Source organism: Micromonospora noduli (assembly GCF_003264475.1).
Taxonomy (GTDB): Bacteria; Actinomycetota; Actinomycetes; order Mycobacteriales; family Micromonosporaceae; genus Micromonospora; species Micromonospora noduli.
The window spans coordinates 111718-167821 of record NZ_PYAC01000004.1 but is presented as its reverse complement, the minus strand read 5'-3'; the positions used below and the strand labels follow the sequence as shown (position 1 = coordinate 167821).

Annotated in this window: 54 protein-coding genes, 1 pseudogene and 1 riboswitch (2 of these 56 running past the window's edge); of the genes and pseudogenes, 26 read left to right on the top strand and 29 right to left on the bottom strand. The window is 72.6% G+C overall.

The annotated features are described in order from the left end of the window. A protein-coding gene (locus MED15_RS08050; RefSeq protein WP_244220410.1) for a hypothetical protein crosses the window boundary here: on the bottom strand, window positions 1–93 show its 5' end (the start). 672 nt of this gene lie to the left of the window's left edge; 93 of the gene's 765 nt are visible here — the first part of the coding sequence; its start codon is at window positions 91–93; the stop codon falls past the left edge of the window. Between the two features lie 104 nt (window positions 94–197). Between MED15_RS08050 and MED15_RS08045 the strand changes: the two genes are divergently transcribed. Further along, on the top strand, window positions 198–791 hold the full coding sequence (locus tag MED15_RS08045; protein WP_112601528.1) for an HD domain-containing protein: 594 nt from the start codon (window positions 198–200) through the stop codon (window positions 789–791). Between the two features lie 6 nt (window positions 792–797). Here MED15_RS08045 and MED15_RS08040 read toward each other — a convergent pair whose 3' ends face one another. From MED15_RS08040 to MED15_RS08030, 3 genes are all read right to left on the bottom strand, one after another. Further along, a complete protein-coding gene (locus MED15_RS08040) occupies window positions 798–2018 on the bottom strand; it encodes an MFS transporter (protein ID WP_112735204.1) in 1221 nt (406 codons plus the stop codon). 75 nt (window positions 2019–2093) lie between these two features. Then, on the bottom strand, window positions 2094–2573 hold the full coding sequence (locus tag MED15_RS08035) for a hypothetical protein (RefSeq protein ID WP_112735202.1): 480 nt from the start codon (window positions 2571–2573) through the stop codon (window positions 2094–2096). Between the two features lie 9 nt (window positions 2574–2582). Next, complete coding sequence (locus MED15_RS08030) at window positions 2583–3056, bottom strand: GNAT family N-acetyltransferase (protein ID WP_112735200.1); 474 nt, start codon at window positions 3054–3056, stop codon at window positions 2583–2585. 146 nt (window positions 3057–3202) lie between these two features. On the opposite strand from MED15_RS08030, the gene MED15_RS08025 reads away from it, so the two are divergent. From MED15_RS08025 to MED15_RS08005, 5 genes are all read left to right on the top strand, one after another. Continuing rightward, window positions 3203–4222, top strand: coding sequence for an aldo/keto reductase (locus MED15_RS08025; protein ID WP_091409132.1), 1020 nt, complete (start codon window positions 3203–3205; stop codon window positions 4220–4222). Window positions 4223–4270: 48 nt separating this feature from the next. Further along, window positions 4271–4825: a Uma2 family endonuclease gene (locus MED15_RS08020; RefSeq protein WP_112699188.1), complete on the top strand. Its 555-nt coding sequence runs from the start codon at window positions 4271–4273 to the stop codon at window positions 4823–4825. Window positions 4826–4867: 42 nt separating this feature from the next. Beyond that, on the top strand, window positions 4868–5662 hold the full coding sequence (locus tag MED15_RS08015) for a class I SAM-dependent methyltransferase (protein ID WP_112582545.1): 795 nt from the start codon (window positions 4868–4870) through the stop codon (window positions 5660–5662). Window positions 5663–6104: 442 nt separating this feature from the next. After that, window positions 6105–6374 (top strand): hypothetical protein, encoded by a 270-nt coding sequence (locus tag MED15_RS08010; protein WP_112582546.1) that lies wholly within the window; start codon window positions 6105–6107, stop codon window positions 6372–6374. Then, window positions 6374–7411 carry a hypothetical protein gene (locus tag MED15_RS08005; RefSeq protein WP_112735198.1) on the top strand — a complete coding sequence of 346 codons (1038 nt, stop codon included), beginning with the start codon at window positions 6374–6376 and terminating at the stop codon, window positions 7409–7411. The genes MED15_RS08010 and MED15_RS08005 overlap by 1 nt, the downstream gene beginning before the upstream one ends. A 47-nt stretch (window positions 7412–7458) precedes the next feature. Here MED15_RS08005 and MED15_RS08000 read toward each other — a convergent pair whose 3' ends face one another. Then, entirely contained in the window at window positions 7459–7989 is a 531-nt protein-coding gene (locus tag MED15_RS08000) for an SRPBCC family protein (protein WP_112735196.1), read from the bottom strand. Then, window positions 7990–8301 (bottom strand): ArsR/SmtB family transcription factor, encoded by a 312-nt coding sequence (locus MED15_RS07995; protein ID WP_112699184.1) that lies wholly within the window; start codon window positions 8299–8301, stop codon window positions 7990–7992. A gap of 98 nt (window positions 8302–8399) precedes the next feature. Here MED15_RS07995 and MED15_RS07990 point away from each other — a divergent pair, with 98 nt between their 5' ends. Beyond that, the gene (locus MED15_RS07990) at window positions 8400–9329 is read left to right on the top strand and encodes an LLM class F420-dependent oxidoreductase (RefSeq protein ID WP_112699183.1); all 930 of its coding nucleotides are present in this window, start codon (window positions 8400–8402) and stop codon (window positions 9327–9329) included. 18 nt (window positions 9330–9347) lie between these two features. On the opposite strand, the gene MED15_RS07985 is transcribed toward MED15_RS07990, so the two are convergent. Then, complete coding sequence (locus tag MED15_RS07985; RefSeq protein ID WP_112735194.1) at window positions 9348–9770, bottom strand: hypothetical protein; 423 nt, start codon at window positions 9768–9770, stop codon at window positions 9348–9350. A 120-nt stretch (window positions 9771–9890) separates the two neighbouring features. On the opposite strand from MED15_RS07985, the gene MED15_RS07980 reads away from it, so the two are divergent. The 3 genes from MED15_RS07980 (at window position 9891) to bdeA (ending at window position 12963) form a co-directional block, all read left to right on the top strand. After that, a complete protein-coding gene (locus tag MED15_RS07980) occupies window positions 9891–10643 on the top strand; it encodes a hypothetical protein (protein ID WP_112735193.1) in 753 nt (250 codons plus the stop codon). Next, entirely contained in the window at window positions 10640–11911 is a 1272-nt protein-coding gene (locus MED15_RS07975) for an FAD-binding protein (RefSeq protein ID WP_112724932.1), read from the top strand. Before MED15_RS07980 ends, MED15_RS07975 begins: the two co-directional genes overlap by 4 nt. A 143-nt stretch (window positions 11912–12054) precedes the next feature. Then, window positions 12055–12963, top strand: a complete 909-nt coding sequence (gene bdeA / locus MED15_RS07970; RefSeq protein ID WP_112601501.1) for a bis(hydroxyethyl) terephthalate hydrolase — start codon at window positions 12055–12057, stop codon at window positions 12961–12963. Between the two features lie 73 nt (window positions 12964–13036). Here the strand turns inward: bdeA and MED15_RS07965 are convergent, their stop codons facing one another. Both MED15_RS07965 and MED15_RS07960 read right to left on the bottom strand, forming a co-directional pair. After that, window positions 13037–14176, bottom strand: coding sequence for a site-2 protease family protein (locus MED15_RS07965; RefSeq protein ID WP_112601500.1), 1140 nt, complete (start codon window positions 14174–14176; stop codon window positions 13037–13039). A gap of 243 nt (window positions 14177–14419) precedes the next feature. Beyond that, window positions 14420–15274 carry an alpha/beta hydrolase gene (locus MED15_RS07960; protein ID WP_112582554.1) on the bottom strand — a complete coding sequence of 285 codons (855 nt, stop codon included), beginning with the start codon at window positions 15272–15274 and terminating at the stop codon, window positions 14420–14422. A 139-nt stretch (window positions 15275–15413) separates the two neighbouring features. Here MED15_RS07960 and MED15_RS07955 point away from each other — a divergent pair, with 139 nt between their 5' ends. From MED15_RS07955 to MED15_RS07940, 4 genes are read left to right on the top strand one after another with little or no spacing between them, the layout of a single operon-like run. Beyond that, on the top strand, window positions 15414–16313 hold the full coding sequence (locus tag MED15_RS07955) for an ABC transporter ATP-binding protein (RefSeq protein WP_112601498.1): 900 nt from the start codon (window positions 15414–15416) through the stop codon (window positions 16311–16313). A gap of 1 nt (window position 16314) precedes the next feature. Further along, window positions 16315–17115, top strand: a complete 801-nt coding sequence (locus MED15_RS07950; protein WP_112735191.1) for an ABC transporter permease — start codon at window positions 16315–16317, stop codon at window positions 17113–17115. 27 nt (window positions 17116–17142) lie between these two features. Then, window positions 17143–18273, top strand: a complete 1131-nt coding sequence (locus MED15_RS34540; RefSeq protein WP_146766700.1) for a sensor histidine kinase — start codon at window positions 17143–17145, stop codon at window positions 18271–18273. Further along, complete coding sequence (locus MED15_RS07940; RefSeq protein ID WP_181518438.1) at window positions 18270–18902, top strand: response regulator transcription factor; 633 nt, start codon at window positions 18270–18272, stop codon at window positions 18900–18902. Before MED15_RS34540 ends, MED15_RS07940 begins: the two co-directional genes overlap by 4 nt. Window positions 18903–18918: 16 nt before the next feature. On the opposite strand, the gene MED15_RS07935 is transcribed toward MED15_RS07940, so the two are convergent. After that, window positions 18919–19830, bottom strand: a complete 912-nt coding sequence (locus MED15_RS07935) for a L,D-transpeptidase (RefSeq protein WP_112601496.1) — start codon at window positions 19828–19830, stop codon at window positions 18919–18921. 75 nt (window positions 19831–19905) lie between these two features. Further along, window positions 19906–21351, bottom strand: a complete 1446-nt coding sequence (locus MED15_RS07930) for an alpha-amylase (RefSeq protein WP_112735187.1) — start codon at window positions 21349–21351, stop codon at window positions 19906–19908. Between the two features lie 273 nt (window positions 21352–21624). On the opposite strand from MED15_RS07930, the gene MED15_RS07925 reads away from it, so the two are divergent. The 5 genes from MED15_RS07925 (at window position 21625) to MED15_RS07905 (ending at window position 29599) form a co-directional block, all read left to right on the top strand. Then, window positions 21625–23274, top strand: a complete 1650-nt coding sequence (locus tag MED15_RS07925; RefSeq protein ID WP_225855442.1) for a ferric reductase-like transmembrane domain-containing protein — start codon at window positions 21625–21627, stop codon at window positions 23272–23274. Beyond that, window positions 23274–24737: an NADH-quinone oxidoreductase subunit NuoF family protein gene (locus MED15_RS07920; protein WP_181518437.1), complete on the top strand. Its 1464-nt coding sequence runs from the start codon at window positions 23274–23276 to the stop codon at window positions 24735–24737. Before MED15_RS07925 ends, MED15_RS07920 begins: the two co-directional genes overlap by 1 nt. 51 nt (window positions 24738–24788) lie before the next feature. Continuing rightward, window positions 24789–25412, top strand: coding sequence for a TlpA family protein disulfide reductase (locus MED15_RS07915; protein WP_112735185.1), 624 nt, complete (start codon window positions 24789–24791; stop codon window positions 25410–25412). Then, the gene (locus tag MED15_RS07910; RefSeq protein WP_225855378.1) at window positions 25409–26305 is read left to right on the top strand and encodes a cytochrome c biogenesis CcdA family protein; all 897 of its coding nucleotides are present in this window, start codon (window positions 25409–25411) and stop codon (window positions 26303–26305) included. Before MED15_RS07915 ends, MED15_RS07910 begins: the two co-directional genes overlap by 4 nt. A gap of 147 nt (window positions 26306–26452) precedes the next feature. Further along, window positions 26453–29599 carry a discoidin domain-containing protein gene (locus MED15_RS07905; RefSeq protein WP_112582561.1) on the top strand — a complete coding sequence of 1049 codons (3147 nt, stop codon included), beginning with the start codon at window positions 26453–26455 and terminating at the stop codon, window positions 29597–29599. Window positions 29600–29750: 151 nt separating this feature from the next. Here MED15_RS07905 and serS read toward each other — a convergent pair whose 3' ends face one another. From serS to MED15_RS07880, 5 genes are all read right to left on the bottom strand, one after another. Next, window positions 29751–31037: a serine--tRNA ligase gene (serS, locus tag MED15_RS07900; protein ID WP_091409200.1), complete on the bottom strand. Its 1287-nt coding sequence runs from the start codon at window positions 31035–31037 to the stop codon at window positions 29751–29753. Between the two features lie 97 nt (window positions 31038–31134). Beyond that, a complete protein-coding gene (locus MED15_RS07895; protein ID WP_112582562.1) occupies window positions 31135–32217 on the bottom strand; it encodes a DNA polymerase III subunit beta family protein in 1083 nt (360 codons plus the stop codon). Between the two features lie 25 nt (window positions 32218–32242). Further along, window positions 32243–33439: a saccharopine dehydrogenase family protein gene (locus MED15_RS07890; protein WP_112582563.1), complete on the bottom strand. Its 1197-nt coding sequence runs from the start codon at window positions 33437–33439 to the stop codon at window positions 32243–32245. Between the two features lie 50 nt (window positions 33440–33489). Then, window positions 33490–34638 (bottom strand): alcohol dehydrogenase catalytic domain-containing protein, encoded by a 1149-nt coding sequence (locus MED15_RS07885; protein ID WP_112582564.1) that lies wholly within the window; start codon window positions 34636–34638, stop codon window positions 33490–33492. Further along, on the bottom strand, window positions 34635–35075 hold the full coding sequence (locus MED15_RS07880; RefSeq protein ID WP_112582565.1) for a hypothetical protein: 441 nt from the start codon (window positions 35073–35075) through the stop codon (window positions 34635–34637). The genes MED15_RS07885 and MED15_RS07880 overlap by 4 nt, the downstream gene beginning before the upstream one ends. A 76-nt stretch (window positions 35076–35151) precedes the next feature. Between MED15_RS07880 and MED15_RS07875 the strand changes: the two are divergent. After that, window positions 35152–38066 (top strand): annotated as a pseudogene (locus MED15_RS07875) (winged helix-turn-helix domain-containing protein). A 5-nt stretch (window positions 38067–38071) separates the two neighbouring features. Here the strand turns inward: MED15_RS07875 and MED15_RS07870 are convergent. The 3 genes from MED15_RS07870 to MED15_RS07860 all read right to left on the bottom strand — a co-directional run bounded on the left by MED15_RS07870 (window position 38072) and on the right by MED15_RS07860 (window position 39897). Continuing rightward, window positions 38072–38620 carry a DsbA family protein gene (locus MED15_RS07870; RefSeq protein WP_091409221.1) on the bottom strand — a complete coding sequence of 183 codons (549 nt, stop codon included), beginning with the start codon at window positions 38618–38620 and terminating at the stop codon, window positions 38072–38074. Beyond that, on the bottom strand, window positions 38617–39114 hold the full coding sequence (locus MED15_RS07865; RefSeq protein ID WP_112582567.1) for a redoxin domain-containing protein: 498 nt from the start codon (window positions 39112–39114) through the stop codon (window positions 38617–38619). The genes MED15_RS07870 and MED15_RS07865 overlap by 4 nt, the downstream gene beginning before the upstream one ends. A gap of 96 nt (window positions 39115–39210) precedes the next feature. Further along, window positions 39211–39897, bottom strand: a complete 687-nt coding sequence (locus tag MED15_RS07860) for a BON domain-containing protein (protein ID WP_112582568.1) — start codon at window positions 39895–39897, stop codon at window positions 39211–39213. Window positions 39898–40255: 358 nt separating this feature from the next. Between MED15_RS07860 and MED15_RS07855 the strand changes: the two genes are divergently transcribed. Next, on the top strand, window positions 40256–42994 hold the full coding sequence (locus tag MED15_RS07855; protein ID WP_112735183.1) for a cellulose binding domain-containing protein: 2739 nt from the start codon (window positions 40256–40258) through the stop codon (window positions 42992–42994). Between the two features lie 153 nt (window positions 42995–43147). Here the strand turns inward: MED15_RS07855 and MED15_RS07850 are convergent, their stop codons facing one another. Further along, the gene (locus MED15_RS07850; RefSeq protein WP_112582570.1) at window positions 43148–43546 is read right to left on the bottom strand and encodes a hypothetical protein; all 399 of its coding nucleotides are present in this window, start codon (window positions 43544–43546) and stop codon (window positions 43148–43150) included. Window positions 43547–43715: 169 nt separating this feature from the next. Then, window positions 43716–43856: a hypothetical protein gene (locus MED15_RS33410; protein WP_167457621.1), complete on the bottom strand. Its 141-nt coding sequence runs from the start codon at window positions 43854–43856 to the stop codon at window positions 43716–43718. Window positions 43857–44242: 386 nt separating this feature from the next. On the opposite strand from MED15_RS33410, the gene MED15_RS07845 reads away from it, so the two are divergent. Continuing rightward, a complete protein-coding gene (locus MED15_RS07845) occupies window positions 44243–44605 on the top strand; it encodes an STAS domain-containing protein (protein ID WP_030330302.1) in 363 nt (120 codons plus the stop codon). An 18-nt stretch (window positions 44606–44623) separates the two neighbouring features. On the opposite strand, the gene surE is transcribed toward MED15_RS07845, so the two are convergent. Beyond that, on the bottom strand, window positions 44624–45451 hold the full coding sequence (gene surE / locus MED15_RS07840; protein ID WP_112582571.1) for a 5'/3'-nucleotidase SurE: 828 nt from the start codon (window positions 45449–45451) through the stop codon (window positions 44624–44626). After that, window positions 45448–46425, bottom strand: a complete 978-nt coding sequence (locus MED15_RS07835) for a PfkB family carbohydrate kinase (RefSeq protein WP_181549229.1) — start codon at window positions 46423–46425, stop codon at window positions 45448–45450. The genes surE and MED15_RS07835 overlap by 4 nt, the downstream gene beginning before the upstream one ends. Before the next feature lie 189 nt (window positions 46426–46614). On the opposite strand from MED15_RS07835, the gene MED15_RS07830 reads away from it, so the two are divergent. Further along, window positions 46615–47079: an SRPBCC family protein gene (locus tag MED15_RS07830; protein ID WP_112582573.1), complete on the top strand. Its 465-nt coding sequence runs from the start codon at window positions 46615–46617 to the stop codon at window positions 47077–47079. Between the two features lie 272 nt (window positions 47080–47351). Here the strand turns inward: MED15_RS07830 and MED15_RS07825 are convergent, their stop codons facing one another. The 5 genes from MED15_RS07825 to MED15_RS07805 all read right to left on the bottom strand — a co-directional run bounded on the left by MED15_RS07825 (window position 47352) and on the right by MED15_RS07805 (window position 53544). Continuing rightward, window positions 47352–47861 carry a DUF2269 domain-containing protein gene (locus tag MED15_RS07825; RefSeq protein ID WP_112582574.1) on the bottom strand — a complete coding sequence of 170 codons (510 nt, stop codon included), beginning with the start codon at window positions 47859–47861 and terminating at the stop codon, window positions 47352–47354. A gap of 142 nt (window positions 47862–48003) precedes the next feature. Next, on the bottom strand, window positions 48004–49068 hold the full coding sequence (locus tag MED15_RS07820; protein WP_373861033.1) for a coiled-coil domain-containing protein: 1065 nt from the start codon (window positions 49066–49068) through the stop codon (window positions 48004–48006). Window positions 49069–49073: 5 nt separating this feature from the next. Beyond that, window positions 49074–49205: riboswitch (cyclic di-AMP (ydaO/yuaA leader) on the bottom strand. 118 nt (window positions 49206–49323) lie between these two features. Further along, window positions 49324–50241: a cation diffusion facilitator family transporter gene (locus MED15_RS07815; protein ID WP_112582575.1), complete on the bottom strand. Its 918-nt coding sequence runs from the start codon at window positions 50239–50241 to the stop codon at window positions 49324–49326. A 106-nt stretch (window positions 50242–50347) separates the two neighbouring features. Further along, entirely contained in the window at window positions 50348–52465 is a 2118-nt protein-coding gene (locus tag MED15_RS07810; RefSeq protein WP_112582576.1) for a HelD family protein, read from the bottom strand. Window positions 52466–52572: 107 nt separating this feature from the next. Continuing rightward, a complete protein-coding gene (locus MED15_RS07805) occupies window positions 52573–53544 on the bottom strand; it encodes an alpha/beta fold hydrolase (RefSeq protein ID WP_112582659.1) in 972 nt (323 codons plus the stop codon). Window positions 53545–53713: 169 nt separating this feature from the next. On the opposite strand from MED15_RS07805, the gene MED15_RS07800 reads away from it, so the two are divergent. Further along, window positions 53714–54337: a carbonic anhydrase gene (locus tag MED15_RS07800; RefSeq protein ID WP_112582660.1), complete on the top strand. Its 624-nt coding sequence runs from the start codon at window positions 53714–53716 to the stop codon at window positions 54335–54337. A gap of 74 nt (window positions 54338–54411) precedes the next feature. Here MED15_RS07800 and MED15_RS07795 read toward each other — a convergent pair whose 3' ends face one another. Continuing rightward, the gene (locus MED15_RS07795) at window positions 54412–54741 is read right to left on the bottom strand and encodes a hypothetical protein (protein WP_030330285.1); all 330 of its coding nucleotides are present in this window, start codon (window positions 54739–54741) and stop codon (window positions 54412–54414) included. A gap of 308 nt (window positions 54742–55049) precedes the next feature. Here MED15_RS07795 and MED15_RS07790 point away from each other — a divergent pair, with 308 nt between their 5' ends. Together MED15_RS07790 and MED15_RS07785 are read left to right on the top strand one after the other, a co-directional pair. Next, on the top strand, window positions 55050–55541 hold the full coding sequence (locus MED15_RS07790; protein ID WP_091409261.1) for a DUF3145 domain-containing protein: 492 nt from the start codon (window positions 55050–55052) through the stop codon (window positions 55539–55541). 87 nt (window positions 55542–55628) lie between these two features. Beyond that, window positions 55629–56104, top strand: the 5' portion of a protein-coding gene (locus MED15_RS07785; RefSeq protein WP_112582577.1) for a glycoside hydrolase family 3 protein. The gene runs 1258 nt beyond the window's last position; only the first 476 of its 1734 coding nucleotides appear in the window; its start codon is at window positions 55629–55631; its stop codon lies beyond the right edge, outside the window.

The window sequence follows — 56104 nt, the reverse complement described above, 5'->3', positions numbered from 1 at the left end:
GCCGGCGTACCAGGAGCCGAGGCTCAGGCCGGCCGTGCCGAACAGCGCCGCGCCGAGCAGCACCATCGCGACCTGCCGTAGTCGATCTCTCACCGATGGACCCCTTCCCTGGTGCGGGGGAGCGTAGCCGGACCGAACCAGCTCTGGATGCCCCGCGACAGGGGCCGGGCGCGCGTGGTGGTCGTACCCTTGCCGTGGTGACGTCCGATTCGTTGCGCCGCGCCCTCACCGCACCCGCGGACCCGCCGCTACGGCCTCTGCCCGACCAGGTCGTCGCCCTGTTGGAGGCCCTGCACGCTCCGCCGCGCCTCGCCGCGCACCTGCGGGCCGTGCACGACGTCGCCGCGCAGCTCACCGACGCGATGGCGGAAAGGTTCCCGCAGCTTCCGTTCGATCGCGAGGCGGTGCTCTTCGGCGCCGCCACCCACGACATCGGCAAGGTCCGGCACCCGGAGGAGTTGTCCGGGCCCGGTTCCGCGCACGAGCCCGCCGGTTACGAGTTGCTGCTCCAGCACGGCGTCGCCGAGTCGTCGGCCCGGTTCGCGCGCGACCACGCGTCCTGGCACCAGGACGGCATCGATGTCGACGACCTGCTGGTCAGCGTGGCCGACAAGGTGTGGAAGGGAAAGCGGGTCACCGACCTGGAAGAGCTGCTCGTGGACCGGCTGGCCGAGGCCACTGGCCGCGAGCGCTGGTCGGTCTTCCTGGACCTGGACGACATCCTCGACCAGATCGCCGCTGACGCGGACCGTCGACTCGCCTTCCAGGCAACCCATCCGGTACGCGGGTGAACCCGGTCAGCGGCTCGCCGGACCCGTTCCCGCCGTTCGGCGCGGCGGGAGCGCGGTCGGCGTCTCGTCGTACGGCGTCGACCGGCGGCGGAACGTGGCCACCACCACGGCGGTCAGGCAGATCGCCGTGGCGGCCATGAGCGGCGGGCGGGCGCCGAGGTGGACGGCCGCGGAGCCGAGCGGGATCGCCACGACGAGCGGCCCGAACATCGCGGTGTTGGCCGTCGCGGAGACCCGTCCCAGCAGCGCCGACGGCGTGTGGGTCTGTACGGCGGTCACCGCCGCGACCAGGGTCCAGGGCAGCCCGACGCCGGCCACCACCGCCCCGACGACGGTGGCCGGCCACCACGGCAGGCAGCGCGCCAGGCACCCGATCGCGAACAGCGCCGTTCCGACGGCACCGACGGCAACGGGACCTCTTGCCGTGATGAGTCGACCGACGATCAGGCCGCCGAGAATGGAACCGGCGCCCTGCGCGCTGGCCAGCACACCCAGGAACGTCGTCGGCAGGCGCAGCTCGGTGACGACGATCGCGTAGATTCCCGCCGTCGTGAAGCCGGACATGGCGATCGACACCGCCGCCAGCACGACCGGCAGCCGCGTCGCTCGCCGTCCGAACAGGACCGCCAGTCCGGTACGCGGGCCGTCGCCGCGTTCGGTGGGCCGCTCGGTGGGCGTGCGGTTCAGGCGGAGTAGCGCGTACAGGGTGGCGACCAGGACCGGCATGGCCGCACTGAGGACGACGACCGCGTGGCCGCCCCGCCACGCGTAGAGGCCGGCCCCGGCCAGGGGAGCGACGAGCTTCATGCCCTCCTGGGCGCTGGAGCGCCACCCGTTGACGTCGCCGAGCTCGGTCGGGGCGAGTGCCGACGGCAGCAGCGCCGTCTCGCCGGCGTCGATCAGCACGTAACTGACGCCGTAGGCGCAGGAGACGGCGAAGATGAGCCAGGTCTGCCCCGGCCCGCGTACCGCGAGGAGCGCCAGCAGGGCGGCCGCCAGCATGAGGTTGACGGCGATGACCAGCGGCCGCCGGGGTGCCCGGTCGAGCAGACCGCCCAGCCACGGGCCGGCGAGCACCGGGGCGTAGACGCAGAGCCCGGCGAGGGCGGCGAGGCTGGTGGAGCCGGTGAGGTCCAGGATCCAGATGCCGGCGACCAGGGACATGGCGCTGCTGCCGAAGCCGGACAGCAGGGAGATCGCCACGAACAGGCCCGCGTTGCGACGCATGAGCACTCCGAGTTGAGTCGAGGAGACTCATATCCTCAAGCTTGAGCGGGGCACAGGCAATGCCGCTGCGTGCCGTCAACGATCCATTGACAGGGCGACCTCGATTTTCGTGGCGGCGGTCCGAGCGGGCGCGGGCAGTCCCTCACCCGCTTCGGCGAGATCGGTGGCGAGGAGCAGTGCCAACGCGTGCAGCGAGCCCGGGGCGGCATCCAACGCGGCGTCCACAGTGCTCCGCACGAGCACCGCTCGACGAAATCGGCTGTCCCACCGCTGATCGGCGCCGATCCACCGGCCGAGGTCGGCCACCGCCGCCCGCAGCGCCGCAATCTGCGGAGGCATCCGGAGGTCGAGCTGCTGCCGCCGCGACCATCGCGCCGCCACCAGTCGTTGTCGACGCTGCTCGGCGGCCTGCCGGCTGCCGAGGCCGAGTGCCGTCGCAATCTGGGCCCACGTCGCACCGTCGTGGCGCGCGCGGTCGATGATCTCCAGCTCCTGCTCGTCCAGACGGGCGCGGGTAGCGCGGACCTCCGCCAACCGAGCCAGCTCCGACGTCATCTGTCAACGTTACATTGACGCGGTCCGAGTCTCGGCGGTGATCGTCCCGGGTGCGCGGACCATGAACACGTCCACCGCATCCTCAGTGTCGACTGTGAATCCGTGCCGCTCGTACAGCCTCCGGGCCGGGCTGCCCCGCAGCACGTTCAGCCGCACCGGCGTGCCGAGGCGGTCGCACCGGTCCAGCAGTTCGCGCAGCACGGCCGTGCCGATGCCACTGCCCTGTAGCCGCGGGGCCAGGTAGAAGTGCTCCAGCCAGTGGGCGTCCGCGTCGGGCCGCAGTGCCACGCAGCCGGCGAACGCGCCGTCCACCTCGACGACCCAGGTGTACGCCGGTGCGAAACCGTCCCGCAGGCGCTGCCGCACCCGCTGTTCGTCGTACCGCCCGAGCCGCTCCAGATCGGCCCGCAGCACCACCGCCCGCAACTCGGCCACCGCCTCGACGTCCGCCGTCGAGGCTGGTCGAAGCTCCCAGTCCCCCATGATCAATAAGCTATCGCACCGTTACCCCCGTCACTTGGCAAACGGAACAGTGTTCCGTATCGTTCTTAGCGGAACGCGGTTCCACTTGCTCAGAATGCCAGAGCGGGTGGGCCAGTGTCACCTCACCCTTCCTTGGAGGAACAGCCATGCAGTACCGCACCCTGGGGCGCACCGGCGTCCAGGTCAGCACCCTCGTGCTCGGCGCGATGAACTTCGGCAAACTGGGGCACACCACCCAGGACGAGGCGACGGCGATCGTCGACGCCGCGTTGGAGGCCGGGATCAACCTGATCGACACCGCCGACATGTACAGCCAGGGCGAGTCGGAGCAGCTGGTCGGCAAGGCCATCGCCGGTCGCCGCGACGACATCGTGCTGGCCACGAAGGCCGGCATGCCGATGGGCGACGAGCGCAATCAGCGGGGCAGCTCGCGCCGCTGGCTGGTCACCGAGCTGGACAACAGCCTGCGCCGCCTCGGCGTCGACCACGTCGACCTCTACCAGATCCACCGGTGGGACCCGACCACCAGCGACGAGGAGACCCTGTCGGCGCTGACCGACCTGCAACGGGCGGGAAAGATCCGCTACTTCGGCTCCTCGACCTTCCCCGCGTACCGCATCGTGCAGGCCGAGTGGGCCGCGCGGGAGCACCACCTGGGCCGGTACGTGACGGAGCAGCCCAGCTACTCGATCCTGCAACGGGGGATCGAGGCCCACGTCCTGCCCGTGACCGAGCAGTACGGGCTCGGCGTGCTCGCCTGGAGCCCGCTCGCCTCGGGCTGGCTCTCCGGTGCGATCCGCGCCGGCCGGGAGATCACCACCAGCCGCTCGGCGCTCCTGCCCGCCCGCTTCGACCTCAGCGTCCCGGCCAACCAGGCCCGGCTCGACGCCGTCGAGCAGTTGGCCACCGTGGCCGACGAGGCGGGGCTCACCCTGATCCAGCTCGCACTCGGGTTCGTCACCGCGCACCCGGCCGTGACCAGCGCGATCATCGGCCCCCGCACCATCGACCACCTGCACGCCCAACTCGCCGCTGCGGACACCGTGCTCCCGGCCGACGTGCTCGACGCAATCGACGCGATCGTCGCACCCGGGGTCGACCTCGCCGCAGCCGAGAAGTTCGACACCCCGCCCGCCCTGCTCGACCCGGCGCGGCGGCGTCGCTGAGCCATCGGGTGCGGTGATCGGGGCCGCTGGTCACCTAGGATGTGACTCATGAGCGCTGAGGCTGTCGGCATGCACATGCCCGCCGTTGTGACGCTCGACGACGTGGCGGCGATGAACGCTGCCGACCCGAACGGTCACCGCTACGAGACCAGCCCCGAGGGGGTCCTGTCGGTCATGCCGCCGCCCGATTCGGAACACGCCATGATCGCCAGTCGCCTCTTCGCCTGGTTGATCGTGGCGGGTTGGCCCGCCGAGCAGGTGCTTCAGGCAGTCGGTGTGCGCATCTCCGGACCGGACGGTGACGGTGGCCGCATCCCCGATGTGAGTGTCTGGCGTAAGCCGCCGTCCCGCAGCGTCTGGGCCGCAGTCGCCGACGTCGTACTCGTCGTGGAGATCGTCTCGCCGGGCTCGGAGGCGATGGACTCCGTGACCAAGGTCCGCGAGTACGCGTCGGCGGGGATCCCGCAGTACTGGGTGATCGATCGGGACGGCGCGCAGACGGTCACCCTGCACCGGCTGGGTAGGGACGGCAGTTACGAGACGCGGGCGCGGATGCCGCTGGCCTGGCTGCTCCAGACCGCCCCCGCCGACCATCTCGACTGAACGCCAGCACCGACGGCCCTGGACCGTCGTATCGTTTCCGGGATGGTGCAGCCGGTGTGGGCGAACGGTGACGCGTACGAGGCGTACGTGGGTCGGTGGAGCCGCCTGGTCGCTGTGGAATTCCTGCGCGGGTTGGCCGTTGCGCCGGGGCGGCACTGGCTCGACGTGGGCTGCGGCACCGGAGCGCTGACCTCGACGATCCTCAGCCACAACGACCCCGTCGAGGTGACCGGCATCGACCCGTCGGAGGGGTTCGTCGCTGTCGCGCGTACCCGGGTCACCGACCCCCGGGCGGCCTTCCAGGTCGGTGACGCGCGGGCCCTGCCGCTGCCCGATCGTGTCGCGGACGTGGTGGTCAGCGGATTGACGCTCAACTTCGTGCCGGAGCCCGCGCGGGCGGTGGCGGAGTTCGCCCGGGTGGTCCGGCCGGCCGGGGTGGTGGCCGCCTACGTCTGGGACTACGCCGAGGGGATGGCGATGATGCGGCACTTCTGGGCCGCCGCCGCACAGCTCGACCCGGCCTCGGCGAAGCTGGACGAGGGGAACCGCACCACTGTGTGCCAGCCCGACGCGCTCCGCACGCTGTGGGAGCGGGCCGGGTTGCGGGACGTGTCGGTCTGGCCGGTCGACGTACCGACGACCTTCACCGACTTCGCCGACTACTGGACACCGTTCCTGGGCGGTCAGGGGTCGGCGCCGGGGTACGTCGCGACGTTGGCCGAATCCGACCGGGCCGCGCTGCGGGAGTCGCTGGCCACCCGGCTGCCGGTCGAGCCGGACCTGTCGATCCGGCTCACCGCGCGGGCCTGGGCCGTACGGGGCACGCCGCCCGAGTAGCCGTCGCGCCGAGCCTCGCCGGAGGTTGTCGCAATTCGGACAAGACGGTAAAGCCCCTGGTAGAGCACCCTTGGGGCAGGTGGAGGTAGACGGGTGGCGGGCCACATCCCAATCCTCCGGCCCGGTGGGGACAACATCGTCCGCACCGGTGCCGCCCTCACCCAGCCCGGCCTCGAAGCCGTGGCGGTCACGGCACAGCCGCCGTGCCGATCGCGCGTACGACAGGCCGTGGCTGTCACCGACACCCCTGCGGGCGCCCGCAGCGGTGCCTCCGCCCATCGGGACAAGGACGTCAGCACCACCGGCAGTCAGGCAGCGCCGTCCGCCGGTCGTGCCTGCCGTCCCCGTGCCCCGCCGGCCTTTCGCACTGTGGACCCCGCCGGGTCCGACGTCGCTGAACCGCGCGCCGGAGCCCTGGCGACCGAGCCAGAAAGGGCCCGACATGGCCGCTCCCACCGCAACCGCAGCCTTGAACGCATCCGTCTTCGCGCCGGGTGCCCAGATGCTGCTGACAGTCACCTACTCAGACGCCGACACCAAACCGCTGACCGTCACCATCGTGGTCACCGACGCGCAGGGCAACAGCAGCGCGCCGGTCAAGGTCACGGCGGTCATCGACCCGCTCACCGTGACCGTCACCGACAACTCCGGACGTACCTGGACCCGGGTTTCCGACAACGGCTCCGTGGCCGTGTATCGGTCGGTGGCGTGATGCCCCGGGTCACCGTCCAGGTCCGCGACGTCGCCGGAAACACGGCGACGGCCACCGCCGACTACAGCCTGGGCCAACCCGTGCTCGGCGGCTACTACCTCTCCGGCGGCGCCGACCCGACCGCCGACATGGCCGGCGGCAACTTCCGGTCCCTCACCCAGTACCGCAGCTTCGCCGACGGCTACATCTTCCCCGGATACAACCGGCCCTGGCTGGTCAACCTGGGCAAGGCCGGGGTGCAGATGAACATGGTCCTGGAGTTGAAGCACTACGGCGCTCCGAACTACGGACCGCAGAGCTTCACTGCGGACGGCGTCAACTACACAGTGCCGGCGCCGACGATGACCATCCAGCAGCGACCGGACACGACCTGGCCGAGGGCGTACGGCTACGGCCAGGTGCTCAAGGGGCAGTGCGACGGGTTGTTCGCCCGCGCCCTGTCGCAGTACCGGACCCTCGGTTTCGGGGTGAACATCCAGCTCGCCTCGGAACTGGACACCGATCACGAGTTCGGCACCACGGAGGACGGCAAGGCGTACACCTGGGCCGAGTCGGACGCTCGGGCGGTGCAGGCGATGAACTACATCCTGACGTGGTTCAAGGCGCGGACGCTGCCGACCGGGACGACCTTCTCGGTGGGGCTGGGCGGCTTCGACCGGGCCTGCTTCCAGCGCACCCACCCGGAGTCGCTGATGTCCCGCCTCGACTATCTCCAGTGGAACGCGTACGGCACCAACGCCAGCCACACCGCGCTGGCCCGCTTTCGGCGCACCAAGGACTGGGCGGTGGCGGATCTCGGCCCGGTGGCGCTGTCCCGGCCCGTGATCATCGCGGAGTGGGGGGTGCGGGTGGCCGAGATCCCGAACCAGGCGGCCTGGATCGCCACAGTGCCGGCGGCGATCGCCCAGCTCAACGCCGAGGGTGGGCCACGGATCGTGCGGACCAACTACTTCAACTCCGGGTGGGGCACCCTGACGCCGAAGGCCACCGGGTTGGCCGCGCTCCGCGAGGCGTACGCCAAGCGGCCGTACGTCTGACCGGGTTCCGGCGGCTCCGGGCTCCGGAGCCGCCGGGACCGCACCGGTCAGCCCTCACCGAGCCGTTCGGCGTACGCGTCGCGCAGCTCGGGCCAGCCGAAGTCTTTGGCCTCCGTGCCGCGGATGGGGCCGACCGGGTCGCCGTCGAGCAACCGGTCGGCCACGTCGAGGCAGAGGTGCCAGCCGGCCGCGACCATCGGCAGCATGCCCCGGTCGGCGACGGTGTGTCGCAGAGTGAGCCGGGTGCCGCTGCCCAGCGGGCTCAGCTCCCAGCGCAGCAGGTCGTCGCCCCAGGTGTATTCGAGCAGGTGCGGCGGCTCGGCCCGGCGTACCGTCGCCGGGTCCTCCTGGGTGGTCTCGCCGTCGACGAGGGTGAGCACGGCGGCGCCGGCGGTGCCGAGATCGCGGTCGGCGAGGAACGGCGCCCACTGCGCGAGCTGGGCCGGGTCGGTCAGTGCCGCCCAGACGGCGGCTGGCGGATGCCGCAGGTCGCGGACGAAGACGACTGTGGTGCCGGCGTCGGTCGGCTCGGCGCGCACGTCGGCGGGTGGGCTCGGGCGGAACGCGTCGCGGTCCATTCACTGCTCCTGACTGTCGAGGTGCCGTTCCAGGGCGTCCAGGTGTCGGGCCCAGAGCCGCCGGTACGGGTCGAGCCAGCCGTCGACGTCCCGCAGCGGGCCGGGGTCGAGGCGGTAGATCCGCTGTCGGGCGGCCGTCCGGCAGGTGACGAAGCCGGCGTCGCGAAGCACCCGCAGGTGTTTGGAGACGGCTGGTTGGCTGACCCCGAGCCCGTCGACCAGCTCGCCGACGCTGCGTTCGGCGTCGCGGAGCTGATCGAGGATCCGGCGCCGGGTGGGCTCGGCGAGGACGGTGAAGGCGTCGGTGGACACCTTCCCAATATGCCTCCTCCGTCATATGACTGTCAAAGCATACGACGACGGTCGCCGTCCCGACGCGCCACCGCCGATCGGCTCCCTATGCTCGGATCATGGAACTTCGGATCTTCACCGAGCCCCAGCAGGGTGCAACCTACGACCAGTTGCTCGCCGTCGCCCGCTGCGCAGAGGACGCCGGCTACGGCGCGTTCTTCCGGTCCGACCACTACCTGATGATGGGTGACGTGAGCGGCGAGCCCGGCCCCACCGACGCGTGGACGACGCTCGCCGGCCTGGCCCGGGAGACCAGCCGCATCCGGCTCGGCACGCTGATGACCGCCGCCACCTTCCGGCTGCCCGGCCCGCTGGCGATCACCGTGGCGCAGGTCGACCAGATGAGCGGCGGCAGGGTGGAGCTGGGCATCGGCACCGGCTGGTACGCCGAGGAGCACAGCGCGTACGGCATCCCGTTCCCGCCGCTGGCCGAGCGGTTCGACCGGCTGGAGGAGCAGCTCGCCGTGATCACCGGGCTCTGGGCCACGCCGGCGGGGGAGCGGTTCGACCACGACGGCCGGTACTACCCGGTTCGTGACTCGCCCGCCCTGCCCAAGCCCGTGCAGCAGCCGCGTCCACCGATCCTGCTCGGTGGGACGGGCCCGAAGCGCACCCCGCGGCTGGCCGCCCGCTACGCCGACGAGTTCAACCTGCCGTTCGCCTCGGTGCCGGACACTGCGGCGCAGTTCGACCGGGTCCGCGTGGCCTGCGCCGAGATCGGCCGGGACCCGGCCGGGATGGTCTGGTCCAACGCCCTGGTGCTCTGCTGCGGGCGCGACGACGCCGAGGTGGCCCGCCGGGCCGCCGCCATCGGCCGCGAGCCCGACGAGCTGCGGGCCAACGGCCTGGCCGGGACGCCCGCCGAGGTGCTGGACACCATCGGCCGGTACGCCGAGATCGGCAGCGAGCGGCTCTACCTCCAGGTGCTGGACCTCAGCGACCTGGAGCACCTGGAGCTGGTCGCCAGCGAGGTGATGGCGAAGCTCTGAGTCGGCCGCGCCTCCGGGTCAGGCCCGGTGGACGCCCGTCCCGACCGCGTTCGGGTCGCCCAGCACGGTGTCCAGCCGCCCGTCGCGGTCACTGTCCACGTAGGTGATGTCCGGGATCCCGTCACCGTCCACGTCGATCTGGACGACGTCGGCGACGCCGTCACCATCGAGGTCGGTGACCACCTCCACCGAGCCGTCCAGGTGACGCGTCACGATCGACTGTGCGCCACTGACGCGCGGCGGCGGGCCGGGCGCCGGCACCGGCGTCGGCGCGGGCGCGGGTGCCGGTGTGGGCCGAGGACCGGGAGTGGGCGACGGGTGGCTCGGAAACCCGCCGGCCGGCGGCGCGCTGGCCTGCTCGACCTCGGTGCCGGTGGGGTCCAGCTCCTCCTCGGAGGGGAAGACGTCACCTCGTGCGGCCGGATCGCGGTAGCTGCTCATGGGCGTAGGGTTCCCCGACGACGACGAGAACAACCGTGCCCGATCGACCGGTGTCCCTGGTGCCCGGTCTGGCGGAAGATGTCGGAACCGACGCCACGGTCATGAAACGGGGGTCCGAGCGTGGAACTGCGCCGGAATCGGGGGGCCCGTGCGCTCGCCCTGGTCTGCGTACTCGGTGGAGTGCTCCTGTTGGTCTATCCCAGCGACGACGCCCTGCTACGGACGATCATCGCGGTGGGTGCGATCGCGCTCGGCGCGGTGGCGCTGGTCAGCGCGATGCGGCCGTTCCGATTCGGGATCCACACGGACGGGATCACCATCCGGCGACCCGGCCTGCGTCGGGATGTCCGGTGGCCGGAGGTCGACGCGCTGGTCCTCGACGAGCCGCCCCGGCGCGACGGCCATCCGGAGCCACCGCGACTGCTGTTGGTGCCCGTGTCGGGTGTGACGATTGAGCCGCTGACCGCCCGCCATCCGCTCGACGGTCGCCCGGCCGTCGAGCTGCTCGTCCTCGACCAGGTCCGCGAGCAGCCCGAGCAGGTGTCCGCCGCGCTCACCCAATATGCCGGCGGCCGTTTCGTCGACCTGCTCGCGCTGCGTCGCGCCGCCTTCGAGGCCCCGGAGCTCCCGGTCGGCCTGCGTGGCTACCAGATGGACCGGGTCGACCGGTTGATCCGACGCGGCCAGGACGCGCTGATGTCCGGAGACGCGTCGGCCCGGCAGGCGGCCCGGGGGGAGATCGAACGCGCCACCACTGCCGGTCTGCCGATCGCCCAACGTGGTTACAGCACGTTCCAGACGGATACGGTTCTGGGCGCCCTCGTCACCGCGTTGGCCGACCACCAGAGCACCGATCGGGAGACCGCCACATGACCGCGCAGGGATCGCACGCCGCGTCGACCACTGACGTTCCGCGCCGCAACTGGGCCGGCAACGTGCGGTACGCCGCGAAGGCGTTCCACCGCCCCACCTCCGTCGACGAACTGCGCCGGCTCGTCGCCGGCAGCAGCCGGATCCGCGCGGTGGGCAGCGGGCACTCCTTCAACCGTATCGGCGACACCGACGGTGACCTGGTCAGCCTCGCCGGGCTGCCCCCTGTCGTCGAGGTGGACCACGAGCGGGGGCAGGTCACCGTGAGCGGCGCGCTCCGCTACGGCGACGTCGCACGACAGCTGCACACCCAGGGGTACGCGCTGGCGAACCTCGCGTCGCTGCCGCACATCTCGGTGGCCGGCGCGGTGGCCACCGCCACCCACGGCTCCGGCCAGACTCACGGCAACCTGGCCAGCGCGGTCGCCGGCCTGGAGCTGGTCACCGCCGACGGCGATCTGCTCCGGGTCGACCGTGACGCCGACACGTTCGCCGGCATGGTGGTCGGGCTCGGCGCGCTCGGCCTGGTCACCCGCGTCACAGTGGACGTCGTGCCGACCTTCGCGCTGCGCCAGTACGTACGCCTCGACCTGGACCGGACGGCGTTGGACGAGGCGCTCGGCTCGGCGTACAGCGTGAGTGTCTTCACCGACTTCCGTGAGCCCCGGCTGCGCGAGGTGTGGCGCAAACAGTTGGCCGACCAGCCGCCACCCCCGGCGGACTGGCTGGGCACCACCGCCGCCGACCAGCCCCGGCACCCGGTGCTCGGCATGCCGGCGGAGAACTGCACCCCGCAGCTCGGCGAGCCGGGCCCGTGGCACGAGCGGCTGCCGCACTTCAAGCTCGGCTTCACCCCGAGCAGCGGCGACGAACTGCAGTCCGAGTACCACGTCGCGCGTACGGCGGCGGCGGACGCGCTCGCCGCGCTGGACGACCTGGCGGATCTGATCGCCCCGGTTTTGCTGGTGTCCGAGCTGCGGACGGTGGCGGCCGACGAGCTGTGGCTGAGCCCGAACTACCGGCGGGACAGCTTCGTGCTGCACTTCACCTGGGTCGACGACACGGCGGCGGTGCTGCCCGTGGTGGCCGCCGTGGAGGAGCGGCTGGCGCCGTTCGCGCCCCGCCCGCACTGGGGCAAGGTCTTCGTCACCGACCCGGTCGAGCTGTCCGCCCGCTACCCGAGGTACGCCGACTTCGCCGCGCTCCTGGCCGACCTGGACCCGAAGGGCACGTTCCGCACCGACGCACTGGACCGCTACTTCCCCCGGTGACCGAGCGCGTGCCATAGCGCTGTGGCATGGGGCGGCTGGGATTGGTGGGGTGGAAGACGCCGGACAGACACTGATGTTTGTCGATGAGTCTCATCGTCCGGTCCCCGTCCCGGGACCGTCGGCTCCACCCCTCGGAGCGAGACATGCAGCCCGTACCCGCCATCACCCCCGAACCAGTCGCCCCTCGCCCCCGCCGCGGTCTGCGCTGGGCGCTCGCCCTGGCCGTGCTCGGCGCCGGACTGGGCGCCGCGCCGGCCGCCCACGCCGCCGCCAGCCCGTACGAGCGCGGTCCGGCCCCCACCGTGGCCAGCATCGAGGCCAGCCGGGGCGCGTTCACCATCGCCCAGAGCACCGTCGCCGCCTCCAGCGTCAGCGGTTTCCGGGGCGGAACGATCTACTACCCGACCAGCACCGCCGAGGGCACCTTCGGCGCGGTGGCGATCTCACCCGGCTACACCGCCACCCAGTCCAGCGTGGCCTGGCTGGGGCCGCGCCTCGCCTCGCAGGGCTTCGTGGTGATCACGATCGACACGTTGTCCCGCTACGACCAGCCGGCCAGCCGGGGCACGCAACTGCTGGCCGCCCTGGACTACCTCACCAACACCAGCGGCGTGCGTACCCGGATCGACCGCAACCGGCTCGCCGTGATGGGGCACTCGATGGGCGGCGGCGGCAGCCTCTCGGCGGCGAACTCACGACCGCAGTTGCAGGCCGCGATCCCGCTGACCGGCTGGCACACCGTCAAGAACTGGTCCGGCGTACGGGTGCCGACGCTGGTGGTCGGCGCGGAGAACGACTCGGTGGCACCGGTCTCGTCGCACTCGGAGCCCTTCTACACCAGCCTGCCGTCCACGCTGGACAAGGCGTACCTGGAACTCAACAACGCCAGCCACTCCGCGCCCACCTCGACGAACGTGACGGTCGCCAAGTACAGCATCTCCTGGCTGAAGCGCTTCGTGGACGACGACACCCGCTACGACCAGTTCCTCTGTCCCGCACCCCCAGCCTCAGCGACCATCCAGGAGTACCGCAACACCTGCCCCCACTCCTGACCCCCGCCCCCGACTCGGTTGATCATGAAGTTATTGCCACCCGGCACGGCGCGTCGGCGCAACAACTTCATGATCAGCGGGACGGGGTGGGGGTGCGGAGGGTGCTGCGTTGGACGGCGCGGCTGATGTCGCTGGGGGAGACGATGCCGGTCAGGTGGCCGTCTTCGGTCACCACCAGGGCGCGGCCGTCGGCGCACTCGGAAAGCCGGGGGAGCAGGTCGTTGAGCTGTTCACCGGGCTGGGCCAGCACCAGTTCGTCGGCTCGACAAGCCACCTCGGCCAGCGTGGTCGACGCCCGCCGCTCCGGCGGCACGCCCCGCACCCGGTCGACGGTGACCAGGCCGGTCGGTCGGCCGTCCTCGGTCAGCGGCAGCGCCGAATGCCGGTACGCGAACAGGTAGTGGTCGACGAAGTCCGCGACCGTCATCTGCGCCGAGGCGGTCTGCGGCTGCGGGGTCATCACATCGCCCACCCGGATCCCCCGCAGCGCGGTGCCGGTGCGGGCCTGCCGCTCCTCCATCCCGGCCGCCCCGATCAGGAACCAGCCGATCAGGGCCAGCCAGAGCCCACCGAAACCGACACCGGACAGGAACTGCCACAACCCCAGGCCGATCAGCAGCACACCCAGCACCCAGCCGGCCCGGGCGGCGACCACTGACGCTCGGGTCCGGTCACCGGTGGCCTTCCAGACCGCGGCGCGCAGTAACCGGCCACCGTCAAGGGGTGCGGCCGGCAGCACGTTGAAGACGGCCAGCAGCACGTTGATCCCCGCCAGCCAGGCCACCGCTCCGAACAGCAGCCCGCCCTGCCCGGCCAGCGCGAGCAGCGCCGCGATGGCACCGAAGAACGCCCCGATCAGCAGGCTGACCAGCGGGCCGACGCCCGCGATGCGCAACTCCGCGCCCGGGTCACGCGGCTCGCCCCGCAACTCGGCCACGCCGCCGAACAGCCACAGCGTGATGCCGTCGACCTCCAGCCCGTTGCGCTTGGCCACCACCGCGTGCGACACCTCGTGGGCGAGCAGGCCGACGAAGAACACCACCGCCGCGGCCAGGCCGGCGATCAGGTACGCCACGGGCGAGTGGTCGGGGTAGGAGCGGGGGAACTGGTTCGCGGCCAGCCCCCACGCGATCAACGCGAAGATGACCAGCACACTCCAGTTGACGCCGACCGGCACTCCCGCGACCCGGCCAAGCCGGAAACTGGCCCTCATCCCACCGAGATACCCCGCCAGAGGGTGGGCATGCCCACCTGACCCAAGCTGGGCCCGTGCTGCCGGATGTCCCGGTGAGCGGTATACCTCTGAGTCATAAAAATACCTCTGAGGTATACCGCCTTCGATCGACCTGGCCGCTCAGCCCTGCACCTCGGGGAGTCGAGGTGGTCGTGCGGTGGCCGGCTGAGGTGGTGGGTGGCCCCGGGCCACGGGCCGGCCGACCTCCAAACCGAGCCCAGGTCAGCGGCGGGGGGCTTCGCTGGCGATGGTCGCCTCACGGGGCAGGGCCGCCGCACGCAGCGCCCAGTCCAGCGCATAGTCGGCGATCTGCTCCCAGCCGTCCTGCCCGACGGTGAAGTGGGATCGGCCGGCGAACTGCTCGTACGCGGTGAGGGCCCGGGACTTCTGGTAGAGCCCGGCGTTGGCGCGAACCACCGACGCCGGCACGACGTGGTCGACCTCGCCGGCCATCAGCAGCAGCGGCGCCCGGTCGTTACGCCCGAAATCGACCCGGGCCGGCGAGCGCGGGTCGAGGTTGGCGAACGCGCCCTCGAAGTAGACCCGCCCGGCACCGGGGACGGCGTAGCGCCGCCAGGCCCGGTCGGAGTCCTCGCGGCTCATCGCGTTGCCGAAGGTGTAGGCGAAGTCGTCCTCCGTGAACGGGACGGCCTTGTTGCGGTTGGCGGGGCTGCGCAGAATCGGGAAGCCCGAGCGCAGCTGACTCAGCGGCACCTTGAGCACGCCCTTCACCTGCGCGGGGTGCACTCCGACCGCCGCGGCGCCGAGGCCCCGGTCGACGAGGACCTGGGTGATCAGGCCGCCGAACGAGTGCCCCATGATGATCGGCGGTCGGGGCAGCCCCCGGATGATCCGGTCGTAGTGCGCCACGATCGTGGCGATGCTCTGCTCGGCGATCGGGCCGGGGTCGTCGCGCAGCTCCTCCACGGAGCGGTCCATGCCGGGCCAGGCGGGGGCGATGACGTGCATGCCGCGCTCGGTGTACCGCTGGGCCCACCCCTCCCAGCTGCGCGGCGTCATCCAGAGCCCGTGGATCAGCACAACCGTGTCGACCTGACCCTGCGGCGTGGCACCCATCGCGTCCTCCCGGTGTCGCGGCTCGGCTCGGCGGTTACCCGCTGTGTCCGTCCGGAATCCGGCTGCCTGACAAATGTCATGGTCGGAGCGTGACGACCGCTCCGGGCATCGGGGTACGCCCCGCCGGAGCATCAGTGGCATGACCAGTACGCATCCGGCTGTCGAGTTGGACGGCCTCACCAAGAGCTTCGGCGCGGTCACCGCTGTCGACGGGTTGAGCCTACGGGTGCAGCCCGGCGAGGTGGTGGCGTTCCTCGGCCCGAACGGCGCGGGCAAGACCACCACAATCGACATGCTGCTCGGGTTGTCCCGCCCGGACAGGGGCACCGTCCGCGTCCTCGGCGGCACCCCGGACGACGCGGTGGCCCGAGGTCGGGTCGCCGCGGTACTCCAGACCGGCGGGCTGCTCAAGGACCTCACAGTCGGCGAGACGGTACGGATGACCGCCCACTTCTACCGGCACACCCGCCCGGTGGCGGAGGTGCTGGAGCGGGCCGGTATCACCGACATCGCCGATCGGGTGGTCGGGCGCTGCTCGGGCGGTCAGCAGCAACGACTGCGCTTCGCGCTGGCCCTGCTGCCCGACCCGGACCTGATGGTGCTCGACGAGCCGACCACCGGCATGGACGTCGAGGGTCGGCGGGACTTCTGGCAGGCCCTGCGCCGAGACGCCCGGCGCGGACGAACCGTCATCTTCGCCACCCACTACCTCGACGAGGCGGACGCGTACGCCGACCGGATCGTGCTGGTCCGGCAGGGGCGCATCGTCGCCGACGGCACCACCGCGGAGATCAAGAACCTGGCCGCCGGCCGTACCGTGCGGGCCACCCTGCCCGGCGCCGACCAGGCCGCGCTCGCCGCGCTGCCCGGCGTGGACGCCGTGGAGGTGCGCGGCGACAGCGTGCTGGTGCGGACCGGCGACTCGGACGCCATCGCCCGGCACCTGCTGACCCGGACCGCCGCCCGGGACGTCGAGATCACCTCCCGCAACCTCGAGGACGCCTTCCTCGCCCTGACCACAGCGCAGACCGGAGCCTGAGATGACCACCTCCACCCCCACCCGCGCCGCTGTCATCGAGCCGGACCGTCGGCTGCCCGCGCTGGGCGGGTTCGCTCCCGGCGCCCTGGGCATCGAGCTGCGCCGGGTGCTGCGCAACCGTCGCACCCTCGCCTTCACGCTGATCATGCCGGGCGTCTTCTTCCTCATCTTCGGGCTGCCGCAGGGCGGGCAGTCACTGGACAACGGTCGGCCGGTGACGGCGTACATCATGATCAGCCTGGCCGTCTACGCGGCCATGGTGGCGACCACCAGCGTCGGTGGCGCGGTGGCCACCGAGCGGGCGTTGGGCTGGAGCCGGCAACTACGGCTCACCCCGCTGCGCCCGGCGGCGTACGTGGCGACCAAGCTGATCACCGCGATGAGCCTCGGCCTGCTCGCGGTCGTCATCGAGTTCCTGGTGGGTGCCGTGGCCGGCGTCCGCGTCCCGGCGTACGTCTGGCTGCTGTCCGGGCTCGCCGCCTGGGTCGGCTCGCTGGTCTTCGCCGCGTTCGGTCTCTTCATCGGTTACCTGGCGCCGGCCGAGAACGTCATGCAGATCATCGGCCCTGTCCTGGCGGTGCTGGCCATGTTCGGCGGGCTGTTCGTCCCGGTGGAGGTGCTGCCGGACGTGCTCCAGCAGGTCGCGAAGTTCACCCCGGTGTACGGCATGGGCGTGCTGGCCCGCGCCCCACTGACCGGCGACGGGGTGAGCCTGGCGGCGGTGGCGAACCTCGTCGTCTGGGCGCTGCTCTTCGGCGTCGGCGCGGCCCGGCTGTTCCGCCGGGACACCGCGCGGGTCTGACCGGCCGCGACCGCTAGCGTGAACGCGATGGACCTCTCGACCGGGCAGCCCCAGGCGGTGAGCCGCCACTGGCGGGTCACCGGCTGGCTGCTGGCCGCCGTCTGGCTGTTCTTCCTCAACGTGCCGCTCGCCACCGCGCTGCACCAGCCGGAGCCGTGGCGGCGGGTCCTCGGCGTGGTGGCCCTGGTCGTCTTCGGTATCGGTTACGTGCTGCTGTTCCAGTGGGCCCGCAAGCTGCGCCAGTCCATGCTGCCGATCCCGGTGGGCCGGGCGCGGGCCGGGCTGGCGCTGCTGCTCGCGGTGGGCCTGGCCAGCCTTCCGAGCACCGAAGGGGACTGGCTGGCCACCCTGGTCTACGTGGCCGCGGCGGCGGTGTTCCTGCTGCCGCTGTGGGAGGCACTGGCCGCCGTGGTGCTCTGCGCGGTTACCCCCGTGCTGGCCTCCTGGCTGGTGCCGGGTTGGGAGGCGGAGAGCGGCATCGTCTTCGCGGTGCTGCTCGCCTCGTTCGCCATGTTCGGGGTGTCCCAGTTGGCCCAGCGCAACAGCGAACTCCGCGCCGCCCAACAGGAGATCGGTCGGCTCGCGGTCGCCGAGGAACGGTCCCGCGCCGCCCGCGACCTGCATGACATCCTCGGGCACTCGCTGACCGTGGTGGCGATCAAGGCCGAGTTGGCCGGGCGTCTGATCGAGGTCGACCGGGAGCGGGCCGCCACCGAGATCGCCGAGGTGGAGGCGCTGGCCCGGGCCGCGCTGGCCGACGTACGACAGACGGTCGGGGCGTACCGCGAGGTCAGCCTGGTCGCCGAGCTGGCCGGCGCCCGCTCCGCGCTGGCCGCGGCGGGTATCGCGGCGGACGTGTCGGCCGAGGTGCCGGAGCTGCCGGAGGAGTGGGACCGATTGTTCGGCTGGGCGGTACGGGAAGGGGTGACCAACGTGGTCCGGCACAGCGGGGCGCGGTGCTGCGTGATCCGGGTGTACCCGGATCGGGTCGAGATCAGTGACGACGGTCGTGGCCCGTCCACACCCGACCCGAGCGGGCACGGGCTGGTCGGCCTGCGGGAGCGGGCGCGGCGGCTGGACGCGGTGGTGACCGTCGGCCGTCGGCCGGCGGGCGACGGCTTTCTGCTGCGGGTGCACACGCCGGGGGAGTCCCGGTGAGCGGCGGTTCCACGCCGATCCGGCTGCTGCTCGCCGACGACCAGGCGCTGGTCCGGGGCGCACTGGCCGCCCTGCTCTCGCTGGAGGAGGACCTGACAGTGGTCGCCGAGGTCGGCCGGGGCGACGAGGTGGTGCCCGAGGCCCGACGCAGCTTTCCGGACGTCGCCCTGCTGGACGTGGAGATGCCCGGCCTGGACGGGATCGCCGCCACCGCGGCGTTGCGGGCCGCGCTGCCGACCTGCCGGGTGCTGGTGGTGACCACCTTCGGCCGACCCGGCTACCTGCGCCGGGCGATGGAGGCCGGTGCGAGCGGTTTCGTGGTCAAGGACACCCCTGCCCGGCAGCTCGCCGACGCGGTCCGCCGGGTGCACGCCGGCCTGCGGGTGGTCGACCCGACGCTGGCCGCGGAGACGCTGGCCGCAGGGGTCAGCCCGCTGACCGAGCGGGAGACCGAGGTGCTGCGGACCGCCCGGGGCGGTGGCAGCGCCGCCGACCTGGCCAGGGCGTTGCACCTCTCCGAGGGGACGGTACGCAACCACCTGTCCGCGGCGATCGGCAAGACCGGTGCCCGTAACCGGGCCGACGCGATCCGGGTCGCCGAGCAGAACGGCTGGCTGCTCGGCGACTGACAGTGCCGGCCGGTGCTCAGGCGGTCGGCGGTGGGGCGGCCAGTTGGTCGACCACGACGACGCTACTGCCGGGACGAACCTCGGCGAGCAGTTCCCGCTGACCGCTGCGGGTCAGCCGGATGCAGCCGTTCGTGGTGTTCTCGCCCAGCTCGCCGTCGTGGTACCAGGTGTGCACCCCGATGTGCGCGCCGCGCAGCCCGGACGGCACCGACTCCGGGTCGTCGGGCACCGAACCGAGGGCGTAGATGTCCACCCCGCCGTAGACCTCCTCCGGCGGTGGGGTGCGGCCCAGGATGAAGGTCCGCCCCAGTGGGGTCTCCTGGCCCGACTGGCCGAGGCTGACCTTCCAGGAGCGCACCGCCTTGCCTGCCCGGTACCAGGTGAGCCGGTGGACCTTGCGTTCCACCACGATCTGGTCGCGCAGCGGCACCGTCTCGAACCCGCCGGGCGGCAGCCAGGCGAGCCGTCGGTTGGCCGAGGGCAGCAGGACGGCCGTCCAGCCGGCACGCCGCTGGGCGATCGGCATGGTCAGCTCGACACCGCTGATTGTCGGTTCGAGGAAGGCGCGCGGCCGACCACCGGGCGCGTCGTACGCGGCGATCCGTCTGGTCGGGTGCACGCCGTCGGTGAGCGGTGTGACGTCCATGGTGTTCGGGTCGGCGGGGAACCCTCCGGGTGCGGGGTCGTAGTCGACCACCGGCAACCCGTCCGGGGCGGGCGCGGCCGGGGGGATCGACTCCTCCGGGCTCTGCTCCACACTGCTCGGAGTGGGGTCGGCCACCACCACGTTGCGGTCGTCGGGGGCCGTCGAGCTCGGGGTGAGGGCCTGGCCGACCAGCAGCGCGGTCACCAGCAGCGCGGGTACGCCGATCGCGGCGGCCACCCAGACGCCGCGACGACGGTACGGAGTCTTTCGGTCAAACGGCACGAAACCACTCTATGGTGGCGGATGCCTCGGGGCCCCCGGTTCGGCGAGACCCGCCGTCCGGAGGCCCCGGTCGAATCAGATTCGTGCGCCGATGTGGATGGCCACGGCGTCGTGCGCCGGCACGTTCGCCGCGAACCAGCCGCTACCGTCCACCGTGATCACCGGTCCGCTGCATGTGCCGCCCGCATAGGTGCCGTGGATGACGTCGCAGTATCGACCGGCGGGCAGCCCCGTGTAGTAGGAGCGGCCGTTCACCGCGGCGTCCTCGTCGTTGACGGTGATGAAGCCCTTGCCGCTGCGGCTGAACGCGATGTGGTTGTTGCCGTTGTCGTACCAGTTGGCCACGCCGGCGCCCTCTGTGGCGTTGCGGAAGCCGACCATGTTGGCGATCACCGGCCAGCGGTGTTCGCACTCCCAGCCGGAGTAGCAGGTGGCGTTGAGTGTCTTGTTGGCGCCGTCCGATGGCGGGCCGGCGTCCCGGTTGCTGAAGGTGTAGCTGGACATGACGGTCGGGGAGCCGTACGGCCAGGCCAGCATGAAGGCGTTCGCCAGCGCGTAGATGCCCCGGTCGCGGTAGGTCAGCACCCCACCGGAGTCGCGCTGGGTGTCGTGGTTGTCCACGAACACCGAGGCCGGGCCGGTGGGCAGGTGTCCCCAGCCCTCGCCGAAGTTGCGCAGGTACGCCAACCGCTCGGAGCGGAACACCCGGGCCAGGTCCTTGCCGTAGCGGAACTCGTGCACGTCACCGTTGCCGGTGTACTCGGTCGGCTGGACCGGCTCGCCGGCGCCGTGGATGACCTCCTGCACGATGTACGCGGAGCGGGACAACTTGCCCCTGATGGCGACGATGTCGGCGGCCGGCATGTGCTTGCTGGCGTCCAACCGGAAGCCGTCGACGCCAAGCGAGAGCAGGTCGTTGAGGTACGAGGCGATCTTCGTGCGGACGTAGTCCGACTCGGTCCTCAGGTCGGAGAGGTTGACCAGCTCGCAGTTCTGCACCTCGTACCGGTCGTTGTAGTTGGCGATGTCGTCGCCGCCGTTGCGCCCGCAGTGGTGGAAGTCCTGGGTCTGGTAGATGCCCGGGTAGTCGTAGTGCGAGTAGGACGAGCCGGCCCAGCCGGTGCCGCCGTTGTCCTGACCGGACATGTGGTTGATCACCGCGTCGACGATCACCTTGACCCCGGCCGCGTGGCAGGTGTTCACCATCGACTGGAACTGGGCCCGGGTGCCCTTGCGGGACTCGATCCGATAGCTGACCGGCTGGTACGCCAGCCACCACTGGTTGCCCCGCACGTGCTCCTGCGGGGGCGAGACCTGCACGTAGCCGTAGCCCTTCGGGCCGAGGGTGCTCTGGCACTCGCTGGCCACCGAGGGCCAGTTCCACTCGAAGAGCTGGACGATGACCTTCTTGCCGCCGGACGGGGCGGCGACGGCCGGGGGTGCCGTCACGGCGGTGGGGACGAGCAGGCTGGCGATCAGGCCGAGGGCGAGGAGCGCCGAGCCGCGTCGACGTCGGTGCATGGGGACTCCTGACGGGAGCGGGGGTGGTGGTGCCGTGGGGGGAGTGCCGAGCTGCCGGAATCTTGCAAGCCTGGCTGAAATTTGCTGAAAGGTTACAAGCGTGTTGCGGCGACTGTCAATGCATGGACATTCGTCACTGTCCAGATCGGTGGGTGGGGGCGGGTACAACGCACGGCCGCGCCCCTCGGTTCGATTCCGGCCCAGAAATTTCTGTCGGCGGGTGATCCGCGCGCCCCGCCGGTCCGTACTGGATGGGGGAGCAGGGGTCGGCCGGTGGTACGCCGCCGCGAGACGATCGAGGAGCAGATGGCCCGGGCACAGCAGGACAAGAAGACGGCGACGGTCCGGACCAGCGCCAGCAGTCGGGGGGTGCGGACCCCGTCGCGGTCGGCGAGCGCCCTGCTGATCGCGTCGGTGCTCGCCGCGCTCTGGGCGGCGATCATGTTGACCGGAGCCGGTCAGACGGCGTACGCGTACGGCTTCTTCTTCACCGAGTTCTTCGCCGGGGTGGTCTCCCTGGTGGCGTTGAGCCTCACCGTGATGCTCGGCCTGCTCGCCACCGACCGGCTGGTGCTGCGCATTTCGCACCGGGTGCTGATGCAGTCGGCGCACCGGGCCACCGGCGTGCTGGGCGTGGCCGGGCTCGGCTTCCACGTCCTCACCAAGGTCGCCACCGGGCGGGCGGCGGCGACCGACGCGCTGGTGCCGTTCGTCGGCGGCCGGGGGCTCTACGTCGGGCTCGGCACGGTGGCCGCGCTGCTGATGGTCAGCGTGATCTGGACCGGCATCATCAGGGCCCGCTTCGCCGGCGTCGGTCCGAAGTGGCTGTGGCGCACGCTGCACTCCACCGCGTACCTGGCCTGGCCGTTCGCTGTCTTTCACGGCCTCAACGCCGGTCGGGCCGCAGCGCCGTGGGTGATGTTCAGCTACCTCGGCTGCATTTTGCTGGTGGTGCTTGCCCTGCTGGTCCGGTTCTCGGTCACCATCGGTCGGCGCAGCCGCGAGCAGCACCAGGCCGCGGTGCGCAACGCGGTGATGGCCGGCCGGGCCGAGGAGGCGAAGACCGCCCGATCGCTGCTGGCCGGGTTGGGTCGGCGCAGCAAGGCCGCCGACAAGCGTCCCGCCTGGGCGGAGACCACCACCGCCACCTGGGCCGCGCCGGCCGCGCGACGTGACCCGGAACGGTTCACCGTCCCGGTGGTGCCCGAGCCCGGTTCCCTCGTCGAGCCGACCCGGCCCAGCCGGCGTCGGCGGGAGGAGGAGCCGGCGGCCCGCCGCGACACCGAACGGTCCACGCGCAGCCGGCGGGCCGAGGAGACCACTACGAGCCGATCGGCCCGCCGCAGCGTGGAGGACACCGGCACCTTCCGACGCGACGAGGAGGAGCTGGAGCAGCCGGTGACCCGGCGGCGCGGCTCCCGCACCCGCGACGAGGCAGTGCCGAACGGCCGGCGACGCGCCGACGAGCAGACCTCTGAGCGGTCCCGTCGCCGGTCCCGCAGCGAGGACGACGGCAGCCGCTACTCGGCGCCGCCGCGGTCGACCTTCGACGACGCCGAGGAGCCGTGGGACAGTCCACGCCGGTGGCAGGCCGACGAGCCCATCTCCGCCGGCCCGATCTCCGTCGAGCCGATCTCGGCCGGCCCGATCTCCAGCAGCCCGATCTCGTCGGCGCCGCGCAGCGGCAGCGGCCGGCACAGCGCCGAGGACGACCTGCCCGAGGAGCCGGACTACTGGCGCCCGCCGGCCCGGTACGTGCCGGACGAGGTGGCGCCGCCCGTCGACGACACCCCGACTCTTGTCGACCTGGCGTCCCGCCGTGCTCGACGGGCAGCCGGCGAGGGCAAGTCCAAGCGCCGCAAGGCCAGCGCCGACGCGGTGGACGGGGCGTACTGGGCCGGGCTGCGGGGTGAGGCGAAGTGATGCGCACCGCCGTGCCGCCGGTCGCCTGTGTCGGCGAACCGCGGCTCACCGCCGGCTTCGCCGAGTACGGCCGGCTCGACCTGCTCGCGCACGAGGAGGTGCACGGACCGATCGGCCCGATGGAGCCGGCGCAGCTGCTCCAGCTCGCCGAGGGGATGCAGCTCAAGGGCAAGGGCGGAGCGGGTTTCCCGTTCGCCCGCAAACTGCGCGCGGTGCTGGAGTCCTGCGAGCGGCAGGACCTCGCCGCAGTGGTGGTGGTCAACGCCACCGAGGGGGAGCCGGCCAGCTGGAAGGACAAGGTGCTGCTGACCCGCGCCCCGCACCTGATCCTGGACGGGGCGGCGCTGGCCGCGTACGCGCTGGACGCCGACGAGATCGTGATCGGCGTGGCGGACGACGGGGTTGGCCGGGACTCGCTGATGGAGGCCCTCGACGAGCGCCGGATGCCGGTGCAGACGACCATCGTCACAGTGCCGCACCGGTTCATCTCCGGCGAGGGCGGCGCACTGGTCAACGGGATCAACGGGCTGCCGCACATCCCGCCGGGCACCAAGAAGCGCTCCAGCGACTCCGGGGTCAGCGGCCTGCCCACCCTGCTGTCGAACGCCGAGACGTACGCCCAGCTCGCCATAGGCGCCCGACTGGGCCCGTACGAGTACGCGGCGCTCGGCACCGACGACGAGCCGGGCACCGTGCTGCTCACAGTGACCGGCGCGGCGGGCCGACCGGCGGTGGTGGAGTGCACAGCCGGCATGCCGCTGCGCGACGTCCTCGACCTGTGCGAGGTGCCGGACGTCCAGGGCATCCTGATGGGCGGCTACCACGGCAAGTGGATCACCCCGGAGGCGGCGGAGAAGGCCGAGGTCTCCCGCAAGGGCCTGGCCGCCGTCGGCGGCACCCTCGGCGCGGGCATCATCGTCCCACTCGGTGTCGACACCTGCCCGCTCGGTGAGGCCGCCCAGGTGGTGCGCTACCTGGCCGGCGAGTCCGCCGGCCAGTGCGGACCGTGCAAGATGGGCCTGCCGGACCTGGCCCGCGCGGTGGACCTGGCCGTCGCCGGCAGCCAACCGGCGGACGTGGTGCGCGCCGCCGCGGGCGAGGTGAAGGGCCGGGGCGCGTGCAGCCACCCGGACGGCACCGCCCGGTTCGCGCTCTCCGCGATCGAGGTCTTCGCCGAGGACCTGCGGCTGCACAGCACCGGCGACGGCTGTGGCCGACGGGTCAAGGGCGTGATGGGGCTGCCCGGCGCACCCGACGCGAATCCGCAGAAGCTCACCCTGGACTGGTCCCGCTGCGACGGGCACGGCCTCTGCGCGCACGTCGTACCGGACTTCATCCGGCTCGACGCGAACGGATATCCCGCCTTCCCGGCGACTCCCGTGCCGACCTGGCTGCGCGAGGGCGCGTTGAAGGCGGTCAAGGTCTGCCCGGAGCTGGCTCTCCGACTGGCCAAGGCCGAATAGCGAAGCGTCAGGCCCAGCATGGGTCCCTTCCGGACCGGAACGGAGAAGCGGATGCGGATCAGCAGGGCGTGGACAGGGGTCGGGCAGCTTCGCCGTGCCGCCACCGCCGGGGCGCTCGTGGTGGCCCTGTTCGGCGTTGCCGCCTGTACCGGCACCGCACCGGGTGGGCCCGCCGCCGCCGGATCGGCACCGGCCTCGACCGGCGCCCCGCCCACGCCGGCCGGCGCCCCGCCCACCCCGACCGGCGGGCCACCCGCCCCGGCCCAGGTCCCGGACGTGCTGCGCTTCACCGGGACCACCCTCGGTGGGGCCGCGTTCGACGCGGCACAGCTCGCCGGCAAACCGGTGGTGCTGTGGTTCTGGGCGCCGTGGTGCGCCACCTGCGCCAGCCAGGCCTGGACGGTGGCCGAGATCGAACCCAGGTACCGGGACACCGTGCCGATCGTCGGCGTCGCCGGGCTCGGCGAGCGGAAGGCCATGAAGGAGTTCGTCACCGAGTTCGACCTCGGCGCGACGCCACAGATCGAGGACACCAAGGGCGCGCTCTGGAAGCGGTTCAAGGTGACCGAGCAGAGCATCTTCGTGATCATCGACCGGAACGGCACTGTCGTCCACCACGGCTTCCTCGACGGTGAGGCGCTCACCGCCAAGGTCACCGCACTGGCCGGGGCGTGACCGCCGCACTGCTGCTCGCGCTGACCGCCGGCATGCTCGGCGCTGTCAACCCGTGCGGCTTCGCGTTGCTGCCCGCGTACCTCTCGCTGTTGGTCGCCGGGTCGGACACCCGCGGCGCGGTCGGCCGCGCGCTCACCGCGGCGGCCGGGCTGACAGTGGGGTACGTGCTGGTGTTCGGCGCGTTCGGCCTGGCGCTCGCGCCGCTGGCCGGCTGGTTGCGGCCCCGGCTGCCGTGGCTGACCGTGGCGCTCGGCGTGCTGCTGGTGGTGGCCGGCTGCTGGTTGCTCGCCGGTCGACGGCTGCCCGCCCCCGGCTGGTCCGCCCGGGCACCCCGGCTGACCCGGTCCTGGCCGTCGATGGCGCTGTTCGGCGCGGCGTACGCGCTGGCGTCGCTCGGCTGCGCCATCGCGCCGTTCCTGGCCATCGTGGTGACCAGCCTCCAGGCCGGCTCGACCGGTCAGGGGTTGGCGCTGTTCGGTGCGTACGCCCTCGGGATGGGTCTGGTGGTCGCTGTCGCCGCGCTCGGGGTGGCGCTGCTGCGCGACGGCCTGGTGGCCCGGCTGCGCGTCGCGGGCGCGCTGGTGCCCCGCCTCAGCGGCCTGATGCTGCTGGTCGCCGGCGGCTACGTCGCCTGGTACGGCTGGTACGAGCTACGGCTGGCCGCCGGCCGCCGCGACGCCCTGCACGACCCGGTAATCCAAGCGGCGTCCCACCTACAACAAACCCTGTCCAACACCCTGGACGCCATCGGCCCGGCACTGCTCGTAGCCGCCCTGGCGGCCCTGCTGATCCTGGCAGCCCTGACCCGGGCCCGCACCCACCGCCTCCGCACCCCACCCAGCCTCGTTGATCATGAAGTTGTTGCCACGACACGCCGAGGCGACGGGCAATAACTTCATGATCAACGGCCGGAAAGCCCGGGGTTTCTTGCGGTACCGGAACCCCCGCCGGCCGAAGCCCTGAGGCAAGGACGTTGGTCTTGACATCCGGAAACGATCGTCAGAGTCTGTCTGACAACGTTGTCACACCGAAGGACCACCATGCGTATATCCGAATTCGAGTTGAGCAGGCGGCGGCTCCTCATCCTTGGCAGCGCCGTCGGCGCTGGACTCGCCGTCGCCCGACCCACCGCCACCGCCCAAGCCGCGCCAGCCGCCACCACGTCATACGCCGCGGCCACCGGCCCGGTTGCCAACACCTACCACGCGCTGCTGCTCGCCCACACCCGATGGGCCGAGGAGCAATGGGATCCGGCGATCAACGCATACCGCCTCGCGGACTTCAGGTTCGCGGTCGTCCTCGGTAACGCGGTCCTGCTCATATCGCCCGGGTACGACCCGGCGGCCGCAGGCGTCGACCGGGACACGCTCCAGGCCCGTACCGTCGCCACCATCCGCCGATTTGCGGCCACCAACCGGCTCGCCGGCGGCACCGAGTGGGGCCGACAGCTCTTCTGGGACAGCACCTTCGAGCTGTACTTCGTCCTGGCCGCCCGACTGCTGTGGTCCGAACTGGACGAGGTGACCCGCAACAACGTTGACCGCATCGCCCGCGGGCAGGCCGCGTACGCCCATTCCCTTGGCACCGGTAACGACCCGCTGAGTGGCAGTTGGACGCCGAACGGCCTCACCGGTGGCTGGATCGGTGACACCAAGCTCGAGGAGATGGGGGTTTACGCCCAGGCGATCGCGCCCGGCCTGGCCTGGGCGACTGACGACCCCGCAGCCGCGGCGTGGCGCGAGCGGTTCCTGACATGGACGCTCAACGCCACCGGACTACCCGCAGCCGACCGCGCCAACCCCGCCGTCGTCGACGGGCGGGCGGTCGCGGACTGGAACACCGCGCACAACATCCACGACACGTTCCTCGTCGAGAATCACGGCTCCTTCGGCCCGCACTACCAGGAAGAACTGTGGCGCACTGCGGGTCGTACCGCTGCGCACTTCCTGACCGCCGGCCAACCGCTCCCCGAGGCACTCACCCGGCAGCCCAGCGCCGCCCAACTGTGGCGGACCATGCGGCTGCTGGCCAGCGATGCTGGCGAACCCTTCATGCCGATGGTCGCGGACCGCTACCACCTGTACGGCCGTGATGTCCTGCCACTCGCCTTCCTCGCGCAGGTCCAGGGCGACCGGCACGCCGCCCGGGCCGAGGCGGACCTCGCCGACCGGCTCATGCCCTACCTGAACTACCCGCCCGAGTATCGGCTCACCAAGTTCAGCGGCGAGCCGAAGTACGAGCCCGAGGCCCGGGCCGAACTCGCCATCAGTTATCTCTTCCATTCCTGGCGGGCAGCCAACGGCGGCGTGGTCGAGCCGGTCGCCAGCACCACGTTCTTCGCGGCGGCGGCGGGCACCCGGGACTTCGGGGAGCAGGCCGGGCTGACCGCCCAGCAAACCCCGACCGCCTTCGCCGCGGCGGTCAGCAAGACCGGGTACGTCTCGTTCCTGTGGGCCCCCGCGCACGACAATTGGTTGTTCGACACCCGGGCCGCCTCGCTGCTGCCGAGGCAGTCGGCGCCGGTCCTCGGCCGCACCTCCGCTGCGTACACCATGGCCCGGGACGGTCTCGACGCCACCGCCACCGTTCTACGCGTCGCCGGCGGCACCGCGGGATACGTCACGCTGCCCACCGGCACGGTCGTGTACGCCACCACCGGCATCGGTGCCGATGAGGGCGCGCTCACAGTGTTCAACCTGGACATGCCCGGTGTACCCGGGCTCACCGGCACCCGCACCTTCACCGGCGAACAGGGGTCCGTCACCCTGGCCGGACAACAGGGCCTCGGCGACGGCGGAACCGACCAGATCAGCTTTGCGCCTCGTCCAGCCAGGTACGTGCGGATGCTCGGCCGATCCCCCGTCAACCAGTACGGCTACTCGCTGTTCGCCTTCGCCGTGCTCGACGCCAGCGGGATCGACCTCGCCACCGGCCGGCCCACCACGGCCTCGTCCGCCGACCCCGCCTACCCCGCACCGAACGCGACCGACGGCAACTCCGGCACCCGCTGGGCGGTCGCCCGGGAGGAACGCGGCCGCGCGGACAGTTGGCTCGCTGTCGACCTGGGCGAGTCCATCGACATCAGCGGCGTACGCCTGGACTGGGAGGCCGCGTACGGCACCCGGTACGTCATCCAGACCTCTCTGGACGGCACCAACTGGAGCGACGCGGCGGTCGTGCCGGACAGCCCGACCATCGCCGGCTCCTGGCTGGACGTCGACGGACGAGCGGGTCTGGTAGTCCACAACGGCCAGAATCCGATCACCGTGACCGCCACCACCGTCACCCTGTCCAGCGGACCGGCCACCGGCAGCACTCGGCTGATCATCGAGGGGTACACGGGCGCGAGCAGGTCGGCCCTGACCGCCGCGGCGTCTCGAACCCTGCCCGATGGCGGTCCGGAGGCGTTGCGGGTGAGTGACGCGGACGGATACCTGAGCCTGTTCAACCTGTCCGACGACGACATCACGACGGCGGCCGTCACAGTGTCGCAGCACGCCACGCTGCGGCTGTACCACGGAAGCCAGGTCACCGGATCCGGGACCACCAGCTACCAGGTCGACCTTGCCGCCGCCACCGCACGCGTCGAGCCGCCGCGGTTCACCGCGACCGCGGTACGACCGGCGAAGTCGATTCCCGCCGGTACCCGGTTCGACGTCACCGACTCGCACCACCTCCGAATCACCGCACCCGCCGAGCACGTCGTGACGGTGCAGCTGGAGTCCGCGGCCGGCGGTGCGCGACGGGGGGTGACGGTACCCGCTGGACGCAGCCGGGACGTCGCGTTCGCGGGCGGGACGGTGACGCCAACCAGCGACCTGGCCCGGTCTCGGACGACCTACCCGACGTCACCGCTGCCGGCTGGCATGACCGACCCGTCGGCCGCCGTCGACGGCGACCCGGGTACCGCCTGGCAACCCGGCCCGACCGGCCGATTGGTGATCGACCTCGGATCGCTCCAGGATCTGGCATCGGTCCGCCTGACCTGGACTCCCGGTCGGCGGCGGCCGATCACCGTAGCCACCTCTGCCGACGGGCTCGGCTACGTAGCGGTCGCCTCGGTCCCGAAGCCGCGACCCGAGACCACCATCTCGACCAGGTCCTCCGGGCGGTACGTGGCGATCGCGGTTGCCGACTGGCAGCCCGGTGACGCCCGACTGACCCACGCGGAGGTGTTCGGTGCCTGAACCGGCACCGCACGTCCGCGCCGGAGCCGGAGCAGCTCAGCGTCGGGATTGACCACGGTGTCACACTCGTGGCCGAGTGGACGGCGGCGGGACTGGTGCGAAGGCATCAGTCCCGCCGCCGTCGACCAGGTGCGGGGAGCGTGTCCTCCAGCTAGCGCAGCGGGGTCAGGCGGTCGGTGCCCAGGCGGTCCTGGAGGACCTTGGGGACCAGGACGCTGCCGTCGGCCTGCTGGTACTGCTCCAGGATGGCCGGGAAGAGCCGGCTGGTGGCCAGCGCCGACCCGTTGAGGGTGTGCACGAAGCGCGTCTGCTTGCCGCCCGGCTCGCGGTAACGGATGGCCGCCCGACGAGCCTGGTAGTCGCCGGCCCAGGAGACCGACGACACCTCCTTGTACTTGCCGGTGCTCGGCATCCACACCTCGATGTCGAGGGTCTTCTTCATCGAGGCGCTGGCGTCACCGGCCGAGAGCAGCGTGCGCTGGTAGTGCAGGCCCAGCCCCTCGACCAGGCTCTCGGCGTGGGCGAGCATCTCCTCCAGCGCCGCGTCGGCCTGCTCCGGCAGGGTGAACTGGAAGATCTCCACCTTGTTGAACTGGTGCCCCCGCACCGTGCCGCGCTCGTCCGAGTGCGAGCCGGCCGACTCCCGCCGGTAGCACGGGGTGTACGCGAACGCCTTCAGCGGCAGCTTCGGGGTCTCCAGGATCTCGTCCTGGTACGCGCCGAGGATCGCCGTCTCCGACGTGGGCAGCAGGAACTGGCCGCGCGGGGCGGACGCCGAGTCCAGGTGGTAGACGTCGTCGTAGAACTTGGGGAACTGCCCGGCGGCGAAGCCGGCCGAATCCAGCAGCAGGTGCGGCGGGAGCAGGAACTCGTAGCCGGCCTTGATGTGCTGGTCGACGAAGTAGTTGAGCAGCGCCCACTCCAGCCGGGCGCCGACCCCGGTGTACATCCAGAAACCGGACCCACCGAGCTTGACCCCGCGCTCGTAGTCGACCAGGCCCAACGCGCGGCTCAGCTCCACGTGGTCGCGGACCTTCTCGATCACCGGTGGCTCGCCGAAGGTCTTCACCACCCGGTTGGCTTCCTTGCCGCCGGCCACGACGTCGTCGCTGGGCAGGTTGGGCAGCTCACTCATCGCGTCGCGTAGCCGGGCCTGCACCTCGTCGAGCTGGGACTCCAGCTCGGCGAGCTGCTTACGCTCCGCCTCCGGCGCGGCGGCCTGCGGCTCCTCGCCGGCCCGCTTCGCCTGCGCATACGCCCGGGCCTCGGCCTTGCGGCGCTGCCGCTCAGCGTCGATCTCCGTGATCAGGGCGCGGCGTTCCTGGTCGAGCCGCTGGATCTCGTCCAGGGCACGGGTGACCTCGGCGGGATCCAGACGCTTCGCCAGCGCGGTCGCCACCGCCTCGCGATCCTTCCGGATCAACTCCATGTCGAGCATGCTGCTCCGTACGCCTCCGTCCGGGGTTCACAGGTGAACCACCAGATGCTACCGTCGCGGGCTTTTCCTCCCCGGACGGGGAGTGCTGGCCGCCGACTCAGAGCCGGATCGGCATGAGCACCGAGTAGGTGTCCGCGTCGTCCGGTCGGCGTACGGCCAGCGGGGCGATCGGCCCGTCCAGCTCCAACACCAGTTGCGGCGCGCCGGCCGCGTTCAGCGCGTCCAGCAGGTAACCACCGTCCACCCCGACCCGCAGCGCGTCGCTGCCCAGGTCGGCGGCGGGAAGCAGCCGCAGCCCGCCCCGGTCGTCGACGCCGAGCACTGTGACCGCCCGGGTCGTGCCGTCGTGGTCGAGGGCGACAGTGGGGGCCGCCGGGTCGGCCAGCGCGGCGCGCAGCGCGGCCACGTCCACCGGGATCCGGCGCGCGGTCGGCCGCTCACCGACGGACTTGCGCAGCAGCCGGTGGTAGTCCGGGAAGTCGTACGGCAGGGCGGCGCCGGTCAGCGTCCGGTCGGCCACCCGCACCCGCAGGTCCGCGCCCGCCACGGTCAGCCGTACCGGCCAGGCGTCGGCGGTGTCGAGCAGTGGCCGGAGCTGGTCGACGAGAGCCACCGGCACGAACACCCGCACCGGCGGTCCGTCGACGTCGGCCGCGGCCCGAGCCAGCGCGAGCCGGTACCGGTCGGTGGCGACGAGCCGGACGCCGTCGGACTCCACGTCGAACAGCACGCCGGCGAGCATCGGCAGCTCCGGGTCGACGCCGACGGCGAAGCGCACCGCGTCGAGCGCGGCGGCCAGGGCGGCGGGGGAGACCAGGAGCGTGGTGGCGGTCGACGGGGCGGGGTCGACCAGGGCCCGGAGCCGGTCGGCCTCGCGGCGGGCGTCGCTGAGCCCGTCGGCCAGCCGGCGCAGGTGTGCGTCGAGCAGTTGGTGCACCACGGCCGGCTCGGCGCGTACCGCGGCGGCGATCTCCGGCACCGGCATGCCGATCCGGCGCAGCCCGGCCACCAGCCGGGCCGGGGCGATCTGCCCCTCCGTGTACCAGCGGTAGCCGGTCACCGGGTCGACCAGGGTCGGCTCCAGCACCCCCGCCGAGTCGTAGAAGCGCAGTGCGCTGACGGTCAGGCCGCTGGCCCGGGCCAGCTCGCCGATGCTGTGCAGGTCGCTCACGCTGGGCATCCTGCCCCCTCGACCCGGTTGAGGGTCAAGCCGACGGCTCCCGCGTCTCCTGCTTGAGCACCCGGAAGATGAGGTCGGCCCGGACGAGCCGGTCGAGCAGCGCGTCACCCATCGCGGCGACCGGGGTGAGCTGGCCGGCGGTCGGCGGCAGGTCGTCGAGCGCCAGGCACAGCGCCGACTCGGCCAGCATCTTCGCCGTCTCGTCGTAGCCGGGGTCACCGCCGGCGACCTCGGTGACCACCCGCTGCCCGCCGCCGGTGCCGACGAACCGGACCCGGAACCAGGACGACGCTCGCTGCTGGGCGGTGGGCCCCTGCCCGGACGCGAGCCGGCCGAGCAGCCAGCGCCGGCTGGGCGGCAGCTTCACCAGCCCGATCAGCGCGCCGAGCCCTGCCGCGCCGGCCAGCACTGTGGGCAGCCGCTTCACGGCGGCGAAGTGCCGGTAGCGGAAGTCCGGGCCGTACTCCGGGCGGGCCGCGGCCGAGCGGCGGACCACCTGCGGGTCGATGGTCGGCAGTGGCACGGTCCAGACGCCCAGCTCCGCCGAGCGGGCCAGCCGGCCGGGCACCGCCCGGACCCGCCGGTCGGTGGGGCGCGGCTCGACCGCCCGGCGGGCCCGGGCGGCCTGGCCCGCCTGCCCGGTGCGGGAGAACGCGGTGAGCGCCGAGTGGTAGGTGCCGGCGGAGAACCGGCCGCCGGCACGCACGTACCCGTCCACGGTGATCGGGACGTCGGCGGGCAGCTGCTTGACTGTGAACCAGACGCCCAGGTCGTGCGGGACGGAGTCGAAGCCGCAGGCGTGCACCAGCCGTGCGCCGGTGCGTGTCGCCTCGGCGTGGTGGCGCACGTACATGAGGTCGACGAACTCCGGCTCGCCGGTGATGTCCAGGTAGTCGGTGCCGGCCCGGGCGCAGGCCGCGACCAGCGGCTCCCCGTGGTGGATGTACGGGCCGACAGTGCTGGCCACCACCCGGGCGCTCTCCGCCACCGCCCGCAGGGAGTCGGCGTCGGTCACGTCGGCGGTGAGCAGCGGCAGGTCGGCCAGGCTCGGGGCGATCGCGGCGAGCCGGTCCCGTACGGCGGCGAGGCGCTGCGGGTTGCGCCCGGCCAGCGCCCAGCGCAGCTCGGCCGGTGCGTGTCGGGCCAGGTACTCAGCGGTCAGGCCGCCGGTGAACCCGGTCGCCCCGAACAGCACCACGTCGTACGTTCGCTCGCCAGTCATCCTCAGAGTCTGCCATTCGTGGTCGCCGATCAGCGATCACGAGGAGGCGGTCACGGCGTGAAGACGGCCCGTACGCAGCCGTCGGCCCGGTCCCGGAACAGCGCGTACCCCTCGGGGCCCTGCGCCAACGGCAGCCGGTGGGTGGCCAGGTGTTCGGTCCGCAGCTCGTCACGGGCCATCCGGTCCAGCAGCATCGGCACGTCCCGCAGATCAGGTCGACCGGCGCCGCGCAGCGTGAGCCGCCGCTCGGTCAGCGCACCCAGCGGGAACGCGTCGACGAACCCGCCCGTGCCGCCGAGCGCCACCACCACGCCGCTCTTGCGACACGCGTGCACGGCCTCCCGCAGCGCGTCCGGTCGGTCGGCGTGCTGGCCACCGAACCGGTCGGCCCTCGACCGGGCCGGCGGCGTGCCGACCGCCACCACGCACACGTCCGGTCCGCGCCCACCGCTACGGTCGCGCAGTTCGGCCGCGACGTCGGTGCAGCGGTAGTCGAGCGGCTCGGCGTCGGAGTGCCGCTCGGCCATCCGCAACCGCTCCTCGTGCCGGTCCACTACCAGCACCCGCGCGGCGCCGCGCAGCACCGCCGCCCGGGCGGTCAACTGACCCACCGCCCCGGCGCCCCAGATCGCCACCACGTCGCCGGGGCGCACGGCACCCAACTCGGCGGCGAGCCACCCGGTCGGCGCCACATCCGCGGCGAACACCGCCCGGTCGTCGTCGACGGCGTCCGGGACCCGGAAGGCGCTCACGTCGGCGTACGGCACCCGCACGTACTCCGCGTGGCCACCCGCGAAACCGCCCGCCGCCCGGGGCCGGCCGAAACAGCCGGCGTCGGAGCGAACCCAGTCGGGGTCGGCGCTGGCCAGGTCGGCATTGGCGTTGTCGCAGCAGGAGTGCAGGCCCTTCCGGCAGTACCAGCAACCGCCGCAGGCCACGCTCGCGCCGACGACCACCCGGTCGCCGGCGCGGTGTCGGCGGACCCCGGGGCCGACCTCCACCACCTCGCCCAGGAACTCCGCGCCGAGCACGTCGCCGGGCCGCAGCAGCGGGTGCCGGCCGGCCAGCAGCGGCAGGTCACCTCCGCAGGTGGCGCTACGCCGCACCCGGACGATGACGTCACGCTCGTTGCGCAGCTCCGGGTCGGGGACCTCGCGTACGGCCAGCTCGTCGGCGGCCATCCAACACAGCGCTCTCACCCGTGGACCTCGGGGCGGTCCAGCGCGGACCGGTCCGCGCGGAGCACCTCACCGGCCTCCACCCGTTGCTTGATCTGGCGCAGGGTCCGGCGGACCAGCAGAGCCGGGTCGTCGCCGACCAGATGCGCGGCCAGCCCGGTGGGCGGGGTGACGCCGGCCAGCGGCCGGGCGGCCAGCTCGGTGCCCCGGTCACCGGGCGCCGGGCGCACCCGCACCTCGACCGCCCCGTCCAGGCGGCGCAGCGGCTCCGGCCAGCGGCCCTCCGGAAGTACCTGCTCCGGGGGCCGGTCGACGGTCACCACCTCCCAGCGGGCCGGCGCGGCAGCGTCGCCGTCCGCGCCGGGCCGGGCACCCCGACGGGGTACGCGCAGCAGCCGCGCCACCCCGGCCAGCGCCGCGCCGCCCAGGGCGGGTCCCGCCCGCGCCAGCCGTCCCATGGGTACCACCCGTCCTCCCGGTTCACGTCCCCCGATCGTCGGTCGCCCCCGGGTGAAGCGCGCTCGCCCGGAAGGGGTGAACCGGCCCGTGTCGGGTAACCGCTCGCCGACCGGGGGCGGAGCGCGTGGTGGGGGTGGGGCTGGGTGCCGGAACAGGATCACGTACGCGTCGAATCGGCACCGGGGCCACCGCTGTTGGCGTCCCGGCTGACGCCGGCCGTGCCGCCGGAGCCGGTGGTCGCCCGGCCCCGCCTGCTGCGCCGGCTGGACGAGGGCAGCGCGGGACCGGTCACCCTGGTGGCCGCCCCCGCCGGCTGGGGCAAGACCACACTGCTCGCCTCCTGGATGCGGCTGGGCGGCGCGCCACCCGACGTGGAGCCGGGCGCGATCGTGCCCGACTCGGGCGACCTGTCGGTCTCGTCGGCTGACGACCCGGTGTCGGCGTGGATGTCGGTGGAGTCCGGCGACGACTCCGACCGGCTCTGGGCGTACCTCGCCGCGGCGCTGCGCTCGGCGACCGGGGCGACGGAGGGCGGCCCGGTGCCCGACCGGCCGCCGCGCCCCGACCAGTTGGAGGCGCTGGCCGCCACGCTCGCCGCCGCCGACCGGCCGGTGCTGCTGATCCTGGACGACCTGCACCGGGTCGCCGACCCGGCGGCGTTGACCGGCCTGGAGTTCCTGCTGCGGCATGCCGGGCGGCGGCTCCGCCTGGTGATCGGCGCGCGGGCCGGACTGCACCTGCCACTGCACCGGCTCCGCCTCGCCGGCGAGCTGACCGAGATCGGCCCGGACGAGCTGGCGTTCACCGACGACGAGGTGGCCGACCTGCTCACCGCCCATGGCGCCGCGCTGCCGGCGACCGCCGTGCACCGGCTGCGGGAGCGCACCGGCGGCTGGCCGGCCGCGCTGCGCATCGCCGCCCTGGCGGTACGCGGACAGCCCGACCCGGAGCGCTGGGTGGGGCAGTTCGGCGGAGACCAACCGGAGATCGCCGGCTACCTGCACGAGGAGGTGCTGGCGGCGCTCGACCCGGCCGAGGAGGATCTGCTGCGACGTACCGCCGTCGTCGACACCGTCTGCGCCGACCTGGCCGAGGCGCTGACCGGCCGCGCCGACGCCGGGCAGGTGCTGGCCGACCTGGCCGGGGCCGGTGGTCTGCTGCACCGGCAGGACACCCGGCCGCCCTGGTACCGGTACGAGTCCCTGCTCGCCGACCTGCTCCGCGCCGACCTCGCCCGGTTGCCCGCCGAGGAGCTACGCGAGCTGCACGTTCGCGCCGCCGACTGGTACGCGGGCGACGGCCGGCCCGCCGACGCTCTGCGGCACGCCCTGGCCGCCGGCCGCTGGGACCTGGCCGGTGACCTGTTCGTGGCGCACTGGCCGGAGCTGACCCGCTACGACCGGGACCCGGTGCACGTCCCAGCACCCACGCCGCCGCCAGCGGAGGTGATCCGCGCCGACCCGGAGGTGGCGTTGGCCTGCGCCGCCGAGCGCGCGTACGCCGGTGACCTGCCGGCCGCCACCGGTCACCTGCGGGCCGCCGCCGGGCACGCCGCTGGTCTGCCGGTGCCGCGCCGGGACCGGTTCCTGCGGTTGGTCACCGGGCTGGAGCTGACAGTGGCCCGGCTCGCCGACGACCGCACCGAGGTCCGGGCCGCCGCCGCTCGCCTACTGCGCACCCGCCCGGCGGAAGCCACGCCGACCCGGCTGCCGACCGGGGTGACCAGTTCCGCCCCGACGGCCGGTGGTGGTGGCGCCGCCGACGACCTGGACCTGCGGGCGTTCACCGGCACCGCGTTGGGGCTGGTCGAGTTGGCCGACGCGGCGCTGCCCACCGCCCGGTTCGTCCGGGCCCGGGCGGCGGCTCGGGAAGCCGGTCGGCCGCGTACCGAGCTGGTCGCTGCGAGCCGCGCCGCGCTGCTGCTCGCGGTGCGCGGCGAGCTGCGGGCAGCCGACCAGGCGGCCAGGGACGCGCTCGGCATGCCGCCCTGTCGGGGCTGGTCCTGTCGGCTCGACTGCGGCCACGCGTACCTGGCTCTCGCCGTGGTGGCGCTGCTGCGCGACCAGCCCGAGGAGGCCAGCGCGAATCTCGCCCTCGCCCTCCCGGCGCTCGACGTGACCGGCAGCTGGGCCGGCGACCCCGAGGTGGGTGACGACTGGCTGACCGCCGCCTTCGACGAACCGGTGGCGGTGACGGTGGCCGCCCTGTGCCGGGCGCAGCTGCACCGCGACTCCGGCGACCCGGCGACCGGCCAGCGGCTGCTCGTCCGGGCCCGGGAGGCGCTGGCCGGCCGGCCGTCCGCTGACGAGCTGAACGGTCTGCTGCGGGCCGCCGAGGCGGAACTGCGGGCCACGCGGGGCGACCTGGACTCCGCCCGCGACCTGCTGGCCGACGCCGCCGACGAGGGGGCCGACCCGGTGCTCGCGGTGACATTGGCGAAGGTGCAGCTGCTGGCCGGCGACGCCGCCACCGCCGAGCGGACCCTCCCGGACTGGCAGGCACCGGCCGCCACGGCCTGGCCGCTACCGGTACGCCTGGACGCCGGTCTGCTCGACGCGGTGCTGGCCCAGCGCGCCGGGGACGGGCGTCGGGCGGGTCGGATCCTGGAGCAGACGCTGGACCTGGCCGGCCCGCAGGGCTGCCGCCGGGTCTTCACCCGCGCCGAACCACCCGTGCGGGACCTGCTGGCCGCACACCTGGATGCGGGCACCGCGCACTTCACGCTGGTCAGTGACCTGGTGCGAGGCGCGGAACAGGGTGCCGCCGGGCCGGCCGCCAGGCCGAGGGGCGCGCTCGACGAGCCGCTCACCGAACGGGAGCTGACCATCCTGCGCTACCTGCAGAGCATCCTGTCCAACGTGGAGATCGCCAGCGAGTTGTCCCTCTCGGTCAACACCGTGAAGACCCACGTCCGCAACATCTACCGCAAACTCGACGCGACCCGCCGGCGTGAGGCGGTCCGGCGGGCGCGCGAGTTGCGGCTGATCTGAGCGGGTCAGGCGTTGGCGGCGGCATCCGCGGCCGTCAGCAGGTCGGGCAGGTCGTACCCGCCGTCGTGCCTGATGCCGTTGACGAACAGGGTCGGGGTGCCGTTCACCCCGCTGCGGATGCCCCCCACGAAGTCCCGGCGCACCCGGTCCGCGTGCGCGCGGTTCTCCACCTCGGCGTTCAACTCGTCCGGCGGCAACCCGACCTGCTCGACGCCGAGCGAGAGGTGCACCGGGTCGAGCTGGTCCTGATGCTCGTAGAGCCAGTCGTGCATCTCCCAGAACCGGCCCCGAACCCCGGCGGCCTCGGCCGTCTCGGCGGCCCGTTCGGCGTACGGGTGCACGTTGGCGATCGGGAAGTAGCGGTAGACCAGCCGTACGGTGTCGGCCCGCTGCCGCAGCAACTCGTGCAGGTTCGGGTACGCGGCACCGCAGAACTGGCACTGGAAGTCGCCGTACTCGACGATGGTCACCGCCGCGTCGGCCGGCCCCCGGATGTGGTCGTCGGTGGTCACCGGGTCGCGAAGTCGGGCGGTGACCTGCAGTGGCGTGCTCATCCGGCCATCACCTTCCGATCGGCGGCGAGTTGGTCCAACGCGTCGAAGATGCCGTCGGCGCCGGGGTTGACGTCGGGCGGCGACAGATAGCTCCAGGTCACCTTCCCCGCCGGGTCCAGCACCACCAGCGCGCGGGCGGCCTCACCGTTCGCCATGTACGCGCCGTAGCTGCGGGCCACCTCGCCCTTGGGCTCGAAGTCGGCCAGCAGGGGGAACTCGATGCCCCGGCTCTCCGCGAACGCCCGGTGTGACCAGATGCTGTCCACCGACACGCCCAGCACCACCGCCTGGTACTGGGCGAAGACGGGAGCCGCCGACTGGTAGAGCGACATCTGGTCACCGCAGACCGGGCTCCAGTCGGCGGGGTAGAAGGCGAGCACGACCGGCCGGCCACGGAACTGCTCGGGCCCCACCAGAGCCCCGTCCGGGGTGGCCGGCAGGGTGAAGCCGGGCGCGGTGCGCCCCGGTTGGATCAGCCCGTTCGGATCACTCATGCCACCAGCCTGCTCCCGGGGTGGGTGAGGCCGGCTCACCCACCCCGGGTGGTTCCGCGCCCGTTCAGCGCCCGCTGGGCGGGCGCCCGCGCCCGCTCAGCGCAGCACCGGGGCGACCGCGATGTGGTTCTGCACCTCCCGGATGCCCGGCGCGGACCAGGCCACCTGCTCAACCTCGGCCCGTTCGGGCATCGAGTGCACCAACCCGGCGAGTATCGCGGTGTCGCCGTGCACCCGGACGCTGATCCGTTCGGCCTCGGTCGCTCCGGCCCGGGCGAGGGCGTCGACGATTTGGTCGGCCAGGTTGCGGCCGTCCGGCGCGGTGGCCGGGCGGACGGTGATGCCGTTGCTCACCCCGCGTACGCCGGTCAGCCGGGCCACCGCGCGTTCGGCGGCTCGGCGCTGGTACTCCCACTCGACGTCGCCGTGCAGCGTCACCCAGCCGGCCGAGACGGTGACCTGGAGCTTCTCGATGGGCACGAACGCGTCCCACTCCAGCCCGTGGCTGGCCGCCGCGGCCAGGTCGCTGTCGGCGCGCTCGGTGTCGTTGGTGAGCTGCACGGCCACGTCGTTGGCGACCGCCCGGACCGAGGCGACCCGGTGGGCGGCCCGCTCGGCGGCCCACTTCTTGGCGTAGCTGTCCACGCGGCCGGTCAGGGTGACGACGCCCTCGGCGACGGTCACGCCGATCTCGTGCGGCTGTACCCGCGGCTCCCAGGTCAGCTCGTCGAGCACGGCGGACTGGATGTCCTGGTCGGTGCGGTTGATCTCCGCGATGGCCATCTGTCCCTCCTCCGCTGTTGCGATGGCGGACCGGGTGCTGGCCGCGGCCGGAGGTCCGCCGTGCTGCGATCCTGCCGCCGCCCCGGGTGAGCCGCCCTCGCCCGGACCGGGTGACGGCGCGGCCCGACCTGGGCGGCACGGGTGGGAAGTGGGGACGAACATCGATGATGGGAGCGCTTCCAAAGCGAGCCGCTTTCGGTTACGGTAATCGCGTTCCTCGATCGCGGGAGCCGTCGCGTCGGGTGGTGGAGCCAGGGCAGCTCTGCCCGTCCCCGTCGTCGTGCTCGTCCCCCGGGCCACGGCGTCACCCAGGCGATCGACCCCGTCCCCCGGGGCTCCATCCCGAGAGGAACCGCAGATGCGGAGAAGTCTCGCCGGCACGGTTGTGTCCGTGTTGGCCGCCGCCACAGCCGTCGTGGTGGTCCCGTTCACCGCCGCTGGGTCGGCCCCCACCCCGGCCGCAGCGGAGGCGTACACCTGGCGGAACGTCCCGGTGGGCGGTGGCGGCTTCGTACCCGGCATCGTCTTCAACCCCACCGAGAAGAACCTCATCTACGCGCGCACCGACATCGGCGGGGCGTACCGCTGGGAACAGGCCGGCCAGTCCTGGACGCCGCTGCTCGACTGGGTCGGCGCCGACCGGTGGGGCTACAACGGCGTGGTCAGCATCGCCACCGACCCGGTGCAGACCAACCGGGTGTACGCCGCGGTCGGCATGTACACAAACGGCTGGGACCCGAACAACGGCGCGATCCTGCGCTCGGCCGACAAGGGCGCCACCTGGCAGGCCACCGAGCTGCCGTTCAAGAACGGCGGCAACATGCCGGGCCGGGGCATGGGGGAGCGGCTCGCCGTCGACCCCAACCGGAACAGCATCGTGTACTACGGCGCCGAGGGTGGCAACGGGCTGTGGCGCAGCACCGACCACGGCGTGACCTGGGCCCGCGTCGCCGCCTTCCCCAACGTCGGCAACTACCGGGCGGACCCCAGCGACCCGAACGGCTACAACGGGCAGAACCAGGGCCTGACCTGGGTCAGTTTCGACAAGAACACCGGCACCGCCGGCTCCACCACGCAGACCATCTACGTCGGCGTGGCCGACAAGGAGAACCCGGTCTACCGCAGCACCGACGGCGGCGTCACCTGGGCGCGCATCCCCGGTCAGCCAACCGGCTACCTGGCCCACAAGGGGGTCGTCGACCCGGTCGGTGGTCACCTCTACATCGCCACCAGCGACACCGGCGGCCCGTACGACGGCGGCAAGGGCGACGTCTGGAAGTTCACCCGGTCGACCGGGGCCTGGACGCGGATCAGCCCGGTGCCCTCCACCAGCGCCGACGCCTACTTCGGCTACAGCGGGCTGACCATCGATCGGCTTCGCCCGAACACCCTGCTGGTGGCCACCCAGGTCTCCTGGTGGCCGGACGCCATCTTCTTCCGCAGCACCGACGGCGGAGCGAGCTGGACGCGGATCTGGGAGTTCAGCAACTACCCGGAGAGGTCCCGCCGCTACACGATGGACATCAGCTCGGTGCCCTGGTTGACCTTCGGCCTCAACCCGGCGCCTCCGGAGGACGCGCCCAAGCTCGGCTGGATGAACGAGTCGGTGGAGATCGACCCGCACGACTCCAACCGCATGATGTACGGCACCGGCGCCACCATCTACGGCACCACCGACCTGACCAAGTGGGACACCGGCGGTCAGTTCACCCTCCGGCCCATGGTCCGGGGGCTGGAGGAGACCGCCGTCCTCGACCTGATCAGCCCGCCCAGCGGTGCACCCCTGATCAGCGCGCTCGGCGACGTCGGCGGCTTCCGACACACCGACCTGGACGCGATTCCGTCGATGCTGTTCACCCAGCCGGTGTTCACGTCCACCACCAGCCTGGACCACGCTGAGAGCAAGCCCGCGGTGCTGGTGCGCGCCGGCAACTTCACCGACGCCGACCGACCCAATGACAGTCACGTCGCCTTCTCCACCGACGGCGGCGCCACCTGGTTCCAGGGCACCGAACCGTCCGGGGTCAACCTCGGCGGCACGGTGGCCGCCGCCGCCGACGGCAGCCGCTTCGTCTGGGCGCCCGGTGACGCGGGCCAACGCGTCGTCCACTCGGTCGGTTTCGGCAACTCCTGGGCAGCGTCAACCGGCATTCCGGCGAACGCCACTGTCGAGTCCGACCGGGTCGACCCCACCCGGTTCTACGGCTTCAGCGGCGGGCGTTTCTACCTGAGCACCGACGGCGGGGCCAGCTTCACCCCGACCGCGGCGACCGGGCTGCCCACCGCCGACGTGCGGTTCAAGGCCCTGCCGGGCCGGGCCGGCGAACTGTGGCTGGCGGGGCCGGGTGGTCTGTGGCGCTCCACCGACGCGGGCGCCAGCTTCACCAGGCTGGACGGCGTCAGCGCCTCCGGCAACGTCGGGTTCGGCAAGGCGGCACCCGGGCGGACCAACCCCGCCGTGTTCCTCTACGGCACTGTGAACGGTCAACCGGGCGTGCACCGCTCCGACGACACCGGCGCGACATGGGTACGCGTCAACGACGACCGCCACCAGTACGGCAATCCGACCGAGGCGCTGACCGGCGATCCGCGCGTCTACGGTCGGGTCTACCTCGGCACCAACGGTCGCGGCATCCTGGTCGCCGACCGCACGGGAGGCGAGCCCCCGACCACACCACCGCCGACCACACCACCGCCGACGACGCCACCGCCGACGCCGCCGCCCCCGACGACGCCGCCCCCGACCACTCCGCCCCCGACCACTCCGCCCCCGACCACTCCGCCGCCGTCCGCCGGCTGCACGGCGACGTACCGGGTGACCGGCTCCTGGTCCGGCGGTTTCCAGGCCGAGCTGCTGGTCCGCAACGCCGGAAGCGCCCCCATCGCCGGCTGGACCCTGGGCTGGACCTTCGCCGACGGCCAGCGGATCGACCAGCTCTGGGGCGGTACCCACACCCAGACCGGAGCCGCCGTGTCGGTCCGGGACACGGGCTGGAACGGCACGCTCGCCGCCGGGGCCAGCACCACGGCCGGTTTCCTCGGCTCGTGGACCGGTCGCAACACGTCCCCGGCCGCCATCACCTGCACGAGTCGATGAGCCGGTGATCCGGGTCGGGACCCCGGATCACCACCAGACACCGGTCCGCCGGGCCGCCTGAGGGGTCCGGCACCCGGCGGACCGGGTCCACCCCAACACCACCACGGGCCCCGCTCGACCTGAGTCGATCGGGGCCCGTGATGGTGCTGTCGTTCAGATGGCGGGGGAGTTGGGGCGGTCGACGTCGACGAACTCCACGTCGTCGACGGCACTGTCGTCCCGGCTGCCGGCGGCCCGCGCGGCGGAGCCGACGGCCCAGCCGACAGCCGCGCCGACGAGCGCGGCGCCGATCAGGAGCGTCCAGGGCAGTGCCGGCTGGCGCCCGGCGAGCGCGTCGAAGGCCAGCGAGGCTCGGCGTCGCGCCTCCTCGGCCGCGGATCCCACCAGGTCACCCGCCCCGTCGGCGAGGTCGCTGCTGTTCTGGCGGGCCGAACGGGCGGTGTCCCGCACACTGTCTCCGGCATAGCTGACGGCCGAGAGCAGGTGCTCCCAGGCCTGGTCCGCGATCCGCTCCGGCTTGCTGCGGCGGTCCAGCAGGTTGGTTCCGAACATCGTGGTTACCTCCTCGGGTGCCGAAGCCGCCGGCCACTTCGGACTTCGGCGTCTTTCCAGCGCGTCACGGTGTCGCCTACCCCGCAGTGCCCCGCGTCAGCCGGACGCAAACCCCGACCTCCGCGGAGCACCGGTAGCTCGGCGCGCCGGAACCCGGCGCGCCACCGACTCAGCGCACCGCTGACACGGCGACCCCGCGGGCGAAGTCGTCGTCATCGTCGTCATCGTCGCCCCCGCCACCGAAACCGCAGGCCAAGACGAGGGCGAGCAGAACACCGACGCCGGCCAGCCCGGCAAGTCGCTTGATCATCGAAGATCCTCTCCGTCGCGGTGGTGTCCCGGCCGATGCTAGGGCGCATCGGCAACCGGGGACGCGGATCGCGCCGGCCGGCGATGGGCGACACGCCGACGGCACACGGGGCAGGCGTACGTCATGGGCCGGTTGTCGGGCGCGCCGGGTCCGGACCGCTACCCTGGTTCGGCGGCGCGTCGGTCACGACCGATCGTCGATGGTCAGATAACGAAAAGTCTTGAGTAATCAGATACTGAAAAGTGCGGATATGGGCGGTTTTGTGGGCCCGGATCCGCGAATTGCTCATCCCGAGGGGTGGCGACCGAGGCCGTCGGAGGAATACTCTCGGTCGCGGCCCGCGTACTGATGAGGCGCCCGGGGGACGGGCGGGTGGAGGTGCTCGCGTGAGCCTGTCGATCGTGAAGTCGGTTCTGTCCGGTGGTGTCGTGGAAATCGCCCCAAGGGGTGAGATCGACGTCGACACAGCGTACGAGGTGCGCGAAGCGATCGCAGAGGTGCTGGCCAAGGGCCGCCCCCTGCGCATCGAACTCAACATGAGGTTGGTCACCTTCATCGACTCGGTCGGCATCAGCGCCATGGTCGCCGGCTTCCAGACAGCCGAGGTCAGCGACGTCAAGCTGGTGGTCACCGAGCCGAGCCGGTTCGTGCACCGGCAGCTCTGGGTGACCGGCCTGCTCGGCCTCTTCGGCGCCCCGGAGCCCTACTTCGCCGGTGCCGCCACCCCCGAGGTGCTGCCCGGCGCCTGAGCGCGCCGGGCGTCCCCGTCAGGGCTGCTCGTCCAGGCCGGTCAGGTCGATGTCGGTCGCCTCGGTGACCGCTCGGATGGCCGTCACCGACGCGTACCCGGCGGCCAGCAACGCCACGTCCGTGCCCGGCTGTGCGGCCTGCCCCGGCTCCTCCAGCGAGGTACGGACGAACCCGTGGCCGGATTCGGCCACCGTCATCTGCACCTGGCCGAAGCTGGCCAGGGTGCCGCGCCGCACCCCGCGCAACTGCCCGTGCGGCAGGTCCGGGGTGTTCACGTTGAGCACGCTCTCCATGGGCGCGGAGGTCAAGCGGGGGAGCAGGTCCAGGGCGACCCGCGCGGCGGTGCCCCAGTGCCGCTCGGCGTCGCGTACCCGGGCGGCGGCGTCCACGGCGGCGCCACCGCTCGCGGCCGTCGCCTCGCCGGCGGAGAGCACGTCGAGGGAGACCGCCATCGCCCGGCAGCCGTTGGTGGCGGCGGTGAACGCGGCGCCCACGGTCCCGGAGTGCAGCACCGCCCGGCCGGCGTTGGCGCCCCGGTTGACGCCGGAGAGCACCACCGACGGCGGTGGGCCGAACGCCCCGTGCAGGGCGATCAGCGTGATGAAGCCCGGGGACCCGGCGACCCCGTACGCCGGCACACCCGCCAGGTCCGGCAGCGGGTGGTCGTTCACGACGACCCGCCCGTCGCGCTCCATGGCGCTCATCGCGGCGCTGGTGCCGCTCGCCTCCTCCATCGGTGCGGCCACCACGACCTCCAGGCCCCGCTGCCGGGCAGCCCAGGCCAGCGCCTGGATGCCCGGCGCGGCGATCCCGTCGTCGTTGGTGATCAACACCCGCACTGTCATCGCTCGACCACCCGGCCGGCCAACTCGTCCGGAGTGGTCCGCTCCTGTTGCCGGCTGTCCGCCGGCACCAGCCGGACCCGGTCCACCAGGCCGGTGATCGAGTCCAGCCGCCCGGTGCCCAGGCCGTGCCGGGTCACGTTCAACGCCCCAGCGGCGGCGCCGGTGCGGATGGCGGTCCGAATGTCCCCGCCCCTGGCCACGACGGCCGCCACGCCGGCCGTCATCGAGTCGCCCGCGCCGCGCGGGTCGGCGGCCTCCAGCCGGGGCATCTCGACCTGGAACAGCTCCCCGTCGATGAGCGCCAACGCCGGCTGGTCGGCACGGCTCACCACCACCGTCTCGGCGCCGCCCGCGTGCAGCTCGTACATTGACCGGGTCAGCTCTTCGGTGTCGTCGCTGCGGGCGCGGCCGTCGCGGATCAACTCCTCGTGACTCACCTTGAGGAAGAACACCCCGCTCTCCAGCACCGAACCGAGGTGATCGCCGGAGAGGTCGACCACCACCCGTCCGCCGTTCGCGCCGAGGTCGGCGGCGAAGCGTCGGTACAGGTCGGCCGGTACGAGCCACGGTTCGTTCGGCCCACTGAGGATGCTCACCGAGGCGCGCAGGCCCTCGCCGAGGGCGAGGTTGTACAGCTCGTCGATCTCGTGCCGGCTCAGCGGCTGCCCGGGCACGTCGGCGATCTCCTGCCGGGAGCCCTCGCGGCGATCGTGCACGTACCCGCCGCTGCCGGAGTCACGGACCACCACCTTGAGGTCCACGCCCTCGCTGACCAGCAGCGGCTCCAGCACCTGGCCGATCTCACCGCCGAGGGCGGCGCAGAGCACCACGTCGACTCCGAGGGAGATCACCATCCGGGCCTGCCAGACGCCCTGCCCGCCAGGGTGCAGGTGCAGCTCGGGGTGGTCGTTGGGCTGGTCCACCGTCACCGTCAGCTGTGGAGTGGGCGCGAAGACCATCACGTGCCCACTCATCGCTCGTCGCCGTTCATGCTGGCCGCCCTCCGGCACCCTCGGAAGATTTTGTACTAACCGACCTTAATGGCGCAGGTGGTGACAGGTCGTCGCATCGGCCCGGTCCGGAGCGGCGCTGAGGGCCCGGGGGCGTTGCCAGCCAGACATCGGTACGGGACGATCGGGCGACCAACGACGGCGGGAGACGGTGTGCTCAGCAGCGATACCTTCAGCTACACCGTCCAGGCCCGGTGCTCACCCGCCGAGGCGGCCGCGTTGCTCAGCGACCTGACGCGGCAGGGCGAGCTGCATCCGCTGATCGTCCGGGTTCGCCGGGTGCCGCCCCGGCCCGGCGCCCAGGCCAGCTACACGATCAACGACCGGTTGGCGGCCGGTCCGCTGCGCTTCCGGACCACCTACCACGCGGACGTGCTGATCAGCGAGGCCGACGAGATCGTCATGGTTGCCCGCCAGTGGCCGGCCACCACCGTGCGAAACCACACCCGACTGCGCGCCGAGCCGGACGGTCTGGTCCGCATCGACGTCGAGATCACCCTGACCGCGCCGAGGCCCCTGTTCCGGTACGCGTTCCGCCAGGCCCAGGCCGCTCACCTCGCCCTCGCCACCCGGCTGGGCGCCGCCCTCGACCGCACCGGCAACCCCCCGCCCACCTGACCCGCGCCCGCGCCGCCCGCTGTAGCCCCGCGCCGCCCAGTGCCGCGCCGTGTTCGGCGCTGGCGCTGCACCATCCTGCTCAGGGCCTGGGTGTCACTGTCGTTTCAGCAGGCAGAGGTCGCCGTGGCGACATCCGTTTGGGCGGTGCTACTCCGGTGAGCGACATACCTCAGAGGTATAAATATGACTCCTTGGTATAACGCCTACCAGCGAGACTCCCCCGAGCAGCAAGGCGAGGTCGCTGCGGCGCCCGCGTGCAGCGGCCGCGGCGCCTAGACCGTGGTTCCGGCGCGATCACGGCTCGTGCGTGCGGGTCGGGTGGCGGGACGCCGGCCCCACGGCTTGTAGGTGGACAGCACCGTCGCGATGATCATCAGGCTGGTCGACACCGCCGGCGCGATGACCAGGTCGGCGCGATCCCGGGCGGGCAGGGCGGCGCCGACCGCTCCGGCGTGACGCAGGTTCGGGGTGAGCAGGAACAGCACCAGCCCGACCATCACCGTGGTGAGCACGAGCTTGACCAGCACCCAGCGGTGGCGCAGCAGACCCCACGGGGTGAGTAGCGAGCTGGCGACTCCGATCAGCCAGACCAGGACGCTCAGCGGCGCGAACAGCAGCGTGCCGACCAGGGCCGTGACCGGATAGACCACCGCCGGGTCGGCACCTCGCTCCACGGCGATGCCGAGGGTGAGCAGCACCAGGTCGGCGCCGAGCCAGCCGAGCGAGGTGACGAGGTGCAGGGTGAGCAGCGCCTTGCGGGTGGTGGGTCGGATCCGAGGCATACCGCGATGCTGCCCGCCGACCGCGGCCGGGTCGTCCGACGAGCGACGACATCAGGGGTACGCCCGGCGACGTAGCCCGACCCCGGACGCACGTGATGCCTGTGAGTCATCACGACGACTCACAGGCATCACGACGCGTGGGTCAGTAGACCGACAGGTGTACGTGGTTGGTGTGGTCGGTCGACGGGGTGCCGTGCGCCCCGCTGTACGACTTCCACCCGCTGCTGGGCAGCCAGATCTGCCTGTACCAGATCACGTAGAGCACGGCGAGCCGGTCCGCGTTGCGGATGAAGTACGCGGCCAGGTTGTTGCCGTACGTCTTGTCGCCGCCGGTGGCGTCCCCGCCGAAGCCGCCCTTCTGCGCCGCGAAGTCGCAGGCCCGGCCCTTCGGGTGTTCACCGGAGCCGCTGGGGCGGTGGCACGAGACGTACCGGGTGAATCCCGCGGCCTTGGCCTGGTTGAGCGCGTGCAGGGTGCGTGGGGTGATGCAGCCGCTGGCCGGGGTGGGGTCGTTGACGCTGCACGACTCGGAGGGCCAGGAGCCGTCGGAGTTGCGCGGCGCGGCCGTCGCGTTGGCGCTGGAGGTGCCCCGGTTGGAGCCGGTGTCGGCGGTGGTCTGCGGTTTGGGTGCGGTGGCCACGGTCAGGGCCCGTTCGGCCTGCTCCTTGCGCTTGGCCATCACCGCGACCTGCTTGCGCTGTTCGTTGATCTCGCCGTCCAGGCCGACGCGGGTGCGGTTGGCCTTGTCCTTGCTGTTCAGCAGGTCGCGCAGCACCCGGTCCTCGTTGGCGGCCACCGCGTCCAGCGCGGCCGCCCGGTCCATGAAGCCTTCCGGGGTGTTGCTGTTGAGCAGCGCCGACATCGCGCCGAGCCGACCGGTGCGGTAGGCCACTTCGGCGATCTCGCCGACCTTGCCGTTGCGCTGCTCGATCTCGACCTCAATGGTCTTCAGCTGGGTGGCGAGCTGCTTCTGCCGTTGCACGGAGGTGTCCAGGGCGCGCTTCGCGTCCAGGTAGCCCTTGCTGGCCGCCTCGAGTTGGGCCCGCAACGCCGGGGTGCCGCCCTCCTCGTCGGAGTCGGGTGCGGCGGCCCGCAGGCCGGTCGGGGGAGCGGCCGAGGCGGTGCCGGCCGGAAGCGCGACGCCGAGGGCGAACATCGCGACGATCAGGGCCGCCAGGCGGGCGGCGGGTGGTCGTGCTGGTGCCACTGCGCATGTCCTTCCGTCAGCCGCCGACCGGGTTAGCTGACGGGTTCGGGACGGAAGATCCCTACCGCTGACGCGGATACACCCCAGGAACATGGTTCCCCGGTTCGCCCAGTTGGGCGATTAGGCGGCGACCGCCACCGGCGCCGGGAGGGCGCCGCCTGGTGGAGGCCGGGACCGAGCCTACCGGTGCCAGTGGGGCCCCTGCAGCCGTTGTGACGGACGGTGCGTGCGTCACCACGGAAAATTACGGCTCCGTCACCATTCGATGGAGCCACAGGCTCCAGAAGCGGCGCCGGGCTCGATCTGCAACGTCGCGTGCTCGATGCGGAAGTCGTCATGCAGGGCCGTACGCGCTGCGGTGAGCACCGCGCCGACCTCCGCGCCGGGTGCCATGGTCAGGTGAGCGGAGGCGACCTCCATGCCCGAGGTGAGCGTCCAGACGTGCAGGTCGTGCACCTCGACGACACCGGGGACGGCGGCGAGCCGGTCGTGCACGGCCGTCACCTGGAGGTGCTCCGGGGCGGCCTGCACCAGGATGCGGATGGCGGCGCGGGCCAGCCGCCAGGTGCGCGGCAGGATGAACACGCCGATGGCGACCGCGACCAGGGGGTCGGCCCACCACCAGTCGGTGACGGTGATGAGCAGTGCCGCGCCGATGACGCCGAGCGAGCCGAGCAGGTCACCGAGCACCTCCAGGTAGGCACCCTGGAGGTTGATGCTCTCCCGGGCCCCGGCGCGCAGCAGCGCGAAGGCGGCGATGTTCGCGAGCAGGCCGAGCACGGCCACCGCGAGCATCGGGCCGGCGATGACCTGGTGCGGGTCGCCGAAACGGCGGATCGCCTCGATCACCACGTAGATCGCGACGCCGGAGAGCAGGACGGCGTTGGCCAGCGCGGCGAGCACCTCGAGCCGGTAGAGCCCGAAGGTGCGCTGCGGGTCGCCGGTGGCCCGCCGGGTCGCCGTGATGGCAGCGAGCGCCATCCCGATGCCGAGCACGTCGGTGAACATGTGCCCGGCGTCGGAGAGCAGGGCGAGCGAGCCGGTGTGCAGGGCGGCCACCGCCTCGACCACCATCAGGGTGGCGAGCAACCCGAAAGCCGCCCAGAGTCGACCTCGGTGCTGGTGTGCGGCATTGGCGACGGACCCATGGTGGTGGTCATGACCTGCGCCCACGAGAACCACCTTCCGCCGCTGGTCGGGACCCGGTCAAATGTATGCTCACATCGCTATGTGTGCAAGTGTACGGGCAGGGCCTTCCGCTGGCGGCAGTCCGCACACGTCAGCCGGTCGGGTCGATGGTGGTGAGCCGCTGGGTGGCTCGGGAGAGCGCCACGTACAGGGTGCGCACCCCGGCGCCCGGATCCGCCCGGATCTCGCTCGGGGCGACCAGCACCACCCCGTCGTACTCCATGCCCTTGGCCTCCAGGCTGGTCACCACCTGCAACCTCGGCGCGCCGAGCGCGCCCAGCCACCCGGCGACCTCGTCCCGGCGGGGGACCGGCGTGATCACCCCGACCGTGCCCTCCACCTCGGCCAGCAGGCCGGCGGCGGCCTCCACGGTCGCGGTCTCCAACCCCGTCGCGGGCACCACCAGCTCCACCGGCTCGACCCCGGTGGAGCGCACGGCGGTCGGCAGCGGCAGGTCCGGGTAGAGCCGACGGATCTCCGCCGCCGCCACCGCGAAGATCTCCGCCGAGTTGCGGTAGTTCGTGGTGAGCGTGAAGTCGTGTCGCTTGCGCCGGCCCAGCGCCTGGTCGCGGGCTCGGGTCAGCTCCTCCGGATCGCCGGTCCACGCGGTCTGCGCGGGGTCGCCCACCACGGTCCAGGAGGCCAGCCGGCCGCGTCGACCGATCATCCGCCACTGCATCGGCGAGACGTCCTGCGCCTCGTCCACCACCACGTGCGCGTACTCCCGGTAGTCCTCCGGACGCTCCCGGGCCGCCGCGCGGGCGGCCCGCTGCCGTTCACCGAGGGTGCTCAGCTCACGGACGCCGCCAGCGAGCTGGAACGGATCGCGTCGCGCGCGAGCCGGCTGCGCGGGCTTACCGAGCAGCGCGTCCAACTCGTCCAGCAACGCCACGTCGGCGATGGTCAGCCCAGCCGAGTCCAGGTTCCGGTAAGCGGCGTTGAGCAGCCGGATCTCCGCCGAGGAGAGGATCCCCCCGGCGTACCGGCGCAGCCGGTCCGGCTGCGCCAGCCAGCCGAGCACGTGCCGGGGGTGCAGCCGAGGCCACCACGCCTTGAGGAACTCCCGGAACTCCGACCGCTCGGCGATCTCCGCCTCGAAGGCCGGTTGCTCCGGCAGTCGACCGCTGCTCAGCTCACGGGCCTGCGCCCAGAGCGCGGCGAACACCCCGTCGAAACCGGCCCGGCGCACCTCGTTGCGTCGTGCGCCGCGTTGCAGCGCGCGGTCCCGGATCCGGTCCAGCGCGGCCCGGTCCAGCCGCAGCAGCGTGCCGCGGTAGAGCAGCCGCAGCTCACCCGGGCCGCCCGGCACCGCGTCGCGGGCCGCCCGCTCCAGCACCCGGCGCATCCGCAGCGAGCCCTTCACCGCCGCCACCTCGGGCGGGTCAGGGCGGGTGGCGGTCATCCCCGGGAAGAGGGTGCCCAGCGAGTGCAGGGTCGCGGTGTCCTCGCCGAGCGACGGCAGCACGGAGCCGATGTACTCGACGAAGACCGACGACGGGCCCACCACAAGGATGCCGCCGCCGGCGTAGCGGCTGCGGTCGGAGTACAGCAGGAACGCGGCCCGGTGCAGGGCGACAGCGGTCTTGCCGGTGCCGGGGCCGCCCGCGACGATCGTCACCCCGGAGCCGGGCGAGCGGATCGCCTCGTCCTGCTCCCGCTGGATGGTCGCCACGATGTCACGCATGCCCCGACCGGTGGCCTTGGACAGGGTGGCCAGCAACGCGCCGTCACCGACGACAGTCATCCCCTCCGGGGCGGCCGTCGGGTCCAGCAGGTCGTCCTCGATCCGGGTGACCCGCTCGGCGCGGGACTGGATGGTGCGGCGCCGTACCACGTCCAGCGGCTGCGCCGGGGTGGCCTGGTAGAAGGCGGCGGCGGCCGGCGCGCGCCAGTCGACGACAAGCGTGACGGCGTTCTCGTCGCGGATCCCCAGTCGCCCGACGTGCAGCACCTGACGGTCGCGCAGGTCCAGGCGGCCGAAGACCAGCCCCTCGTGCTCGGCGTCCAGGGTGTGCCGCCGCTGCGCCGCGTGGAAGACCATCGCGTCGCGCTCGACCAGGGCGCCGTGCGTGCCCACCCGGGCCATCCGGTAGCCGTCACGCTCGGCGCGGACGGCCGACTGCCGCAGCTCGGCCAGTCGGGCGTACACCCGGTCGAGGTGTCGTTGCTCGACGGCGATCTCCTGCTCCAGGCCGGTCTGGTCGGTCAACGCACGCTCCTTCAGAGGTCGCCGGCAGGCGGCGGGAACCGCGCGGGCCAACCGAGAAGAGTACGGCCCTGGGCCCGACCCGCCGCGCCCGAGGTGCGCGAACGTGCTCAGGCACCCGCCTCGGCGGGGGCCGTGCCACGGTGAGCCGGCGGCGATGCGCCACGGTGGGCCGGCGGCGATTCGGCGAGCACCCGTCGCAGCACGCCGGTGAGCGCGGCGTTGACCTCGTCCGGACGTTCCATCATCAGCATGTGCCCGGCACCCGGGCAGACGGTCAGCTCGGTGGCCGGCAGGGCCGCTGCGATCGACTCGGCGCACGGCGGTGGGGTCAGCCGGTCCCGGTCGCCGACCAGGGCGGCGGCCGGCAGGTGGGCCAACGCGGCGAGGGTGTCCAGTCGGTGCTGGGTGCCGATGGAGGCGCGGAACCCGCCGATCGAACGCAGCGAGGCCCGAGCCACCGCGGACGTCACCAGGCGGATGTCGGCCGGCTCGCAGCGGTCACCGAAGAGCATCCACCGGATGCTCGGTCGCAGCGCGTTCAGCAGTGCCCGGGGCGCGCGCCACGAGCCACACCGGGCCAGCACGCCGGCGCCGGTCGTCTCGGCCAGCCGGATCAACCGGGCGATCCGCGGCGAGAGCCCGTAGACGGTGTGCGTGTGCCCCTCGGCGGTGGTCGAGACGAAGACCAGGCCGGCGGTACGGGCGGCGAAGTGCGCGGGGTGGCGGTGGGCGTACTCCATGATCGTCATGCCGCCCATCGAGTGCCCGACCAGCACCAACGGGCCGGTCGGCGCGACCGCGTCGATCACCGCGGCCAGGTCGTCACCCAACTGGGCCACTGTGGCAGTGCGCAGCGCCATGCAGCTGGACCGGCCGTGCCCCCGCGCGTCGTAGGCGACCACCCGCACCGCACCGCCGAACGGGAGTGCCGTGAGCGCGTCGACCTGCCGGTGCCAGGCACGCCCGTCCAGCGTCCAGCCGTGCAGCAGGATGGCGGTGACCTGGGCGTCCGTCGGACCCGTCGCCTCGACGTTGAGCCGTACACCGTCCGGCAGACCGACCTCGAACCGCTCCGGCATCGCCACCTCCCCAGGGCCGCCCAGTACCACCAGCACCGGGATACCCGGCGGTAACACCGGCTACCCGCCATGACACCACGCCAATCGCCCCGTGGCGAACATTCCCGACCTCGCCCGTGCCGGACGGCGGCGGGCCAAGCTGAACGGCATGGTGTCGTCGGGAACGCCCATGGGTGCGACGTCCGGGCAGGGGCGGCAGGCCGGCGGTACGCCCCGCGCCGCGCTGGCCGACCTGCTCGCCGGCAATCGGCGGTTCGTCAGCGGCCAGCCGGTGCACGGACACGACGTCACGGCCGCCGCCGCGGCCTCCGGCGACCAGCAGCCGTACGCCGTGGTGCTGGGCTGCATCGACTCCCGGGTGCCGTTGGAGGCGATCTTCGACCAGACCTTCGGCGCGATCTGCGTGATCCGTACCGGGGGGCACGTGCTCGATCGCGCGGTCCGCGGCTCGATCGAGTACGTGGTCGGCCAGCTCGGCGTACCGCTGGTGATGGTCCTCGGCCACGAGCGGTGCGGCGCGGTGCAGGCCACGGTGGAGGCGCTGCGCACCGGGCAGCGTCCGGGTGGGTCGCTGGCGCACCTGGTGGACGAGATCGCCCCGGCGGTGACCGAGGCGGGGCTCGACGATCCGGCGGTGCAGCCGCTGGCGATCCGCCGGCACGTCCGGCGCACGGTGCGCACCCTGCGCCAGGACGATCTGCTGGCCGCGCCGGTGGCTGCCGGCCGGGTGGCCGTGGTCGGCGGCCTCTACGACCTGGCCAGCGGCGAGGTCGCCCTGCTCGATCCAGGCTGATCCGGCCCGGGACATGCGAAACCGCCCGCCGGGAACTCCCGGCGGGCGGTTGCGTTGGTGCGGTGGGGGAGGGCTCAGCCCTCGAAGACGCCGGCCGCGACCAGGCGCTTCTCGGTGGCCTCCCAGCCGTCACCCGGGTGGGTGGCAGCCAGGTTGTTGATCTCCGCCCGGATCTTGGCGGCGTGGCCGGCGGCGGCCAGAACGCGGATCTCCTCGACGAAGGCGTCGGAGTCCGTGCGCAGGTGCGCGGTCTTGCCGTTGGTCAGGTTCCGCACGTAGGCGTGCTTGCCGCCGTTGAGCGGGATGAGGTACTTGAACTCGCCCAGCACGCTGAGGGCGCCACCCTGGCCAGCCTGGCCGGCCCGGACGGACGCGCGCGCGGTCTTAGAGGTGTTGCTCGCCACGGAGGTACTCCTTGCAAGACGTACGGGAGGACTGGACGTCCGGGGGCTGTGTGCGGGTCGTACGTGACTCGACCCGCGAAGGTGTAACGCGGCATAAGCCGCCGGTGGAACTGTACAGGACCACGACATCATGCTGGTCGTCGCGGTGTCCTGAGAGGCAACGGCGACCACCCGTCCGGCTATTCCACCCGGCGTTTTTTCCGATTCCCTGGCGCACCATGCGTCACAGGAGTCATCATGTGTTGCAGCAGCCGCCTGGGTGGACGAGGTCGTAGGGGAAGACGCACCTCGCTCTCCGGGAGGTCACCGTGCCAACGCGTGGCGTCGTATACGTCCATTCGACCCCGCTCGCCGTGTGCTCACACGTCGAGTGGGCGATCGCGCGCGTCCTAGCCGCGCCGGTCAACCTGCAGTGGACGGCTCAGCCCGTCGACCCCGGCGCACGCCGGGCCGAGTGCGGGTGGACCGGTCGTCCGGGGACGGGCGCCGAGCTGGCTGCTGCCCTACGGCAGTGGCCCATGATCCGTTTCGAGGTCACCGAGGAGCCGAGTCCCGGCGCCGACGGTGAGCGCTTCATGTACGTGCCAGCTCGTGGCCTGTTCCGGGCGACGGTCGGTGTGGCCGGCGACATCCAGCTCGGCGAGGACCGCCTTCGGGCGCTGATGGCGGCCTCCCGGGCCCCCGAGGCGCTGGCGCACGCCCTCGACAAGGCGCTCGGCACGGCGTGGGACGCTGACCTGGAGCCCTACCGGTACGCCGGCGACGGCGCCCCGGTGACCTTGCTCACTCGGGTCGGCTGACCCGGCGGACGGGCCGCTGGCCGTACGCCGTGGCGCCGCCGACGACCGGTAAGGTCAAGTTGCCCCGATAAGGGAGAAGCTGGTGGGATGGGCGGCGTGTCGAATCGCCCGTGGCGCGCCAGTGTCGCTGTCGCCGCCCTGACCGCCCTGCTCGTCTCCGGCTGCTCAGGTGACCCGGAGCGCCCCACGCCGACGCCCAGCCCGGTCGGCACGTCCGCGGGCCCGAGCGTCCCGGCCGCGCCGCCGGCCAGCGACCCCGCCAGCCGGGCCTCCGCGCTGGTGGCGACGCTGTCCGACGAGGACCTGGTCGGCCAGGTGCTGATGCCGTACGCCTACGGCGACTCGGCGACGAAGGTCTCCGCCGGCTCGGCGGCCGGTAACCAGGCCCTCGCCGGGGTGGACACCCCCGCCGACATGATCGCCAAGTACCGACTGGGTGGCCTGATCCTGGTCGGCTTCAGCGCCGACGACCCGACCAAGGGCAACCAGGAGACCACTAACGTCGACAACCCCAAGCAGGTGCACGAGCTCACCACCGGGCTGCGTACCGCCGCCGGTCGGCT

Excerpts from the sequence above, each read along its gene's own strand:
- MED15_RS08040 (WP_112735204.1), bottom strand. The coding sequence starts at position 2,018 with ATGCGTCGCAACGCGGGCCTGTTCGTGGCGATCTCCCTGCTGTCCGGC.
- MED15_RS08035 (WP_112735202.1), bottom strand. The coding sequence starts at position 2,573 with ATGACGTCGGAGCTGGCTCGGTTGGCGGAGGTCCGCGCTACCCGCGCC.
- MED15_RS08030 (WP_112735200.1), bottom strand. The coding sequence starts at position 3,056 with ATGGGGGACTGGGAGCTTCGACCAGCCTCGACGGCGGACGTCGAGGCG.
- MED15_RS08025 (WP_091409132.1), top strand. The coding sequence starts at position 3,203 with ATGCAGTACCGCACCCTGGGGCGCACCGGCGTCCAGGTCAGCACCCTC.
- MED15_RS08020 (WP_112699188.1), top strand. The coding sequence starts at position 4,271 with ATGAGCGCTGAGGCTGTCGGCATGCACATGCCCGCCGTTGTGACGCTC.
- MED15_RS08015 (WP_112582545.1), top strand. The coding sequence starts at position 4,868 with ATGGTGCAGCCGGTGTGGGCGAACGGTGACGCGTACGAGGCGTACGTG.
- MED15_RS08010 (WP_112582546.1), top strand. The coding sequence starts at position 6,105 with ATGGCCGCTCCCACCGCAACCGCAGCCTTGAACGCATCCGTCTTCGCG.
- MED15_RS08005 (WP_112735198.1), top strand. The coding sequence starts at position 6,374 with ATGCCCCGGGTCACCGTCCAGGTCCGCGACGTCGCCGGAAACACGGCG.
- MED15_RS08000 (WP_112735196.1), bottom strand. The coding sequence starts at position 7,989 with ATGGACCGCGACGCGTTCCGCCCGAGCCCACCCGCCGACGTGCGCGCC.
- MED15_RS07990 (WP_112699183.1), top strand. The coding sequence starts at position 8,400 with ATGGAACTTCGGATCTTCACCGAGCCCCAGCAGGGTGCAACCTACGAC.
- MED15_RS07985 (WP_112735194.1), bottom strand. The coding sequence starts at position 9,770 with ATGAGCAGCTACCGCGATCCGGCCGCACGAGGTGACGTCTTCCCCTCC.
- MED15_RS07975 (WP_112724932.1), top strand. The coding sequence starts at position 10,640 with ATGACCGCGCAGGGATCGCACGCCGCGTCGACCACTGACGTTCCGCGC.
- bdeA (WP_112601501.1), top strand. The coding sequence starts at position 12,055 with ATGCAGCCCGTACCCGCCATCACCCCCGAACCAGTCGCCCCTCGCCCC.
- MED15_RS07965 (WP_112601500.1), bottom strand. The coding sequence starts at position 14,176 with ATGAGGGCCAGTTTCCGGCTTGGCCGGGTCGCGGGAGTGCCGGTCGGC.
- MED15_RS07960 (WP_112582554.1), bottom strand. The coding sequence starts at position 15,274 with ATGGGTGCCACGCCGCAGGGTCAGGTCGACACGGTTGTGCTGATCCAC.
- MED15_RS07955 (WP_112601498.1), top strand. The coding sequence starts at position 15,414 with ATGACCAGTACGCATCCGGCTGTCGAGTTGGACGGCCTCACCAAGAGC.
- MED15_RS07950 (WP_112735191.1), top strand. The coding sequence starts at position 16,315 with ATGACCACCTCCACCCCCACCCGCGCCGCTGTCATCGAGCCGGACCGT.
- MED15_RS34540 (WP_146766700.1), top strand. The coding sequence starts at position 17,143 with ATGGACCTCTCGACCGGGCAGCCCCAGGCGGTGAGCCGCCACTGGCGG.
- MED15_RS07930 (WP_112735187.1), bottom strand. The coding sequence starts at position 21,351 with ATGCACCGACGTCGACGCGGCTCGGCGCTCCTCGCCCTCGGCCTGATC.
- MED15_RS07920 (WP_181518437.1), top strand. The coding sequence starts at position 23,274 with ATGCGCACCGCCGTGCCGCCGGTCGCCTGTGTCGGCGAACCGCGGCTC.
- MED15_RS07915 (WP_112735185.1), top strand. The coding sequence starts at position 24,789 with ATGCGGATCAGCAGGGCGTGGACAGGGGTCGGGCAGCTTCGCCGTGCC.
- MED15_RS07905 (WP_112582561.1), top strand. The coding sequence starts at position 26,453 with ATGCGTATATCCGAATTCGAGTTGAGCAGGCGGCGGCTCCTCATCCTT.
- serS (WP_091409200.1), bottom strand. The coding sequence starts at position 31,037 with ATGCTCGACATGGAGTTGATCCGGAAGGATCGCGAGGCGGTGGCGACC.
- MED15_RS07895 (WP_112582562.1), bottom strand. The coding sequence starts at position 32,217 with ATGCCCAGCGTGAGCGACCTGCACAGCATCGGCGAGCTGGCCCGGGCC.
- MED15_RS07890 (WP_112582563.1), bottom strand. The coding sequence starts at position 33,439 with ATGACTGGCGAGCGAACGTACGACGTGGTGCTGTTCGGGGCGACCGGG.
- MED15_RS07880 (WP_112582565.1), bottom strand. The coding sequence starts at position 35,075 with ATGGGACGGCTGGCGCGGGCGGGACCCGCCCTGGGCGGCGCGGCGCTG.
- MED15_RS07870 (WP_091409221.1), bottom strand. The coding sequence starts at position 38,620 with ATGAGCACGCCACTGCAGGTCACCGCCCGACTTCGCGACCCGGTGACC.
- MED15_RS07865 (WP_112582567.1), bottom strand. The coding sequence starts at position 39,114 with ATGAGTGATCCGAACGGGCTGATCCAACCGGGGCGCACCGCGCCCGGC.
- MED15_RS07860 (WP_112582568.1), bottom strand. The coding sequence starts at position 39,897 with ATGGCCATCGCGGAGATCAACCGCACCGACCAGGACATCCAGTCCGCC.
- MED15_RS07855 (WP_112735183.1), top strand. The coding sequence starts at position 40,256 with ATGCGGAGAAGTCTCGCCGGCACGGTTGTGTCCGTGTTGGCCGCCGCC.
- MED15_RS07850 (WP_112582570.1), bottom strand. The coding sequence starts at position 43,546 with ATGTTCGGAACCAACCTGCTGGACCGCCGCAGCAAGCCGGAGCGGATC.
- MED15_RS33410 (WP_167457621.1), bottom strand. The coding sequence starts at position 43,856 with ATGATCAAGCGACTTGCCGGGCTGGCCGGCGTCGGTGTTCTGCTCGCC.
- surE (WP_112582571.1), bottom strand. The coding sequence starts at position 45,451 with ATGACAGTGCGGGTGTTGATCACCAACGACGACGGGATCGCCGCGCCG.
- MED15_RS07835 (WP_181549229.1), bottom strand. The coding sequence starts at position 46,425 with ATGAGTGGGCACGTGATGGTCTTCGCGCCCACTCCACAGCTGACGGTG.
- MED15_RS07825 (WP_112582574.1), bottom strand. The coding sequence starts at position 47,861 with ATGCCTCGGATCCGACCCACCACCCGCAAGGCGCTGCTCACCCTGCAC.
- MED15_RS07805 (WP_112582659.1), bottom strand. The coding sequence starts at position 53,544 with ATGCCGGAGCGGTTCGAGGTCGGTCTGCCGGACGGTGTACGGCTCAAC.
- MED15_RS07800 (WP_112582660.1), top strand. The coding sequence starts at position 53,714 with ATGGGTGCGACGTCCGGGCAGGGGCGGCAGGCCGGCGGTACGCCCCGC.